The sequence below is a fragment of the uncultured Moraxella sp. genome, from assembly GCF_945873075.1.
In the GTDB taxonomy this organism is placed as follows: Bacteria; Pseudomonadota; Gammaproteobacteria; order Pseudomonadales; family Moraxellaceae; genus Moraxella.
This window is the reverse complement of record NZ_CAMCBS010000013.1, coordinates 1-57671: the sequence shown is the minus strand read 5'-3', so window position 1 is coordinate 57671 and position 57671 is coordinate 1. Positions and strand designations below refer to the sequence as shown.

Genomic DNA, 57671 nt, shown 5'->3' with positions numbered 1-57671 from the left:
CAGTCATGGCGTCGCTCATTGAGCATATCGGCACGCATGGCTTGTAGCTCACGGATGGTAGTGTCTTGGCTTGCGCCAAGTGTAGCTAGGCTTTGGATGCTTTGGCTAAGTAGCTTGGGCAAATCGGTGGTGGATAATAAAATCTCAGGCAGCTCGCCTTTGATGTCTTGTAAGTTTTTGACAGGGTCAAGCTGATCTTTGACCCAAGCGGTCAAAATCGGCTTGGCAAGCGACCAAATGTCGAGCTCAGGATACAGCTCACGCCCAAGCCCTTCGACATGAACCAAAGTCTTGAGCAGTAGCATCAGCTGTGGCGGGATACTCATGCGGTGGCGTCGTGCGATGGATAAAATCTCAAACAGCACACCGGCAAAGTCAATCTCATCAATGGGCTTGGTCACCATTGGGCTGACCGTACGGCTCATATCACGGATCAAGGCGTGCTTATCGGCAGATGGCGGTATCCAGCCAGCGGCAGCGATGATATCGACGAGTGCGGTATAATTGCCATTCATCACCGATAAGAGCAGGCGAGCGACAATCAGCTGATCTGCTTTGGACAGCTCACCCATGATGGCACAGTCAAGCCCGATATAGCGTGGCTCAGCGACTGCACTGCCATCAGGCATGGTCTCCACAAAGATATTGCCAGGGTGCATATCCGCGTGGAAAAAGTTATCTCGAAAGACTTGGGTAAAAAAGATGGTCAAGCCTTTTTCGGCAAGTGTCGCACGGTCATAATTGAGCTTGTCAAATACTTGGGTCTGCGAAATCGGCACGCCAAACACACGCTCAGCGACCATCACCTGCTTGGTGGCTGCATAGACCTGTGGCACATAGATGAGTCGTGAGCCGGTGAAATTGTTGCGCATCTTGGTGCTGTTGGCAGCTTCGAGTGTCAAATCCAGCTCATTGAGCATGATTTGGCGATAGTCTTCGACGATGTCAATCAGATGAATGGCACGAGCCGCTTCGATACGAGCCGATGCCCATGATGCCATTTGGCGTAGTAATTCAAAGTCATCAATGATGCCTGTGCGAATATCAGGGCGTACCACCTTGACCACCACTTCACGACCATCAAGCAAGGCAGCGGTGTGTACCTGTGCGATACTAGCAGCTGCCAGTGGCGTCTCATCAAAGCGAGCAAATAGCGTATCAATCGGCTGACCCAGACCGACTTTGGTATCTTCGATGATGGATTTGGCGATGGCGACATCAAAGGGCGCAACCTTATCTTGGAGCAAGGATAACTGAGCGATAATCGCAGGCGGGAGCAAGTCAGCACGGGTGGAGAGTAGCTGACCTAGCTTTAGAAATAGCGTGCCCATCTCTTCGAGTGCCAGCTTGACACCGAGTTCTTGGTGTGATTTGCCAAGCGCAGCAGGGTGCAGACGAATGAGCCGAGCAATGGGCGCAAGTTCGGGCACATCAGCAAAATGCGTATCCAAGCGATATTTGGCAGCGATACGATACAGTGTCAATAGGCGTTTGCGATGAGTGATGAGCATATTGGTCTGCTTGAGTTAGGCGTTGTGTTGGTCGTCAAGTGCGCTTTGTAGCTGTGCTAAGCGTGCCTGACTGCGTTCGATGTCGGCTTGTAGGCGTAGCAGTTCTTGCTTTTTGTCTTGGATTTGTAGGGCTAATAATTCATCATCGATGGCGTGCGCCGATGGACTGTGCGGTGTCAATAGCTGCGTGGCGGACTCTTTAAGCATCTGTGCAATCGGTGATAACACAGGGCCAAGCTCTTTGCCTAGTAGATACAGATGGCTTGTGGCATCGGTGCCGATGACTTGCTCAAGCTGATACCAAATATCAGGCTCAAAGCCTTCGAACAGGGCTTTGGCTTGTAGTAGCACCTGATGGTCGCCACGAATGGGCAGGTTACCCACAGGGTTTTGGATTAGGCTAAATAGATGTGCCGGATTATCCACGCTCAAGGTGCAGTCAGGTGTCGTGCTGATACCGCCTTGCGGCTCAAAAATCGCTTGGGGTACAGGCTCAAATCGCACACGCCCATCACCAAACAGCACATCGACGCTGATGGCAGGGGCGTGCATGACGATACGCAAGGTCTTGCCCGACAGTGCAGACAGCCCATCTTGGGTGAAGTTGTCCGTAGCGATGGCGCTATTGAGTAGTTTTTCGCACATCGCTAGGCTGAGTACACCAAGCATACTCATTAGCGTGCCTTAAATCCACGATGCACAGCGACGATACCGCCGGTTAGGTTGTGATAATCGCAGTTGACAAATCCTGCATTTTCCATCATGCCTTTGAGTGTGGCTTGGTCAGGGTGCATACGGATAGATTCGGCCAGATATTGATAGCTTTCGGCGTCATTGGCGACGATTTTACCCATGATTGGCAGGGCGGTGAATGAATATAGGTCATATGCTTTTGATAATGGTTCAAACACAGGCTTACTAAATTCAAGCACCAATAGGCGTCCGCCCGGCTTTAGCACACGGTGCATGGCGGCCAGTGCTTTGTCCTTGTCCGTGACATTACGCAGACCAAAGCTGATGGTCACTAGGTCAAACGAATTATCGGCAAATGGCTCAAGCGTCTCGGCATTGGCAAGCACAAAATCCACATTATTACAGCCAGCATTGATTAGTCGCGTACGACCCACTTCAAGCATCGCTTCGTTAATGTCAGACAGCACGACACGACCAGAGCGACCGACTTCACGGCTAAATACCTTTGCCAAATCACCCGTACCGCCTGCGATGTCAAGCACGTGCTGACCACTGCGTACACCAGTTAGGCTGATGGCATAGCGTTTCCACAGGCGATGGATACCAAAGCTCATCAAGTCGTTCATCACATCGTATTTGCGAGCCACAGAAGTGAATACTTCGGCGACTTTGGCTTGTTTTTCTGACTTGCGCACCGTCTGATAGCCAAAGTGCGTGGTTTCTTCAGAGATAGGCTCGCTACCTTGTGGGCGTTGCAGTTCGCTTTGACCTTGGGGTGTGCCCGTTGGCAAGATATTTGGGTTGGTGAATTGGGTGTCGGTGTTGTTTTCGCTTGTCATAATTAAAGCCTAATTTTGAATAAAATTTTCAACCTTTAATAATACACTATTTTGCCATCATTTTGGGAAAATTTGCCAAATTCTGTCATAAAATTGTCAATCAAAGCGTCAATCAAAGCCGCAAATAACACAGTCATCGCACGCCATCAGGTGGGTGTGTCATAAATCGGCTTGCCATCATAAATCCGCTCAATGATACCAAGCTCGGTCGCGACAAACGGTACGCTAAAGCTGTCAATCTTATCAATCGCAGCGATGGCCTGTAGCCCATCGTGGATGAAGTCATACAGCGGCTGATAGCCGTTACTATAGGCGGTGGATTTGGCAAGCTTAAAGGCTTTTTGTAATAAAAATGAATTAAACTGCTGATACGACGCATGGCAGACATCGCTGATATGGCGAATTTGGCGAATGCGTTCGGCCTTGTCATTGCCTGCTTGATATAGCCTTATCATCAGTGCATCATCAATCGGTGTGCCTTGATGATGCGCTGCATAGACTTTGGCAAGTGCCAAATCAAGCTCGATGGCATCGCAAGTGGCTTGGACGCCCATTAGCCCTGTGGCTAGGGTGTTTTTTGGGATAAGTTTTTCAAGCTTGCCTGAGCCTGCTTGGGCATTGTTGCCTGCGGTGAGTAGCTGCTCGGCTAGTACATCAAACGCTGTATCGCTATAAATGCGGTCAATGATATAGTGCGCCAGCGGTGCGGTTTTTGGATTGGCAAATAGTGCATGATTGGCACGGTGAATGCGGGTGCGTTGCCATGCTTGGATTTGGCGTAGGGCATCGGCAAGTGTTGGGTCTTGGTGGTGGGGCAGGGCAAAATACCGCTCGAGCATCTGCACCATATCAGTGATGAGTGACATGATGATTTCCATAGTGATGAATGGCTTATCATCTTAGCATAAAATTACCACACACGCCAAAAAGCTTACTGGGTTGGCTTGCGGTCTGTTTACATAACTTTACATTCAGTAATTTTGTAAAATAAATGATTACCTTTGGGTAAATGTGATAAAATTGTCATAAAACTGTCATATTTGGCACTTATAATATGACAATATTGAGTGACTGCCCAACAAGGATGCGATTGTGCCAGCCTTGGGCGGTTTTTTGTTATTATATTTTGGCTTAATTTATGGTAAATCCAGCAAAACAAACCACGCCAATGGCAGGTAACTTGCTATTTGGTTTGATGATGGCGGTGGTCAGTATCTATTTTATTTGGTGGGGTCTAGGCTACACCATGCACCAACAAGTGTTGCTATTTTTGATTGCAAGCTTTTTTGGTATCTTTATGGCGTTCAACATCGGTGGTAACGATGTCGCCAACTCATTTGGTACATCAGTCGGTGCCGGTACTTTGACCGTCACTCAAGCATTGGCGGTGGCGGCGATTTTTGAAGTGTCAGGTGCGGTGCTCGCTGGTGCTGCGGTGACAGACACCATCCGTAGTGGTATCGTTGATATCGGTAAGCTTGGCGTATCGCCTGATCAGTTCATTTATCTAATGCTATCAGCACTGATTGCGGCGGCGTTTTGGCTACTATTTGCCACCAAAAAAGGTCTACCAGTCTCAACCACGCACGCCATCATCGGTGGCATCGTCGGTAGTTCGATCGTGCTTGGTATCAGCCATGGCGGTACTGATTTGGCATTCTCAACCGTCAAATGGTCTAAGATTGGTGAAATCGCCATCTCATGGGTGGTGTCGCCAGTGCTGGGTGCTATCTTGTCATACATCATTTATAGCATCATCAAAAAGAACATCTTGGCATATAATGATCAAGCTGAAGCGCGTGTCAAAGTGATCAAAGTCAACAAAAAGACACTAAAACGTGAACAAAAAGAGCACTTTGATAGCCTAAGCGAAGAAGACAAGCTACCATACACCAACGCAATGTTGCGTGACCAAGAAGTCTATAAAGATGCAGACTGCGCGCGTGAAGATCTAGAAACGGATTATTATCGTTCGCTGTATGATCTTGAGCGTGAGCGTGACAGTATCGACACGCTAAAAGCACTGAAAACTTGGGTGCCATTGATTGCTGCTTTTGGTGCGGTCATCATGACAGCGATGGTTGTGTTCAAGGGTCTATCAAACACTGGTCTGAAGCTAAGCTCATTACAAGCGGTACTGATCATGGGTATGCTGGGTGCGATTGTATGGCTTGCGGCGTTCATCTACACCAAGACCATTCGTGGTAAGCACAAAGAAGACTTGGGCAAAGCGACATTTATCCTATTTAGCTGGATGCAGGTATTTACTGCGTGTGCGTTCGCCTTTAGTCATGGCTCAAACGACATCGCTAACGCTGTTGGCCCATTCGTCGCTATCATGGAAGTCATCAGAACTAATGCTATCGAAGCCAAAAGTATGGTACCGGGTCCTGTGATGGTGACCTTTGGTGTGGCATTGATCGTCGGTCTGTGGTTTATCGGCAAAGAAGTTATCCAAACTGTCGGTACTAACCTAACCGAAATGCATCCTGCATCAGGTTTCTCGGCGGAGCTTGCTGCCGCTGCGGTTGTGATGGGTGCATCAAGTCTAGGTATCCCTGTCTCAAGTACGCATATCCTAGTCGGTGCGGTATTGGGTATCGGTATCGTCAATAAGAGCACCAACTGGAAGCTAATGCGTCCGATTGGCTTGGCTTGGGTGGTGACACTACCTGCCGCCGCTGCTATCAGTGCGATTGCTTTTGTTACACTAAATGCAGTGCTATAATCATCTGCTATAGTAAGCAAAACCCCTTGGTGATATCATCAAGGGGTTTTGTATTGGGTGTTATCTTATTTGTATCAATAGTAGTGCTGGGCGGTATCACCATTGATGCTTGAATTTATTCAGCTCTCGGCGCTGTTTTTTGTCAGGTTTGGTGTCGGGACGGGCAAGGTTCATAAGCTTTCGCTGTTCGGCAAAAAACTCTCGCTGTACCACGCTCTCTTCGGTCTCATCATACAGTGTCGCTGCGATGGTGGCATTGCCACGATTTTCGGATAGGGCTTTGATGACCACAGTTTTTTCTTCTAGGCGGGTGGCGTGTCCTTGGCGGATGGTGAGCGTATCGCCGACTTGCAGTTCTTTACTTACCTTGATTTTAGCACCGTTCATATGGACTTTGCCAGACTCGATGGCTTCTTTGGCTAGACTACGAGTGCGGAAAAATCGTGCTGCCCATAGCCATTTATCGGCTCGTACTTTGGTGAGTTCGTTTGGGTTCATAAAACTTCAATCACTGTAAATTCTTCAAAAATTAGCCACATTTTATCATCAAATACGCCAAACTTTTCAAAAAATTCTTGATAAACTGTCCGCCAATATGCTAAGGATAAATCGCCTTCGCCTTCTTTTTTGGCAAGTGTTTCATCTACTTCATCAAAGCGGATGATGAATTGGGCGGTGTTTTTGGATAACGCAGGCAGGAACATTTTGTCCATCGGTGATAACCTGTAGGCTGCCCACAGGCGGGAGTGGCTCAGCCAAATGCCATGCCAAAGCCGTGCAAGTGGCTGTCTTTTTGCCACTTAGCACGAGCTGTACGAGTTCATCCGCCATTTGTGGATTATCGCCAAATGACCAATGGGGTAGGGTATGGATGTTCATTCCTTGCTTATGGATTGATTGTCGTTTGCTTGCTTGATTTTCTCTTGCAAGCGACTGATATAATCAAGAGTGGTTTGGTTTTTTATCCGAAAGATTTGTGATTCTTGATTGTAATTGCACGCATCTTCCTAGGTCACAAAAAAGATTCTATCGCCAAATTTATTAGGCTGTTTAAAATAAAATTCAACGATATAATTTTTGTTATCTATCAAATATCGGAATTTGTATTCAACTTTTTTAATATCACAAAAGCGAATTTCTTCATAATCATTGTTGATGATAATGATAAAGCTGTCAGGCGTTTCCCATACTTCATCGGCATGATGATTTCTAATTTGAAAATGCCAATATAAATTACCAATCATGACTATGATAAGAAAAACAATAAAGCCAATATCACCTTTATACCAACCAATCGCCAAGAAAATACAAAAAATAATTGGCATCAGATAGATGGATAAGGATTTTGACAAAGCAGTAGAATCCACGGCGATATTTTTGGCACCGCGTTGTCTTAACAGTTGGCGGTCTAACATCAGGGTTTGACCGCCAATTTAGCTTTGGTGATGATTATCATCTTACTTCAAAAACAGCTGATAGCCCACATTGTCCGTCAAATTATCACATTCATAACCAATCTCGGTGAGTGCGTCTAGGATTTGGCGGCTGCTGCCTTTGGATGCTTGTAAGCCAACCATGATACGACCTTCGGCGGCACCGTGATTGCGATAGTGAAATAGGGTGATGTTAAAATCTTGACCCAGTTTTTCAAGGAAATTAAGCAATGCCCCTGGGCGTTCTGGGAAAATCACACGGAACAACTGCTCATCGTCGAGATTGGCATGACCGCCAATCAGATAGCGGATATGGGTTTTTGATGTTTCATCATCGGTCAAGTCATGAGCGGTGTAGCCACCTTTGGCCAGGATATCGCTGATGATGGCACGCTCTTTTTGACCTTCTTTAAGCCCGATACCGACGAACACATGAGCGGGGGCGGTGGGGTTCAAAGCATCGACACGATAGTTAAACTCGGTGATGTTGCGACCTTGTAGCACACGACAAAAATCCAAAAACGCCCCTGTTTTTTCGGGTAATGCCACCGCAAAAATCGCTTCTTTTTGTTCGCCAATCTCGGTACGCTCGGCGATGTAGCGTAGGCGGTCAAAGTTCATGTTCGCCCCTGAGACGATGGCGACGCAGTTTTTGCCCGTGATGCCGTGCGTGCTTAGGTATTTTTTCATCCCTGCCACAGACAATGCCCCTGCGGTCTCGACGATGGCACGATTTTCTTCAAAGACATCTTTGATGGCGGCACAGATTTCGTCATTGGTACAGGTGATGATATCGGGCTCAACGACCGTGCCTGAGCCGTCTGATTTCATCATTTTGGCGACTTCAAAGGGCTTTTCGCCGATTTGAGCGACTGCCACGCCATCGGCAAAGAGTGAGACCTGTGGTAAGCGAACTCGTTCGCCTGCTTCTAGAGCGGCTTTTAGGCAGGCTGCGCCTTCAGGCTCGACGGCGACGACCTTGATGTGTGGGGCGACTTCACCCAAAAATGCCGCCACGCCTGCGACCAAACCACCACCACCGACAGCGACAAAGACATAATCAATCTCACGCCATTGTGAAGTCAGCTCAAGCCCAATCGTGCCTTGACCTGCGATAACCAGCTCATCATCATAAGGGGCGATGTAGGTTAGTCCGTCGGTTTGGGATTTGTTGATGGCAAAGCGGTTGGCTTCATCAAAGCTATCGCCATGCAGATGTACCGCACCACCAAGTGCCTTGACCGCTTGGACTTTGATATCAGGCGTGGTAGTTGGCATGACGATGAGATTATTAATCCCAAGTCGGGCGGCAGAATAGGCGACGCCTTGTGCGTGGTTACCTGCGGATGCACAGATGACGCCTTTGGCTTTTTCGTCGTCGGATAATTGGCTGATTTTGTTATACGCACCACGCAATTTAAAGCTAAATACAGGCTGTAAGTCTTCACGCTTGATACGAATATCGTTATGAAAGCGTTTGGAGAGCTTAACGGCAGGCTCTAGCGGTGTGCGGACAGCGACATCATAGACGGTGGCTTGTAGGATGGCACGAACATAAGGGGTGAGCATGGGGTTTTCCTAATCAATAATATTTCTTCAATTGTTCAATGGCGGGGTGTTTTTTTGCCGATTTCACCATAAAAATAGCGTTTGGCAATGTCTTCATCAGAATTTGACGAGCCCATGATTTAGCTTCTTTTTGATCTGATATGATTAAGCGCCAATTCTTTGAATGCTTGTTTGTCAATTTTTGGATCAATATTATCCATAAAAGACTTATCTTTTTCTGACAAAACAACACCTTCAATAGCGTTATTTGCTCGTGCAAATGCTCTTAAAAACTTAATATCAGTCAATTGATTGTGGGTTTTTGTCGCCATGATAATTCCTTTTTGAAACAATAATCGGCTATGACAAATCTATTCATCATAGCCGATTATTAATCATCTTAATACTATGACAAATCAAGCATCCAACTGTGCCATCACATCATCGCTAAAATTGACATTGGTATAAACTTCTTGGACATCGTCCAAATCTTCGAGCATATCAATCATCTTCAGCACTTTTTGGGCGTCATCGATGTTGTCAATATCCGCTGTGGTACTTGGTGACATGGTGACTTCCATGTTATCTGGCTTTAACTCTGCTGCTAGTAGTGCATCGACCACCGCACCAAAGGCAGTAGGGCTTGTGATGACAAGTAGGCTCTCGCCATCGTTTTCGATGTCGTCAGCACCTGCTTCTAGGGCGACTTCCATCACGCTGTCTTCTAGTGAGATATCATTGAACACAATCTCGCCACGCTTGCTAAATAGATAAGCGACCGAGCCTGATGTACCAAGGTTGCCACCGTGTTTGCTAAAGGCATGACGCACTTCACCGACCGTGCGATTGACATTATCCGTCATGGTCTCAACGATGACTGCCACACCGCCGACGCCATAGCCTTCGTAGGTGATTTCTTGGACATTGTCGCCTTCGCCGCCGCCTTGACCACGTTCAATGGCACGCTTGATGACATCTTTGGTCATGTTGGCGGCGTTGGCTTTTTCAAGTACCGCGCGCAGGCGTGGGTTGTTGGCAGGATCAGGGTCACCGCCTTTTGACGCTGAGACGATTTCACGGATGATTTTGGTGAAAATCTTGCCTTTTGCGGCGTCTTGTTTGGCTTTACGATGTTTGATGTTCGCCCATTTACTATGACCTGCCATAATGCACCTTTTAACAATAACCCAAGCATTTGGGATAAAAATTGAACAAAATTAAGAAAAATAACTGTGTATTATACGCAATCTTGGGCGTATTTTCTACTGCTTTGCTATTTTGAAGTTGGTTTTTCTGAATTTTGGGGCGTGGTATCGACTTTTGCGATGACCGACATTCCAGGCCGCAGCTGATCAAGCTTGGGCTGATTGGGCCTAATGTCGATGCGTACTGAGATGCGCTGGACGACTTTGGTAAAGTTGCCTGTGGCGTTGTCCGTCTTGATGACGCTAAACTCTGAGCCTGTAGCAGGTGAGATGCTATTCACCACGCCTGTAAAGGTTTCGCCGCCCAAAGCGTCCACGCTAAAGGTCGCAGGCTGACCGATGTGTATACGATTAAGTTGTGTTTCTTTAAAATTGGCGATCACCCAAGTGTCTTTTGGGATGATGTACATAAGCTGTGTGCCAGTGCTGACAAATTGCCCGCTGCGTACGCTAACTTGACCAAGCTGTCCTGAGATCGGCGCCACCACTTCACTATACTGACGATAGGTCTTGGCCTGTTGAGCGGATGCGGTAGCGCTTTTGACCTGTGCTTCAAGCCCAGTGCGAGCAACTTCGGCGGTTTTAAGCGCTTGCGTGGCGGCATCAGCAGATGCTTTGGCTTGATTGATGGCGGCTTCGCTGGACTTAAGATTGGCACGAGCGTTATCGATTTCAGCTTGTGAGACGGCGCCGATATCGACCAGTTTTAGCAAGCGATTTAGCTGCGATTTGGCAAGCTCGTACTGCGTTTGCGCTTGTTTTATCTGTGCATTGGCGACTTTGATGTCGGCTTTACGCTGCTCGATAACTTGTTGCTGATTGTTCAGATTGGTCTGTGCTTGGGTGATACCAGACTCGGCCTGTACAACCTGCTGGTCATAATTGGCGGTGTTGATACGCATCAGCACTTGACCGGCTTTGACAGTGTCAAAATCCTTGACAAGCACTTCATTGACATAGCCATTGATCTGAGATGATAAAATGGTGGAATTACCCCGCACATAGGCGTTATCCGTTTGCTCGCTGTTTGAGACGAAAGGTGGGATTTCCCATACCCATAAAATGACTGCCACACCCACCAAAAATACCAATGACATGATAAAAATCGTCGATTTTTTGGCGGCGATGAGCTTGGGTGTCTCGGCAGTAGGTTTTTGGATGGATGCTTCCTTACCTGTGGCATCGGTGGTAGTATCGGTATTTTGCTGATCTTGACTCATGTATTTCTCCGAAAATTATTGTTATTTTTGACCGATGGGTAGTGGATTTTTCTTTAAATATCGCTTGACAATGATCATCTGAGCAAAGCCCCAAATGATGCCTGCCAACGCCAAATAAAAATTAAAGCGAATTACATCACTAAAGGCGAGTACTGTCGCTTCACGGTTGATGACTTGATTGAGCGTCGTGGTGGCTTGCTGACTGGTCAAGTTGCTGTCGGTGAGTGTAGGGCGATAGCTGGCTTGATACTGAGCAAGTCTGAGCGTGGACTGTGGATCATTTGATGGCATATCATTTAGTATTGCTTGACGATGCACCTGAAATTGCTGCTGCTGATAAGTTGAATAAAACGATGAACCAAGCAAACCGCCGAAATTTTGGCTGGCGGTAAATAAGATAATTAGCATGGCAATATGATTGGGGCTTTTAAGCATCGCTTTGACGAAGCCGACCAATAGCATCGGACCGATAAACATACCGCCAGCACAGCCGATGAGAAATTGACTAAGATAAAAATTCTGCGGACGGACATCACTGGTCAAATTGGCATCAACATAACTGGCAATGGCAATGAGTGCACCTGCGCTCAGCAGCTGTATGAACACCGTCTTTGGCGAAAAAGTCATCGCACTGACCATGCCACCGACAAAAGTCCCAGCGACGATGATGGCGTATAAGCCGACAAACTGATCGCTACCCATGCCCATATTTCTAAGGAAGTTCACCGTCGCCCAAGACTGCTCCGCCATCAAAAATCGTAGCAGAATCGATGCCATCAAAAATCGCAATAAGCCAATCGTGGTCAGCCAGCGTGTATCCACCAGTGGTAGGCGGCGATGATGCTCAATAAAAAATGCCAACATCAACGCACCAAAGCCAAAGATGAGCCAATAAGCAAGCATTGGGTCATTTTGCCACCAGACGATAGGGCCTTGTACTAGCACACCTGCCAAAGCACCAAAACCTGCCGTCAGCAGGACAAAAGCCACGATGTCGCCTTGATTAAACACTTGTATGCGCACGCCGCGAGGCAGCTTTAGCATCATCACCATCGCAAAACAACACAGCGTCAATCCAAACTCAAAGCTATACAGCCGACCCCAGTTATCCGCTGACAGCAGATACGGTGAGATGACCCAAGCGAGCGGTACGCCAAGCTGACCTGCCGCCATCGCAAAGTACAATGAGTGTAGCTTATACTGCTTTTTGACGCCTTGCATGATATAAAACAGTCCAAGCGTCGAGAGCGTCCCACCGGCAAAGCCGCTCAAGCCACGCACCAGTAGTGCTAGCTCATAGCTGTGAGTGAGTAGATGCAGACCTGTCACCACCAAAAATGCAAACAACGACACTTCAGTAAACCAGCGAATACCTTGCTGCTGCCGTGCCTTGTACGCAAGAATGCTTGAGCTCATACTGCCGATGACATAGGCGGCAGGAAACCAAGCGGCTTGCGTCGTCGTCAGCCCGTATTCCCCTTGTATATAAGGCAAATTGGCGGTAGTAAAGCCATTGCCCATACCGCCTGCGATGGTCACGAACATCCCGATGATAAAATACAATATGGCGATCGGACGAGCGTGGGCGATGCTAGCAGGTGAGCCTGGCAGCGCAGGCCGCTCATCGGCGGTCCAGTTAGGCGGCTTTTCAAGATAATTTGGTGTTTGCATTGGTTGTTATTATTATTTGAGTATCGCCAAACTATACGACCGCCATCTTGGCTGGTCAAGTTGAATTGATGACTTGGGCGTGCAGCTATGATGTCTACCAGCAAGTTGAAGGATTTAATCAAACAACCCAGAATACCAATCAATAAAGCTGCGCACCGCAGGAATGGCGCCACGATTTTTGTAATAGAGCATCGAGACAGTTTTGCTTTCCATTTCCCAATCTTCAAGCACGTGCACCAGCTCTGGGTGGCGCTGTGCGCTTTCGATGGTCATCTTGCCGATGCCAAGTCCTTGAAAAATCAGTGGATCGACAGCGGTAAAGTCATTACAGCCGATGAACGGATGGGGGTTGATTTTAATTTCTTGATCGCCTTGATAAAATTGCCAAGGCAGGCTGAGCGTCTGAGCGATGACTCGATGATCGTATAGGTCATTTGGGGTTTTGGGCGCGCCAAATTTTTCGATATAACTGCGTGTAGCGAAGATGCCAAATCGCATCTTAAGCCAGCGTTTGGCGACGACATTGTCATTATCGATTGAGCCAACACGAATGGCGATGTCGATGCCATCTTGGATCATATTGACTTTTTGTTGGCTAAGATTGATGTCAATCATCACATCAGGGTACTCGGTCAGATAGTCATTGAGATACGGAATGACATAGCGATGGGCGATATCGACAGGGGCGGAGATGCGCAGCAGCCCGCTGGGTTTTTCAAGTCCATTTTGGATGCTTTGGATGGCGGCATCGGCTTCTTCGAGCATATTTTGGGCGTGGATAAAAAACTGATCACCAAGCTCATTGAGACTCACGCCTTTTTTGCCACGGTTGATCAGCTGTGTGCCAAGTGCGCTCTCAAGCTGCGTCAAGCGGCGACTGAGCCGAGAAACAGGCACACCCGTCAAATCAGAAGCGGCACTTAGGCTACCTGCTTGGACAACAGAAACAAACAGGCGGATATCATCAAGGCTAATATGGCTCATGGCGATGACTTCTTTTGATAAAAATTTGATAAAACTGTCATAAACTATTATATAAGATAGTAATAGTATGTACAATGCAAATAGTCATCTTTCTAAAATTGAAAAGATGACTTCTAAAAGTGTACCTTGTTCAATGATCAAAATCAATTAAAATAAAGCCAAAAGCAATTATCAAACCGCATTTGGTAATCTGCATTATCCATCAAAAGTTAAATTATTGTAGAGGTGATCATGAACAAGTCAGTACAACACAGCGCACATCCGATGCAGGATTTGGTCTTGTTATTCACTCGGGTGATTGTCGGTTATATGTTTTTGGTTCATGGTACCGTCAAATTATTCGCTTTTCCGCTGTCGATGACCAATGGCAAGCCTGCTGTTGAGTGGCTGTCTTTGATGGGGCTTGGTGGTGCGCTTGAGTTGATCGGTGGTGTGTTGCTAATTTTGGGGTTATTTACCCGTATCAATGCTTTTATTATGGCGGGCATGATGGCGGTGGCGTATTTTTATTTCCATTCAGGATTTGATTTGATCCTAAACCCCATTGTCAATAAAGGCGAAGCGGCGGCACTGTACTGCATGGTGTTTTTGATTTATTGGGTGATTGGTGCTGGTAAATATTCATTGGATGCCAAATTGTTTAAATAACGCTGAATCGCCGGTATTGACTGGCGATTTTTTTGACTCACCATTCTATATTTAATGTATGATTTGATGGCAGCATCACTTGCACTGATCCAAAAAGTTCATCATAATGAGTTCATGATAAAAATTATCCAACCATAATACAAACAGGGAGAAAGCTATGACAATCAAAAAAGTCACCATACTCGGCGCAGGCGTACTTGGTGCACAGATCGCTTTTCAGGCGGCGTATGCAGGCTTTGAAGTGGTCAGCTATGACATCAATGATGATGCGCTTGCCGCTGCTGCCAAGCGATTTGAGACCTTGCAAGGCGTGTACCAAGAGCAAGTCGGCGCAACCACCGATCAGCTGTCACAGACGATGGCACGCCTAAGCCAAAGTAGTGATCTGATTGACGCAGTCGGTGCTGCCGATCTGATCATCGAAGCGGTGCCTGAGAATCTCGATCTCAAAAAGCAAATCTGGGCGCAGGTGGGTGCGGCAGCGCCTGATCATACTATCTTTTTGACCAACACATCAACGCTGCTGCCAAGTAGCTTTGCGGACAGTACGGGTGCGCCTGAGCGATTTTTGGCACTGCATTTTGCCAATAATATCTGGGTGCAGAACATCGTGGAAGTCATGGGTACTACCCAAACTGATGCCAAGTATGTCAGCTTAACTGAGCAGTTTGCCAAAGATATGGGCATGGATCCTGTGGTGCTCAATAAAGAGCAGCCACGCTATATCATGAATAGCCTGCTGGTGCCATTGCTTGATGCAGCCAGCCGTCTGTATGCCAATGAAGTAGCGTCACCGCATCAAATTGACAAGGTTTGGAAAAAAGCGACTCGCTCGCCTAAGGGCCCGTTTGAGATCATGGACATCGTGGGTCTGCGTACCGTCTATGCCATCCACTCTGCCAATGCCGAACGCACCGGCGATGCACTTGAGCGACAATTCACCCAAAAACTCAAAGCCGAATACATCGATCAAGGCAAAACAGGCAAGGAGTCCGGTCAAGGCTTTTATGATTATGATGCCAATGGCAATGCCATCTTGGATGACTAAACCGAATGTTTATGCCGCTTTATAATTGGCATTTGGCGTCATCTAAGTAGGCGTGGCAAAAGCTGTGGCATTTGGCTATCATCGCAGTTGTTATTATTATCCTTGGCATAACCCTCACACAGTCATCGTAAAAACGGGATTGTGGTGATTTTTATGAAGCATCTGCCATGAGATGCTAAGCTAAATGGCATCGGCAAGCCGGGGACTGTCTTAGGCTATATTTGCAAATTTGCAAAATATCATTGTTAAATCCCATCTTGTTGCAAAAATGGTAATCATGGATAATATGCTCATCAACTTAATACAGTGAGTAAAATTATGAAAACCATTTATCATGCCTCCGATAGCCGTGGCATTGCCAATCATGGCTGGCTAAACAGTCGCCATACTTTTAGCTTTGCTGAGTATTATAATCCTGAGCGGATGCACTTTGGTGTACTTCGTGTGATTAATGATGACACGGTTGCAGGTGGTCAGGGCTTTGGCACGCATCCGCATAATGATATGGAGATTATCTCTATTCCGCTTGAAGGTGATTTGGCGCACCGTGATAGCATGGGCAATGGCGGTGTGATTCGTCAAGGCGACATTCAGGTGATGAGCGCAGGGACAGGCATTCGCCACAGTGAGATGAATGCCAATGCTGACCGTGCGGTGAAGTTTTTACAAATTTGGGTCTTAACTCGTAAAAATGGCGTAGAACCCCGTTATCAACAAATCCGCATCGCCGACAGTGCCATGCCAAATGACTTTCAACAAATCCTATCGCCAAATCCTGATGATGCAGGCGTGTGGATTCATCAAGATGCGTGGTTTAGCCTAGCAGAGTTTACCGATGGTACGGCTAAGCGTTATGATGTTAAGCGTGATGGTAATGGCGTGTATGTATTTGTCATCAAAGGCAGTGCCAAAATCGGTGAAATTGTACTCAATGAGCGAGACGGCTTGGGCGTGTGGGATACCGATGGCTTTGATGTGACTGCGATTGGCGATAGTCAGATTCTGCTGATGGATGTGCCGATGGATTTACACAGTGCCACCAATCAATAATTGAGCTGTGTAGCAAGCCATCTTTGCAAATTTGCAAAATTAAATTGTTTAAACTCGGCTTGTTGTGGCAGACAAATTCATGGATAATAAACCCATGACAAGGCAAGTATCGACAGATCAACGCCGATGAATCCAACCATGACAAATTCAAGTCAAAAAAGAAGGAAAATTCTTATGACCAAACAAGTTGCCGTATTGATTGGTAGTGCTAGCACAACATCATTCAACCACCTAGCGGTGAAACATCTACAACAAATCGCCCCTGCGTCAATTCAGCTAAATATCGTAGAAATTGGCGATTTGCCCCTATATGACCGTGACCTAGACAGCCAAGATGTGCCACAGTACACTCGTGTGCGTGAAGCGGTAAAAGCGGCTGATGCGGTGATTTGGGTGACACCTGAGCATAATGGTAGCTATTCTGCGATGCTAAAAAACGCCATCGATGTGGTATCACGCCCAGCAGGTCAAAGCCTATGGATTGGTAAGCCGCTAGGTCTGGTGAGTGTCAATGCAGGTGGTAGCAACCGTGCCGTAGATGCGCTGCGTACAGTGGCGGCGAGTGCTTATATCAGTATGCCTGTTGCGCCATTTGCAGCGGCGGTCGGTGGTATCTTTGCCGGTGCGTTCAATGAACAAGGCGAACTGGTTTCTGAACAAGCCAAAGGCACGCTACAAGGCTTTATCAATAGCTTTGCTGAATTTGTTGCAAAATTCTAATTGGCTCGATACAACGCAACACCAAAGTGTCTGACAGACCTAAACCATCCATGAATTATGGATGGTTTTTTTGCGCAACTGTTGCTATTCATTCGTGATGATTTAGGCTAAAATATAGCATCTTTTGTTACTTTGCTCGATTTATGCAACCAACTCACCACAAAACCCATTCGCTCAAAGAACGGATTCATGTCATCATCGAGGGCACAGACACGCCTGCGGGCAAGCTGTTTGATGTCTGTATTTTGGTGGCGATTATTACCAGTGTCTTTGTGGTGATGCTCGATAGCGTGCTTGAGCTACGCATTGCTTATGGTCGCTATTTTGCGGTGACAGAATGGCTATTTACCATTTTATTCACCATCGAATACGCCTTACGTCTGTATTCATCGCCCAATCGCCGCGCCTATGCGTTTAGCTTTTTTGGGGTGGTGGATTTGCTTGCGCTATTGCCGACTTATTTGAGCCTGTTTTTTGTGGGTACGCATTATCTGCTGGTGGTGCGTATTTTGCGGATTTTGCGGATTTTTCGGGTATTTCGCCTAAAATCGTATATGCAGCAGGCGGGGTTTTTGGCGGCGGCGTTCAAGACCAGTCAGCACAAGATTACCGTATTTTTCTTATCTTTATTGCTACTTGTCACCATCTTTGGGGCGGTGCTGTATGTGGTCGAAGGCCCAAAGCATGGCTTTACAAGTATCCCTAAGTCCATCTATTGGGCGGTCGTGACGCTCACCACTGTCGGCTATGGCGATATTTCGCCCAAGACACCGCTTGGTCAGGCGATTGCAAGTATGGTGATGATTACCGGTTATGCCATCATTGCCGTGCCGACGGGGATTTTTACCGCTGAGCTGACCCGCACCATGCGCCCACAGCTACAGCCAGTCTCTTGTCCCAACTGTGGTAAATTTGGCCATGCGACCAATGCCAAATACTGCGACCGCTGCGGTCATGATTTGCACGTATAAACACGTATAAATTAGTGATAGATAAAATTGCCCCAAGCGCACACTTGGGGCAATTTGTTTGGGTAAGCAGCAGACTTAGAACTGATAAGTCGCTGAGATACCAAAGTTGCGACCAGGGGCGGTATAGCGAGCAAAGCCATAACCATCAGCACCCACCATCTGATTGGTGTTGGTGGTATTGAACATTCTTAGGGTTTCCCATGGGATATATTTGGTGTTGGTTAGGTTATAGACACCAGCATTGACGATGAATTGTTTGTTTTGACCAAATTTTTTGGTGCCATAAATATCCACAACCATCGCACCTTTGCTCTTATCGGCGTATTTGTAGGTATCTACATACTCATCATAGCCTGTGATGGCGGTGGCGGTTTTGGTATAACTGCCTGTGGCGCTGTCATAACGATAACCATAATAGTCACAATAGCCATAAGCGGCAATATCACTTGGGCAAGTGGTTGTGGTGACGGTTTCGATAGGTGTAACTTCAATGGATTTGGTGTCTTTGGCTTTTTTGGCGGCGATACCACGCACACGAGCGTGCAGTGACCAGTCTTCATTGGGTGAAATATAATCAGCACCGACAATCAGCGTCGCAGGCACGGATGCCAATGTATTAATGGTCGCCACCGAGCCATCATCGAGCGTGACTTTGGCACTGTCACGAGCGGTATGATAATCTGCTGAGACGCTCAAGCGACCTTTGGTGTTGAGCCAATTAGACAGGTCGGCTTTTGCGCCTAAGCGTACGCCATAGATTTTGGCGGTGTCAAGATTGGTGGACTGTAGGCAAGTGCTGCGACTATCACAGCCGTTGGTATCACCTTGCCAAAAACGAGTATGGATAAAATCATCATACTGCGTCAAATAACCGGATGCGCTTAGGCTGACATCATCATTCACCGTCCATTTGAGTTCAAGCTCTTGGTTGAGTGATTTTTCGGGTTTGAGTGCATAGTTTGGCACTTGGCGAATGCCCATGCCTTCAAAGTTACTATAAATCTGCGATACCGTCGGCGCTAAAAATCCCGTGCCAATCTTATAACGAGCATCAAGCTTATCAGCGATGACTTCATAATCAAAGCCAGCATTCCAAGTCAGATGATGAAATTTGCTTTGTGCCAAGCCATTGCCTGAGCGATACAGTTGGCAGTAGATGGTGGTGTTTGAGCTGTTATTGCAGACGTCATTATTACGAGTGATTTCGCTAAGCCCATTGACATCATCTTGGAAATACGGTGAATAATTAAAATTATCATATCGAAGCCCCGCCAAAGCACGCAGGCGGTCATTTAGGCGTACACTGTCGGTCAGCGTGATGCTGTAGTTGGTCTTGTCGGCATCAGGGAAGGCATACGATAGATGGTCCTTGATGTATGAGCTATTAGATAGATAAGTCGCTGAGCTTGTGTAGTCGTGCTTGGCGTATTTGGCATCTAGGCTAAGCTTATGTTCACCAAATTTACCAAGGTCAAACGGCACGGATTTTAGGCTTAGGCTGACTTGGTCAGTCACTGTCTGAGTGGGGCGATATTCACGGTTGGATAGGGTGACATTGTCTTTGTTTAGGACAAGTTCTTTGCCATAATAATCACACAGATACTGCGAGACGCTCGGGTCAGAGCAAGTAAATTCACGACGATACACCCAAGTATCTGCAAGACCTAGCACATCACTGTGTGTATAATCCACGCTTAGCGTATCCAGTGCAGAGCTGTTATCAGGTTGGTAGCGATAGTTTGCGCCATAGCTTTTGAGCTCTTCGACATCGTGAGCGCGGCGAGTGGTGTTACCTGTGCGTGAGCCTGTGCTGTTGATGCTTTCGACATTGATGTCATTTTCGGTGCGTTGGTACATACCATGTACGCCAAAGCGGTGTTCGTCGGTTGGTGAGAAATACAGCTTGGCAAGCACACTTTCACGGTCGAACGCCATCGGATTGGGATAAATCAGTGATGCGGTATCATAAGCTGATGGCATCTCTTCTTCGCTAAATAGATATTCAGGGTTGATGCGAGCATAGTCAGCACGGCGCATGGCGTGGTTCTTGGTTTCGCTACCTTGACGATAGCTGTAGTTGAGCAGACCCTGTGCACGGCCGTGGTCAAATGCCAAGCCTGTGGCAATCAGCTTTTCGCTATTTTTGCTGTTGTAGCCGATTTTGGCATAGCCACCAGCGGTATCATCGCCTTGGAGTATGTCGCTTGGCTCTTTGGTCAGATAAGCCACCGAGCCACCGACTGCGCCTGAGCCTGATGCCAAGCTGTCAGCACCTGCGGTGATACGCACGCTATTCATCATCTCAAGGTCAGGGCTAAAGCGACCTTCGTACATATAGCCATATGGCGAAAAAATCTCATTGCTCTCCACATCAGGCAAAGGCACGCCATCAATATTCATCGCAACACGGTTGCCATCGACACCACGAATGGCAAAGCCCTTATTGCCATAGCGACCTACTTCGGCGACATCTACTTCGGTATTGTAGCGTACCAAATCTTTGGCGTCTTGGATGTTTTGGCCATCAAGCATATCTCGATTGACCACCGCTTGCCCAACTTGGGCAGGGGCGGTGCGGTTGATGATAATTTCGTCGCTCTCAAGCACGACGGTTGGTGTGGCGCTTTGGGTTTCGGCTTGTTCGCCATCATTGGCAACTGCCTGTGTGGACATGGCAAGCAGTACGGATAAGCTAAGTACCGATAATGCTGATGGATGGGTATGGATTGTCATGGTCATCATCCTTATTGGTTCATAAACAAACAAATCATGCAAATGTTGCGCTATTATAAATCAGTCCAGTTATTTTGTAAATAAGAATCACTATCATTACTATTTGTATTATTGAATGATTATCGATTAAACAATAGCATTTGCCATGAACATGGCGTTTGGGTCAATTTATGATACAATTTGTCAAGAAATCTTGAGATGGATTTGGATAATTATGACACTACAACAGCTTTGGCGATATGCGCCGATGACCATTGTACTGATTGCAAGCTTTGTGCTGATGACGCTATATCAGATGATGGCAGGCGTGAGTATCGATGCGCAGACGAATGCTGATTTGATACGCTTTGGGGCGGATTTTGTGCTACTTAGCATGAATGATGAGCCGTGGCGACTGCTGACGAGTGCGTTTTTGCACATTGGGCTGATGCATTTGTTGTTCAATAGCTTTGCGATGTACTTTTTTGGGCAAGTGGTCGAAGTCATCACAGGCTCGGTGCGATTTTTGGTGCTGTTTGGCTTGTCGGTGGTGGGTGGCAATCTGTTGTCCAATTATCAATCATGGCAAGCCATCCTAGCAGGCGAGCTACCCACCATCTCGGCAGGGGCGTCGGGTGGTATTATGGGTATGGGGGCGTTTTTGCTTGTGCTTGCACTAACGAAAGCGCCCATCGGCATTCAGCTAAATACCAAAAGCCTAGCCATCGTCATGGGGCTTAATATCATCATGGGCTTTGCCATCGCAGGGATTGATAATGCAGGGCATATCGGTGGAATGCTGACAGGGGCGGTGCTTGGCGTGGCGTTGAGTGCGGAGCGTCGGCTGACGCATCGACTGGGGCATTTTCCGTATTTTTGGGCGACGGCGATGCTGCTTGCGCTTGGCTTTATGGGCTTTTGGTGGGTGCTACAAGGTGAAGTGGTAGCAAGGTTGTAGCATGGTTTTATCAAGCAATGGCGCTAATTGACTTATTGAATTGATTAAGATATATTTTAGGATTGAAACTGATTTATTAACAGTAATGGAGTTTTGTATGTTGAAAAAAGTCGCAACTGGATTTTTGGTTTGACTTTGTGTGCAAGTGCATCAGCAGGTGATTGGACAAATCACTTTAGCGCTATCAAAGAAAATTGTTCACCGAGTGAGATTTGGGAATTAATTGATTCTGCACCAAAATCATTAAAAAAAGATATCATTTCATCAAAGGAATCAGAAGCTGAGCGTGGCACAGTAACCAATTATCGATTTAAAAATGCTACCTTGTTTGGTTCGCCATTTACACGTATTGAGTTTCGTGATGAATCGGCAGCGGATAGTATTACGACCATTTATTTTTCAGATACACGTTTTATGCAAGCATTACCACAGTTTTATGTCAAAGACCAGAATGGTTTGATTATGCATGCTGGAACGGAGAGATTTTGGGCATCATTGAATCCTGAAAAGAGTCATAGTGGCGGTTTAAATGCATATTCGCTAGCTAAACATATTGAGTTTCCAACAGAATCAATACCAGATTTGGGAGGATATTATCAGATGCTATTTTACCCCGTGCTAAGTTATCATTATAGTTTTCATTTCACGAAAAAGAATGGTTATTTATCCAATACTGGTGCGGCTGCATATGGGTATTTTATGAATTTTGATGAAAATCAAAAAATAATTCGATGTCAAACCCGATATTTTGGTGCGTATGATGAAGAGGTCAATGGAACTTCTGATTAATCGGTGCTGAAATCCACACAAAACCCAACGAGTTAGCCATTTAAGGTGTGATAAGTTGGGTTTTATTATTTAGCATCATCCCATATACCAGATAATTTGCTAGTTTTCACCCAATTCATAAGAAAAACCCGTATCTTAATCATTAAATCTTATATAAAAAGTTAATTTGGTTTATCATAAATTGCCATATTAATAAAACGATATTATCCAAAGTTTATCATCAAAATAATGAATGAATCGGTCAATAAATATCTGTTGGTTTTTGGTAAATACTTTGCTATGATGGCGAAGTTCATATCGACTGTTCTCAAGGATAGGCAAGTCTTTGGGACATCTCGCCCCATTCATTGATTGATACATTTTTGCCTGTTGATCGGTCGCATCGAATATTCATTCAATTTTATCAAAAAGGGGTTTGGTATGATTACCGAGCATCTGGTCGATATATCTCGGCTTCAATTTGCCGTAACTGCATTATTTCACTTCTTATTTGTGCCTTTGACGCTTGGGATGACTTGGATGCTTGTCATCATGGAAGCAGTCTATCTCACAACAGGCAAAGAGATTTGGAAAGACATGACCCGTTTTTGGGGTAAGCTGTTCGGCATCAACTTCGTTCTGGGTGTTACCACTGGTATCACGATGGAATTTCAATTCGGCACCAACTGGGCATATTATTCGCACTATGTCGGCGATGTGTTTGGTGCGCCGCTTGCCATCGAAGGCTTGATGGCGTTTTTCTTAGAATCGACAATGGTTGGTCTGTTCTTCTTTGGCTGGGAGCGTATGTCTCGCTTACAGCACTTCACCACCACACTACTGATGGCGCTGGGCACAAGCTTATCTGCGCTATGGATTTTGGTGGCGAACGGCTGGATGCAAAACCCTGTCGGCGCTGAGTTCAATTATGAAACCATGCGTATGGAGATGACAAGCTTTGCAGAAATTTTCCTAAATCCAGATGCCCAAAACAAATTCTTGCACACCGTATCAGCAGGCTATGTGACAGGGGCGATGTTCGTGCTTGGTGTGTCGGCATGGTATCTGCTTAAGGGTCGTGATATTGAATTTGCCAAGCGTAGCTTTCATGTGGCATCTGCCTTTGGCTTTGCGGCGATTTGTTCTGTCATTGTCTTGGGTGATGAGTCGGGTTATTCGATTGGTCATGCACAGCAAACCAAACTGGCTGCCATCGAAGCGATGTGGGAAACTGAGCCTGCACCAGCAAGCTTTAATATCATCGCTGGCATCAATGAAGCCGAACAAAAGAACGACTGGTCAGTGCATATCCCGTATGTGATGGGTATCATTGGTACTCGTTCATTGGACAAACAGATTCTTGGCATTCATGACATCAAAAAAATCAATGAAGAAAAAATCCGCAATGGCATCACAGCTGTCAGTCTGCTTGATACCATGCGTGCCCAAAAAGAACAAGGCATCACCATTGACCCTGCGATGATTGCACAGTTTGATGCACACAAAGAAGATTTGGGCTTTGGTTTATTGATTAAAAAATACACCAATGATGTCACTAAGGCGACGCCTGAAATGATTGCACAAGCGGTCGATGACAGTGTGCCTGCAGTGACACCGATGTTTTGGACATTCCGTGTGATGGTGGGTATGGGTATGCTGATGCTATTGCTGTTTTCTTTATGCCTATTTTTCACCATCAAAGGCAACTTTATGCAGAAAAAATGGCTGCTTAAATTTGCCGTGCTGATGATTCCTGCGCCGTGGATTGCGATTGAATCAGGTTGGTTCGTCGCCGAATATGGTCGTCAGCCGTGGACGGTATATGGCGTCTTGCCGACGCATTTATCGGTATCGAATATTAATGTTAATAGTGTGCTGATGTCATTGGCAGGGTTTGTGGCGTTTTATACCATCCTTGCTATTGTTGAGATGTATTTGATGGTGAAATATGTCAAAATTGGGCCAGCATCATTGGGTACAGGTAAATATTATGGCGAAAAAACTTCACCGCACCTAATCAACCCAACAGATGCTCATACTTCACAAAATAAAGGAGTATCGCCATGATGATACCTTTAGATTATGAAACGCTCAAACTGATTTGGTGGCTACTGGTCGGCGTACTACTGATTGGCTTTGCCATCATGGATGGTCATGATATTGGCGTGTGCTCATTGCTACCGTTTGTCGGTCAAGATGACACCGAACGCCGTGTGATTGTCAATACCATTGGCCCGCATTGGGAAGGTAACCAAGTGTGGTTCATCACCGCAGGCGGGGCGATTTTTGCGGCATTGCCTTTGGTGTATGCTACGGCGTTTAGCGGATTTTATTGGGCATTGATTGCGGCACTGTGGGCGATGTTTTTCCGTCCTGTGGGCTTTAAATACCGCAGTATGATTCATAATGACACATGGCGTAAGATTTGGGATTGGCTATTGTTTGTCGGCTCGTTTGTGCCTGCGCTGATTTTTGGTGTGGCATTTGGTAATCTACTACTTGGCGTGCCGTTCCATCTTGATAGCCATTTGGTATCGACTTATACCGGCTCATTCTTTGGACTGCTTAGCCCATTTGCACTGCTGTGTGGTCTGATTAGTGTGCTGATGCTCATCATGCATGGCGGTGTGTATTTGGCACATCGTACGGTCGATGGTATCCAAGCGCGTGCATCGACTTATGCCAAGATGGCGGCGATTGTGACTGCGGTGCTGTTTGTGGCAGCGGGCTTTTGGGTGGTGAATTTGGATGGCTATGTCATCACAAGCACCATCAATCCCAATGGCATGATTGACCCAATCAGTAAGACTGTCAGCACCGAACAAGGCGCATGGCTAAACAACTTCTACGCACATTCTGCACTGTGGGCAGTGCCTGCATTGGGCGTTGTGATGCCACTGATTACCGTTGCTTTACTAAAGCTTGGTCGCACCTTATTGGCATTTATCACATCGAGCCTAAGCCTGCTTGGGATTATCGGTACGGCAGGCGTGGCGTTGTTCCCATTTTATATGCCGTCATCGAGCGACCCACGCTCAAGCTTGACGGTGTGGGATTCAAGCTCTAGCCATTTGACTTTGTTTATCATGCTACTTGTGGTGATTTTCCTATTGCCTGTGGTGGTGACTTATACCAGCTGGGGCTATGCCATCATGCGTGGCAAGGTGACCAAAGCCTACATCAAACAAAACGAAAAATCCCTATACTAAGGAGTAACTCATGTGGTATTTTGCATGGATTTTGGGCTTGGGATTTGCGGTGTTGCTTGCAATTCTGAGCGCAGTTTGGGTGGAATTTGAAGCGTCACGCAATGAGTCGTTTGGCGAATCAGATTCGGATAAACCCTAAGCGATTTTGATAGTCGTAATTTGAAAGTCATAAAAGCACTTTGGGGCAACTCAAGGTGCTTTTTTTGTGTTTGGCAAAATGTTTAAAAAACCAATTTTGCCAAATTCTTACCAGTGATTTGCCGAAGTTTTGCAATTTTTATCATCTGATTAGCACTGTATTTGTATTGGCTAAATCAGCGTGCAAAGTCTGGTCAAAGCCTTGCAAATATTGGTATTTGTGCCAATTTTTATGCGTGGCTGACTGCCTATTTGGGCAAAATAATGCTAAAATATTAGCAATTTTTTTAGCCGTAGAATAATAATGAACAAAGCCATCCGCCCACGACGCCTGATTTTGACCGCCTTGATGATTGCGAGCATCTCGGCAGGTGTGCCTAGCGTGACCCATGCCAATTCTAGCAGTGGGGCGTTTGGCGGTTTGAGCAGTATTTTTGGCTCAAAGTCCCAAGACATCCTACCTGTGCATGAAGCATTTGGCGTGACTACGACCCAAGATGGCGAGCGTCTGACGGTGCAGTTTCGGGTGACTGATGGTTATTATATTTATCAAGATAAAATTGCGCTCAAGCTACCTGATGGCGTGGTAGCGGGGCAGTGGCAGTTTGACCAGTCGCCGAACTGGGTGGATGATCCGCAGTTTGGGCGTGTGGCGGTGTTTGAAAGTGATGTCATCGCAACAACGACCCTTGCTAGCACCCAAGCGATAACTGATACCGCCATCGGACTAAAGTGGCAGGGCTGTGCCAAAGCAGGGCTGTGCTATCCACCTGAGACCACCAATGTAGCTATATCGCTTACTGCCAATCCTGATGCCGTCAAGGCGATGCAGGCGGATACAGCCAATACCAACAACCAAGCCGACACCAAAGCAGATACACCAAATACAGCCAATTCTGCCACACAAGCCACAAGCCAAGACAATGCCAATCTATCAGCTGATATCATTGGTACAGATGGTACGGCGCTGTCATCGGCTGAGCGTTATACGCTAGATCATAGCTACACGCCAAGCCAAGCAAGTAGCAGCAATCCTGTGATGATGATTGGCTTGTTGTTTTTGGCAGGATTACTACTTGCCTTTACGCCGTGTATCTATCCGATGCTACCTATCGTCGCCAATATCGTCGCCAAGCAGCGATCAACTAGCGCCAAGCGTGGCTTTGTGCTATCCACCGCCTATGGCGTGGGCGTGGCGAGTGCTTATGGTGTCTTGGGCGCACTGATTGCATGGTTTGGGCAGGCGCTTGGGATTGCTGCATGGTTTCAAAAAACTTGGGTGCTCGCCATCGTCGCAGGGCTGTTTGTGCTGTATGCGATGATGATGTTTGGTTGGGTGCAGATTCGCTTGCCATCAGCCATCGCCAATGTCTTGCAGAACAACTCTCAGCGTGCCGATGACAAGCTTGGTAGTATCACCGGTAGCTATCTGGCAGGGATGCTCTCAGCGCTCGTAGTGTCGCCTTGTGTCTCAGCACCGATGGCAGGGGCATTGACGGCAGTGGCAGGCAGTGGCAGTGCGGTGTTTGGCTTTGTGGCATTGTTTGCACTGGGTTTGGGCTTGTCTGTGCCATTGATATTGGTGGGTGTAGCACAGGGCAAATGGATGCCAAAAGCAGGCGCATGGATGGGTAAAGTGCGTCAGTTCGGCGGTCTGATGCTGATTGGTGTGGCGCTCTTGCTTGTTGAGCGGATTTTGTTAAATTCGATGATGCTTGTGCTGTGGGCGGTGTGGTTTATGGTATTGAGCCTATGGTTTTGGCGCTTATCAAAAGTGGGCTTTCGTGTGCTATCGGTGCTATCGGCGATTTGGGCGGGCTGTCTCGTGGCGGGTGCATCGATGGGCGCAACCGATGCTTGGCGACCGCTGAACACCACTCAGAGCACTACAGGCTACACCGAGCAATACCCAGATATTAAAATCACCACGCTGTATGAGCTGGATCAAATTCTCGCCACTCGCCAAAAAGTGCTCGTCGATCTCACCGCCGACTGGTGTATCGAATGTCGCATCATGGAGCGAGAGCTATTTACCCATCGTCCTGCTGTGCTGTCTGATTATCAAGTGGTCAAGCTTGACATCACCGAGACGACCGATGAGAGCCGTGCTGTCTTAGCTCGCTATCAGCTGTTTGGGCCGCCGGCTTTGCTGATTTATCAAGAAGGCAAGCTTGAACAAGTGCTATTAGGACAAGTCAAGCGTGCGGATTTTGAGATGGCTTTGGGTAAATAAATTATCCAAATGCCGTCAAAATTCCACAAAAAAACTACCCCTTGAAAATCCCCATCGCCACCCCGATGGGGATGATTTTTATCTTTACAATATTTCCTAGAAAATTTAAATAAAAACAATAAAATCAATATCTTATAAAATTATTATACGATCACAAATCCAAATTCTTGAAAATTATCCACAGGCTATCCATATAATAATCAACCAAACATTGATAAGGATAATAACATGAATTTTGACAAATATACCCGAAGTTTACAAGACATCATCCGCAAGGCAAACGAGCTTGCCATCGCCAGTCAGCATACGGCGATTGCACCTGCGCATCTTTTGTCTGCACTCGTTGCCAATGATGCTGCCATCTCGATTTTGCAGGCGAGCGGTGCACGACTTGATGTGCTTGATGAGCAGATTAACACATTGCTATCGCACCAAGCTATCATCAGCTCGCCAACCGGTCAAATTGGACTTAGTCCCGATGCCGCCCGAGTGCTACAGGCCACCGAACAATTTGCCAATAAAGCAGGTGATGAGTATGTCGCCGTCGAATGGCTATTGCTTGCGTTATTTGAAGAAAAAAGCACGCACAAAGCATTGGTGGCATCAGGCATCACTGCTGAGACCCTGCAAAACATCATTACAAAAATCCGAGGAGATGAAACCGTGAATAATCAAAACAGCGAACAAAACCGACAAGCTCTAGATAAATATACCATCAATCTGACCGACCGTGCACTACAAGGCAAGCTTGATCCTGTCATTGGCCGTGATGATGAGATCCGCCGTACCGTGCAGGTGCTGTCTCGCCGTACCAAAAATAACCCTGTGCTCATCGGTGAAGCGGGCGTGGGTAAGACTGCCATCGTCGAAGGGCTGGCTCAGCGCATCGTCAATGGCGAAGTGCCCGAGAGCCTGCGCAATAAGACCGTGCTATCGCTGGATATGGGCTCGCTGATTGCAGGGGCGAAATATCATGGCGAATTTGAAGAGCGTCTAAAAGCTGTGCTGAACGAGCTTGCCAAGCAAGACGGCAATGTGATTTTGTTCATCGATGAGCTGCATACGATGGTTGGCGCAGGCAAGACAAGCGGAGCGATGGATGCAGGCAATATGCTAAAACCTGCCCTAGCTCGTGGTGAGCTGCGCTGTGTGGGGGCGACGACTTTGGATGAATATCGCCAATATATCGAAAAAGACCCTGCACTTGAGCGTCGTTTCCAAAAAGTGCTCGTCGATGAGCCAAGCGTCGAAGATACCATCGCTATTTTGCGTGGACTCAAAGAACGCTATGAGCTACATCACGGCGTAAAAATCATGGACTCAGCCATCATCGCTGCTGCCAAGATGAGCCATCGCTACATCACTGATCGTCAGCTGCCTGACAAGGCGATTGATTTGATTGATGAAGCGGCAAGCCGTATCAAGATGGAATTAGACTCTAAGCCTGAAAGCCTTGATAAGCTGGATCGTCGTATCATTGCGCTCAAGATGCAATTAGAAGCGGTCAAAAATGAAGATGATGCCGGTGCAAAAGCGCAAGTTAAATCATTGACCGCCCAAATCGATGAAGCCCAAAAAGAGTACAGCGAGCTTGAGCAAATTTGGAAAACCGAAAAAGCACGCGTCGAGAACAGCAAACAGCTACAAGCCAAGCTTGACAATGCTCGTATCGCACTCGACAAGGCACTGCGTGAAGGTGATTATGCACGAGCATCACAGCTACAATATGGCGAGATTATCGAGCTTGAAAAAGCACTGGAGCAAGAACAGCTTGACGAGAGCGACAACGCATCAGGTGCGCCGAAGCTGCTGCGTAATAAGGTGACCGATAACGAAATCGCCGAAGTGGTCTCAGCTGCCACAGGTATTCCTGTCGCCAAGATGCTACAAGGCGAACGCAATAAATTGCTTGCGATGGAAGACATCCTGCATGAGCGAGTCATCAGCCAAAACGAAGCCGTCACCGCTGTGGCAAATGCCGTGCGTCGTAGCCGTTCGGGGCTGTCTGATCCAAATAAACCAAGTGGCTCATTCTTGTTCCTTGGCCCAACAGGTGTGGGCAAGACCGAGCTGACCAAGGCTTTGGCGAATTTCTTATTCGACTCAGAAGATGCGCTCGTGCGTATCGACATGAGTGAATTTATGGAAAAACACAGCGTCAGCCGCCTTGTTGGTGCGCCCCCGGGCTATGTCGGCTACGAAGAAGGTGGTGTCTTGACCGAAGCGGTACGCCGTAAGCCATACAGTGTGGTGCTGTTCGATGAAGTTGAAAAGGCGCATCCTGATGTGTTTAACATCCTGCTGCAAGTACTCGATGATGGCCGCTTGACCGACAGCCAAGGCCGTGTGGTGAATTTCAAAAACACTGTCATCATCATGACCAGTAACCTTGGTAGTCATGCGATCCAAGAGATGGCAGGCGATGATTATGACACCATCAAATCAGCGGTGATGAGCTCGGTCAATAGCCACTTTAGACCTGAATTTATCAACCGTATTGATGAGATCGTGGTGTTCCACAGTCTAGGTCAAGCACAGATGGCAGGCATTGCCGAGATTCAGCTGGATCGCTTGCGTGCTCGCCTAAAAGAGCGTGAGCTAGGACTGGTGATAAGTGATGAGGCGATGACGCATTTGGTTGAGATTGGCTATGATCCTGTGTTTGGCGCACGACCGCTTAAGCGAGCCATTCAGCAAGAGATCGAAAACCCATTGGCACAGCTACTGCTATCAGGCGAATTTGTCGCAGGCGATGTCATCAGCGTTGAGTGGGTGGATGATAAATTTGCGTTTAATAAGTTGCGTTATAGCTAACTTTTCTACAAGTGTATTCACTACCATGCATCAAGCATGACAAAGTGCACACCAAACCAAACCGCTTATCCTATAATGATGGGGTAGGCGGTTTTTTCATGGATAAATTCATCGCTTTTTTGGCAATTTTTGTGAATTTTTGGTATGATGGCACTTTTATTATTTTTCCAAAAATTCCAATCAAAAGGCAAGCCATGACCACGACCAATCCTTTGACCGCCACCCAAAACAACTTGGTACTTTATGATACTCTAAGCGCTACCAAACGCCCATTTACACCCATTCAAGCGGGCAAAATCGGCATCTATGTCTGCGGTATGACGGTCTATGATTATTGCCATATGGGTCATGCACGAGTCATGGTGGGCTTTGATGTGATTGTGCGATGGCTTAGAGCGCTTGGCTATGATGTCAATTATGTGCGTAATATCACCGATATTGATGATAAGATTATCAATCGTGCCAACGAAAACGGCGAAACCATCAACGAGCTGACCGCACGCTTTATCACAGCCATGCATCAAGATGAGCAGGCGCTGGGCTGTGCATCGCCCAATAGCGAGCCCAAAGCCACCGACCATATCGACGATATGCAGGCGATTATTAATACTTTGATGACCAAAAATCTTGCCTATCAAGGTAGTGGCGGTGATGTGTATTATGCGGTGGATAAATTTAGCGGTTATGGCAAGCTATCCAAGCGTAAGCTTGATGAGATGCAAGCAGGGGCATCCGAGCGTGTGGGTGCGGTGGATGATAAGCACAATCCGTTTGACTTTGTGCTGTGGAAATCCGCCAAGCCATCTGAACCACATTGGCAGTCGCCGTGGGGTCTGGGTCGCCCGGGTTGGCATATTGAGTGCAGTGCGATGAGTACCTGCTGTCTTGGCGAGACCTTTGATATTCATGGGGGCGGGCATGATTTGCAGTTCCCACATCACGAAAACGAAATCGCCCAATCCGAAGGCGCAAGTGGCAAAACCTATGCCAACAACTGGATGCACATGGGCTTTATTAATATCGATGGCGAAAAAATGAGCAAATCGCTCAATAACTTTTTTACCATCCGTGATGTGATTGCCAAATTCCACGCCGAGACGGTGCGTTTTTTCTTGTTATCGAGCCATTATCGTAGCCCTGTCAATTTCTCAGATGCGGCGCTCAAAGAAAGCCATACAGCGCTCACTCGCCTATACCAAGCGCTCAAATCCGCCGAAAACTATGGCGATGTCCATATCAGCGATACGGCATGGGCAAGCGAGTCAGGACAGGCATTTGCAGCAGCGATGAATGATGATTTTAATACAGCAAAAGCGGTGAGCGTGCTGTTTGATGTTGCAGGCAAACTAAACCGTGCCATCAAAGCTGATGATGCCGATGATGCGATGAATCAAGCAGTTGTTCTAAAGACATTGGCAAGCGTGCTTAATATCATTCAGACCAATCCAACGCAGTTTTTACAAAGTAAAATCGGCGCAGAAGATGGGCTTAGTGATGATGCCATCAATGCTAAAATCACCGAGCGTGCCGATGCCAAAGCCAATAAAGACTTCGCCAAAGCCGATGCCATCCGTGAAGAGCTTAAAGCATTGGGCATTGAGCTAGAAGATAGTCGAGCAGGAACGACTTGGCGTCGGGTTTAAAGTATCTGTATTAAATTCATGCTCGCTTTTTTTGGCGAGCATTTTTTGAATGTTGAGTCATGATAATGAAAAAATATCTTTTATGTCTGGCTTTGGGCATCCCAATGATGTCGATGGCGAGCGAGCCTACTGATAAGTCTTGTGAGTTTTTGGGTGAAGGTGCTATTCAGGTTGCATCGGATTTATATAGATTTGACGATGGTGATGTACAAACCGACAGTTGTGAGCAAGGTCTGTTTTTGTATATTGATGATAATAATCAAAGAAGTTTTATTGATAAATTTGGTAAAACGATAATTAAAGCCAATCCTGATATGAATTTTACATCGTCGTTTCATCAAGGTGTTGCAATTGCTGCATCTGCTGATGGCAAAAAAGGTCTGGTAAACACAAAAGCTGAATGGGTACTCAAGCCAAAATATAGCACTATTTTTGATTTTGAAAATGGCTTAGCAATCGTCAATGGCGGAACGATTGATGAATTTTATTTTGGTGTTATTGATGTGACAGGCAGAGAAGTTATTCCTGTGTCCAAAGGAAGTGTTTCAAAAGCACAAATTGGTGATGGGGATACAAAATATCTGCGTAGTATTTTTGATAATCGGGGCGATGTCTTAAAGATGGCAATTTATGACAAATATGGCAAGATTATCATTCCAATGGCGGAGCAAAACATTTCCGTTGATGCTAGTAATAGCATGGGAATGCTTTGCCGTAAGGATTTTGGCTGTGTGTTTTTGGACAAAAATTACAATCAGCTAAGCCAAATTATTTATGATGAAGATACGCCTAGTTTGGCCTTTGTTTTTATCAGTGGCGGCGATACAATTATTGTCAAAAGAAACGGACGATACGGATATGTTGACAGTAACGGTAAAGAAATCATCAAAGCTGAATATGATTTTGTAGATAAATTTGATTTGGGTGTGGCGGTTGTTCAGTCAAATGAGCGGTTTTATCTAATTAATCGGAGTAACCAAAGAATTACACCAACTTACCAAGAATTGTCACGGGGTGCTGATGGTGTTGATTTCTTTATTGCCAAACAAAATGGCAAATACGGTGCAATCACTCGTGCCAATAACATCATTATCCCTTTTGCTTATGATGATTTAAAGTTTGTATGGTCAGGTGGGTTTGATGCAGAGAAAATGGATTTTTATTTTGTGGATGGGGTGGTTGCCTATCGAATGAATGACCTATGGGGATTGATGGATGTTGATGGCAAAATTATATCCGAGCCACAGTATCAAGTGGTGCATAATTATCAAGATGGGGTTATTGCTGTTAAGAAGAATGGTAAGTGGGGATTTGTTGATAAATCAAATAATGTCATCTTAGATTTTATTTATGATGACCTAAAAAGAGAGTTGAAAAGCAATGAGTACACAGCTCAAGATGATCGAATTATAGTAATGAGAGATGGCAAATGGGGCGTGATTGATATTTTGGGGCGGACTATTGTGGATTTTAACTTTGATGAAATTTTAGAGCCGATATCACTATATCATTATCCCGCTATTAAAAATGGGAAAAATGTGTCAATTTACATTGATGAGCAGCACGGCGTATATTTGGTTGATAATGATATGAGTGATATGCCATAAATGAATGGTTATTTGTAATGGAATAAGACAAGAACAAGAAATTGGCAAACAAAAAGACGACCATCAGGCCGTCTTTTTGTTTATGCTGCAGTTAAGCGGTTAAGTACTTATTCCAAGCTCTCTAGGCGGATACGCACCACAGGCTCGACCACTGCGCCTAAGGCTTCGATTTGCTCGATGGCAGTGTTCATTTGTTTCTCAACCACAGGCAGGGTGAGAATGATGATAGGCACTAGACCTGATTTGTGTGCATCACGCTGTAGGATAGCATCGATATTGATACCATTATCGCTGAGAATACGAGTGGTGTCAGCGAGCACGCCCACTTCATCTTTGACCGTCAGGCGTAGATAGTAGCCAGAAGTCATCTCATCGCTTGGCAGAATGCGTGTATCAGATAGCTGGTCAGATTTGAATGCCAAATGCGGTACGGCAAAGTGATTGTGCGAACTCATCGCACGCACCAAGTCCATCACATCCGCCATCACTGCCGATGCGGTTGCGCCTGCGCCTGCACCATCGCCATAGTACAGCGACTGACCCAAAGGATGCGCATCAATCATCACGGCATTTTTGACGCCATTGACATTGGCAAGTAGGGCTTGATTTGGAATGAGTGTCGGATGTACACGCAGCTCGACGCCATTATCACGACGGATAGCAAAGCCTAAGTGCTTGATGGTATAGCCAAGCTCTTTGGCATAGACGACATCTTGTAGGCTGATTTTGGTGATGCCTTCGCAGTACACCTTATCAAACTGCACAGGAATACCGAACGCAATCGACGCCAGTAGCGACAGCTTATGCGCTGCATCAATCCCTTCGACATCAAAAGTCGGGTCGGCTTCGGCATAGCCTAAGGCTTGTGCTTCGGCAAGGACATCGCCAAATTTGCGGTTCTTTTGTTGCATCTCTGACATGATAAAGTTGCCAGTGCCGTTGATGATACCTGCTAGCCAGTCGATTTTGTTGGCAGCGAGTGCTTCACGCACGATTTTGATGATTGGGATACCGCCTGCGACTGCTGCTTCATAGCGTACCTGTACGCCATTTTCTTCGGCAAGCTTAAAAATCTCGTTACCGTGCTTAGCAAGCAGTGCTTTGTTGGCGGTGACGACGTGTTTTTTGTGGCGGATGGCGTGGGTGATGACTTCATAAGCCACATCCGTACCGCCAATCACTTCGATGACGATATCCACATCATCAGCGGCAGCAATCGCCATCAAATCAGCAGTTTGGTTGATGGTAGGGTCAATGTCATCACGCTGACGGCGAGTACCTGCATGGGTGATTTTGAGCTGATGACCTGTACGGCGTGACAGCTCGTCGGCGTTGTCCTTGAGTAGATTTAGCACACCTGTGCCAACAGTGCCTAGACCAAGTACGGCAAGATTAATCGTGTTATTCACAAAAAGCCCCGTGGGATATATCTTTGAAATAAAGTAAAATCGCTACAAATGTAGCCAAAAATCGAAAAAATAGCGGCTTAACTTAACAAGCCTAATAAACTGCCTAAATTACCACATCTTATGGTTTCGTGCTACTAATTTTTTATGAAATTTGGTGTGAATCGCTTAAGCCTTTTGGAATAAGCGTTTTGACTGCCGAATTTGTAATAGTACAAATAAAGGCTTTGTTTGACATCTCACCAAACAAAGCCCTAAATCAAGCCCAGTGTTAGTGATGAGCTTTGGCTGATTTATGCGATTAATCAGGCATTGGCTTATTGATTATCAATCGCCAATTTAATGAGTTCATCAGCAGGTACGTAGCCGCCGATTTGCATACCTGATGCGGTAAAGATCGCTGGCGTGCCACTGAAGCCAAGTGTATGCCCCAATGCCATGTGCTGCTCGACAGGGTTGTCGCAGTCAGGTGCGTTGATGGCTTTGCCTTGTTTGGCTTGAGTAAGTGCATCTTTACGGTCGCTGCTACACCAGATGGCCTTGGCAAGCGGCACATCTTTTTGGGCACGTGGCCAAGCCAAGTAGCGAACTTCAACACCGCCTGCAGTGATGGCATCGATCTCGCTGTGCAGCTTTTGGCAGTAATGACAGGTCGGATCGGTGAAGACATAGATGTGGGCTTTTTTATTGCCTTGAGCGGTGAAGATGATTTGCTCAGATTCTGGGACTTTGGCAAGTGCGTCTTTGGCAATGGCGGATAATAGGTCAGCACCAATATCCACAGGCTCGCCATCACCCAGTTTGGCAATCTGCCCTTGAATCAGATAGGTGCCTGATTTGTCAGTGAACATCGATGGGGCGTTATCAAAGCTCACCCAATAAATATCAGGCATCTGTGTGGCGATGGCATTGGTGACTTTGATGGTGACGCCTGATTTATCCAGATTGTCTTGCAGAGCCTTAACGACAGCGGTATCACCACCGCTTGTCGTTTGGGCGGTGGCTTTGGTGTCGGTTTTTGCTTGGTTTTGGGCTTGAGCCTTATCACCACAGGCGGTCAGTAGTAGGGTGCTAGCAATAGCACCAGCTAGTAGGGATTTGGTAGAAAATTTCATATGATAACTCATTGATTGGTTTTTTTGTATTATGGCAAAGTTTTTGCTTGTATGCTAGTTTTTTGACAATAATCTATACAAATAAAAAGCATGGCTGGTGTCGATAATTTGAAAAAACCTTGCCAACACCCCCAAATTTTTGGTACAATACGGCGTTATTTCATCATCCTAATTATCTGATTTTTGGATAATTTGGCACACCACAAGGAAATAACCTATGCTACGCATTGCCTACGATGCCTTGACATTTGACGATGTCTTGCTCTTACCTGCCTACTCAGAAGTCCTACCAAAAGAAACCAACCTAACCACTCGCCTAACCACCGACATCAACCTAAATCTGCCAATCATCTCAGCAGCGATGGATACCGTCACCGAATCCAAGATGGCGATTGCGATGGCTCAGCTTGGCGGTCTAGGCATTATTCACAAAAACATGGACATCGCACACCAAGCCCGCCGTGTCCGCCATGTCAAAAAGTTCGAAGCAGGTACAGTTGCTGACCCTATTACTGTCAATCCTGATGCCACTGTGGGTGATTTGCTACGCATCACTCGTGAGCACAAAATCAGTGGTGTGCCTGTCGTAGAAGCAGGTAGCAATAAGGTTGTGGGTATCGTGACGCACCGTGATTTACGCTTTGAAACCAACCTAAATCAGCCTGTATCCAATGTCATGACCCCAAAAGATAAGCTGGTCACGGTCAAAGAAGGCGAATCACAAGAGCGTATCAAAGAGCTACTACACAAGCACCGCATCGAAAAAGTCGTGGTGATTGATGATGATTTTCGCCTAAAAGGTTTGATTACTGTCAATGACTTCACCAAAGCCGAAAACAACCCAAATGCCGCCAAAGACAGTCGTGGTCGTCTGCGTGTCGGAGCCGCTGTGGGTACAGGTGCAGATACCGAAGCTCGTGTGGAAGCGCTGATTGATGCCAATGTCGATGTCATCATCGTCGATACAGCACATGGCCACTCAAAAGGCGTGATTGACCGTGTGGCATGGATTAAGAAAAACTATCCAAACATCCAAGTCATCGGCGGTAACATCGCCACCGGTGATGCGGCGCTTGCCTTGATGGATGCTGGTGCTAATGCTGTCAAAGTCGGTATCGGCCCGGGTTCTATCTGTACTACTCGTATCATCGCAGGTATCGGCGTGCCACAAATCAGCGCCATTGATAATGTCGCTACCGCACTCAAAGACCGTATTCCGCTCATCGCTGACGGCGGTATCCGCTTCTCAGGCGATATGGCAAAAGCCATCGCAGCAGGTGCATCGTGCATCATGGTGGGTAGCCTGCTGGCAGGTACTGAAGAAGCCCCAGGCGAAGTTGAGCTGTTCCAAGGTCGCTACTATAAGGCGTATCGTGGCATGGGCTCGCTGGGTGCGATGAGTGGTCAAAACGGCTCATCAGACCGCTATTTCCAAGATGCCAAAGACGGTGTCGAAAAGCTTGTCCCAGAAGGCATCGAAGGTCGTGTACCATACAAAGGCCCAGTGGCAGGTATCATCAATCAGCTTGCCGGTGGTCTAAAATCATCAATGGGCTACACAGGTTGCCGTACCATCGAAGAGATGCGCCACAATACCACCTTTGTTAAAGTGACATCAGCAGGCATGAAAGAATCGCACGTCCACGATGTCCAAATCACCAAAGAAGCACCGAACTATCGTCAGAATTAATCCCAAATACTTACGATAGCTTGAAAAACAGCGGTAATTGTCATGATTACCGCTGTTTTTTTTATCAGTATGATAAGCAAAAAGCGAGAACGCTCATTCTCGCTTTTTTGCTTTAGCTTATCAAATTAGCCATTGGCGGTTTGCATCACTGCTTCTAGACCTTTTGGCTTGACTTCGCTTAGGTGTTTTTTGATGGTGTCAATTGGCAAGCCTTGTTTATCAAGGCGTTTTGGGATGATTTGTGAGCCTTTTTGACCTTTCATTTCAAACATCATAAACAAAAATTCATCCGTCTCATCCCAGCTGGTCACTGTATCCCAGCCAATCACCGCTGATTGGGTTGGCGCAGCTTTCATCTGCATACCACGCATTTGTGGTGAGTTCATGATGGCTTGTGGTGCAGGGATTGCCATAATCAGACCATGCGATTGCACACCAAGCTGTACACCGCTCATTTGCTCAGGCATCTCGGTGCTAGCGACTTGTTTTTGGTATTCTCTTTGCATATACCATTTTAGACCCAAAGTGCGTGCCAACAGGTACAAGCCAACAAGCACAAGCATCAACCAAAAAATAATGGTCGAATAGCCACTGACAAACACAAGACCAGCAATCGCAGCAGCCACCGCAATCGCCATCACAATCCACTCTTTTGGCTTGATGGATTTGATGGAATAATGGCTTGAGCTTTTGTCAAACAAGGCAAGCTGTGCCGCACGAAATTCCGCTTCGGTCATGTTTAGGGCGACAGGCTTTAGGGTATAAGGGTACAACGCTTTTGACATAATTTTCATTTCCATAAAAAGACTGTGCTTATATTACCCATTTTATGCAAAAAAATAAACCAAAACTTAGAATTTGCAAAAATTTTTTGGGCAAAATGGCGTGAAATGATGAAATTGGCTGAAATTTTGGGGAAAATTTGCTATTATTGGCAAGTATTTATCGCTATAAATACACTCATTAAATTATGTAACAACAGTATAAACTTCACAAAAACATTTTGCACCGTTCATTATGTGATGATACAGGCGGTATAAAATGCTTTGATAGGATTTTTGATATGCTAGACCCAAAATTTTTGCGTGGTAATTTAGATGAACTCAAGGCAAAATTGGCAACTCGTGGCTATGAGCTCGATGTCGCCTTTTGGCAGTCACTCGAAGAGCAGCGAAAATCCATCCAAGTCAAAACCGAAGAACTACAAGCCCAAAAGAACGCAGGCGCAAAAAAAGTCGGTGAACTAAAGCGTAACGGCGAAGATGCCACTGAGCTTTTGAACCAAATGCAAGCAGTGTCTGAAGCGATGAAAGCTGCTGAGAACGAACTGCGTGATTTGCAAGCGACCATCACCACCGCAAGCCTACAAATCCCAAATATCCCTGCCGATGGCGTACCTGTCGGTAATGACGAAAATGACAATGTCGAAGTGCGCCGCTGGGGCGCGCCAAGAGCCTTTGAGTTTGAGATTAAAGACCACACCGATGTCGCCGAACAGCTAGGTATGCTTGATTTTGAGATGGCTGCCAAATTGACTGGTTCTCGCTTTAGCGTGCTAAAAGGTGCAGTCGCTCGCCTAAATCGTGCATTGATTCAGTTTATGTTAGATACACATACCACGAAGTATGGCTACACCGAAATGTATGTGCCGTACATGGTCAATGCCGACAGCTTGCAGGGCACAGGCCAGTTGCCGAAGTTTGAAGAAGACCTATTCAAACTGCGTGGCGACAAAGAATACTATCTGATTCCGACATCAGAAGTGCCATTGACCAACAGCGTGCGTGATACCATCTTAGCCCCGAGTGATTTACCGATTAAGCTGACTGCACATACGCCATGTTTCCGCTCTGAAGCAGGTTCAGCAGGTCGTGATACTCGTGGTCTGATTCGTCAGCATCAATTCGAAAAAGTCGAGATGGTACAAATCGTCAAAGCTGATACATCTATGCAGGCTTTGGAAGACATGACCGCACAAGCTGAATACATCCTACAAGCGCTTGAGCTGCCATACCGTGTGGTACAGCTATGCACGGGCGATATGGGCTTTAGTGCGGTCAAGACTTATGACATCGAAGTGTGGCTACCATCTCAAGATACCTATCGTGAAATCTCAAGCTGCTCAAACTGTGGCGATTTTCAGGCACGCCGTATGGCAGCACGCCTAAAAGACGGCAAGCAAACCGAGCTCGTGCATACGCTAAACGGCTCAGGTCTGGCGGTGGGTCGTACATTGCTTGCTATTCTTGAAAACCATCAAAATGCCGATGGCTCAGTGAGCATCCCTGCCGTACTTCAGCCATATATGGGCGGTGCGACTGTTATCAGTGCGTAATTAATGTATAATTATTTGTACGATTTTAATTTTTTAATTAGAAAAATTTCTTAAAAACTAGGTGGATTACTTATGCCAACCCAACTGAATCAACGACCAAATGCCAACGCTATCCGTGTTCTTGCGATGGATGCGGTTCAACAAGCCAACTCAGGCCATCCGGGAGCGCCGATGGGCATGGCTGACATCGCCGAAGTGCTTTGGCGTGAGTTTCTAAGCCACAACCCAAACAATGCCAACTGGGCAAACCGTGACCGCTTTGTACTGTCAAATGGCCATGGCTCGATGCTGATTTATGCTTTGCTACATCTATCAGGGTACAACCTAAGCTTGGATGACATCAAAAATTTCCGCAAGCTACACTCAAAAACCGCAGGCCACCCTGAGCATGGCTATGCCGATGGTATTGAGACCACCACAGGTCCATTGGGTCAAGGTATCGCCAATGCGGTGGGTTTTGCACTTGCCGAGAAGACTTTGGCGGCGCAGTTTAACAAAGCGGATAACGCCATTATCGACCATTACACCTATGCATTCTTGGGCGATGGCTGTCTGATGGAGGGTGTGAGCCACGAAGCGTGCTCATTGGCGGGGACTTTGGGTCTAGGCAAGCTGATTGCTTATTATGATGACAATGGTATCTCGATTGATGGTGAGGTCGAAGGCTGGTTCAGTGATGACACCGCCAAGCGTTTTGAAGCTTATGGCTGGCAGGTGCTTCATGTCGATGGTCATGACCAAGACGCCATCCGTCAAGCCACCATCGACGCCAAAGCCGAGACCACCAAGCCAAGCCTAATCATCTGTAAGACCATCATCGGTCTAGGCTCACCAAATAAGCAAGGCAAAGAAGACTGTCACGGCGCACCGCTTGGCGCTGATGAGATTGCATTGGCTCGTGAAGCGATGGGCTGGGCGGATAGCACGCCATTTGCCATCCCTGATGAGATTTATCAGGCGTGGGATGCTCGTGAAGCGGGTAATGCTCGTGAAGCTGCTTGGAATGAGCAATTTGCCAAGTATCAATCGGCGTATCCAGCAGAAGCAGCCGAATTGCTACGCCGTCTTAATGGTGAATTGCCTGCTGATTTTGAACAAGTGGCGAATGACTTTATCAAAGCGTGTAACGACAAAGGCGAAAGCATCGCTACTCGTAAAGCCAGCCAAAACGCCATAGCAGCACTTGCACCAAACCTACCAGAAATCCTAGGCGGCTCAGCTGACCTAGCAGGCTCGAACCTAACTCTATGGGCAGGCGCAAAAGGCGTCCAAGACCACGCCGATGGTAACTATGTCCACTATGGCGTGCGTGAGTTTGGTATGACAGCGATTGCTAATGGCGTGGCATTGCACGGCGGATTTATCCCTTATACAGCGACTTTCTTGATGTTTATGGAATATGCACGCAATGCGGTGCGTATGTCAGCACTGATGAAACAGCGTGTGATTAATGTCTATACCCACGACTCTATCGGTCTCGGCGAAGACGGCCCAACGCATCAGCCAGTTGAGCAAGTGGCAAGCCTACGCAACACGCCAAATCACTTCACATGGCGTCCATGCGATACGGTTGAGACCGCTGTCGCCTGGAAAAAAGCCCTACAAACCGCCAATGCACCATCATCACTGATTCTATCTCGTCAAAACTTGGCGTTCCAAGCACGCAGTGATGAGCAAATCAATAATATCGAAAAAGGTGGCTATATTTTGGCAAGCGAGCAAGGCACGCTACAAGCCATCATCATTGCCACAGGCTCAGAAGTGGAGCTTGCGATGAATGCACACAAACAGCTGACCGACGCAGGCGTGGGCGTGCGTGTGGTATCAATGCCATGTGCTGAAATCTTTGTTAAGCAATCAAGCGACTACATCGAATCAGTACTGCCATCAGCGGTGCGTGCTCGTGTCGCTGTTGAAGCGGGTATCGTTGATTATTGGTATAAGTTTGTTGGTCTAGATGGCAAAATCATCGGTATGACGACCTTTGGTGAGTCAGCACCTGCCAAGGACTTGTTCGAGCATTTTGGTATCACGACCGAAGCTGTGGTAGATGCGGTAAAATCTTTGGTCTAATCCGCTAAACCAATAAAAATCGGGCGTATCGTGTGATATGCCCGATTTTATTTTCAAAGCTTGCCAAAAATATGCTATCCTAAGCAATTTATTTGATTGCCAAATCGACACACAATGAAACAATCCACCGCATTATCCATTCTAAAAACAGGGCAAAATGTCTTTTTGACAGGGCAGGCAGGCGCAGGTAAGACCTATGTGCTCAACCAATACATTGACTATCTGCGTGTCCGTGGCGTACCTGTGGCAATCACCGCCAGCACAGGTATTGCCGCCACGCACATGAATGGCATGACCATTCATTCGTGGTCGGGGATTGGTATCCAAAATGAATTTGATAACGTAAATCTACAAAAACTTGCCAGTCGTGAAGAGTTCGTCGATCGCCTGCGTAATGCCAAAGTGCTGATTATTGATGAGATTTCGATGCTGCATCTTAAGCAGGTGGATACCATTGATGCGGTGATGAAATATTTTCGCAAAAATGATATGCCCTTTGGTGGCGTGCAGGTGATTTTTTCGGGTGATTTTTTTCAGTTACCACCTGTGGGCGAAAAAGGCGAAACTTCCAAAGAAAAATATGCTTTTATGTCAAAGGCTTGGCTTGAGTGTAATTTTCAAATCTGCTATCTGACCGAACAGCACCGTCAAGCAGGGCATGGCGAAAGAGAGCAATACGGACTGTCGCTCAATGATATTTTGAACCAAATCCGCTCGCAGACAGTCACCCAGCAGGCGGTTGATGTACTGACACAGACCCTGCATCATACCATTGAGCTCAACCGCACTCGTCTATATACGCATAATGCCGATGTTGATAAGATTAACTTACAAGAAATTGCCAATCTAGACACCAAGCCGCAGCTGTTTACTGCGACCATTTCGGGCGAAAAACCGCTACAAGAAGCCCTAGCAAAATCGGTACGAGCACCAAGCGAGCTGACACTCAAGCTTGGCGCAAAAGTGATGTTTGTCAAAAACTTACCCCTGCTTGGCGTGTATAATGGCACGATGGGCAAGGTGGTCGGATGGCAGGGGCAATCGGGCAAGACTTATCAAACTGATGATGTCGATGAGCGGGTATATCCGATTGTACGGCTCAATAATGGCGGTGAAGTGCTTGCCGAGCCCGAAGAATGGACGGTCGAAGGTAGCGACGGCGAAGTGCTAGCAAGCTTTTGCCAAGTACCGCTTTGCCTAGCATGGGCAATTACTGTGCACAAATCACAGGGCATGACGCTTGATGCTGCCGAGATTGATCTATCCAAGACCTTTGAGATGGGGCAGGGCTATGTGGCGCTATCAAGATTACGGTCATTGGATGGTTTGAAACTACTCGGATTTAACCTAAAAAGTCTATTGCTCGATGAATGGGTACAACGAGTGGATCAGCGATTGATTGAGCTGTCTGCCGAGCACGCCGAGAAATTTGCTATCCTTGATGATGAGATGCTTGCCACTGTCTATACTGCCTTTATTGATGCTTGTGGTGGTATTACCAATCCTGCGCAGATTGCCCAAAATGAGAAACATTTGACATTAAAAAAACAAGCGCTACAAACCAAAAAAGCGCAAGCCAAAGCCCGAGCCGATGCAGATAATGCAGGCGTGCTACTTAGCCCAACCCTGTCAGCGACATTGGATTTAATGAAAACGGGTATGTCGCTTGAGAATATCGCCGCCGAGCGAAATTTGGCAGTATCGACCATCATCGGGCATTTAGAAGATTTGCTTAAGCGTATTGAAACTACACAAGCTGATGAAAAATTATCAAAAAGTGCCGATGGTAAATCGCTACTTGAAGCACTGCCAACCATCATGAGCTATCGACCAGATGATGAGATGATTCAAGAAGTTGAACAAGCTTTTGAGCTACTTGAATCGCAAGGCGAATTTGCCGATGGCATCCGCCTAAAACCCATCGTCGAAGAGCTTAGAGAATCTTATAGCTACAACCAAGTGCGTCTTGCGCTACTATTCATCGATACCAACACAACACAGGCAACCACTGATGACAGCGAATCATAACCAAAAACTACGCTTGGCGATCAATGGCTTTGGGCGTATTGGGCGTAATTTATTGCGAGCCTATCTCAAGCATTTTGATGCGTTTGCCACGCTTGAGATTGTGGCGATTAATGATGTGGCGGATGCGTCGATGCTGTTGCATTTGCTTGAGTATGACAGCGTGCATGGGCGACTTGCCAATCTGTGCTATGGCGTGACGACGACTGCCAAGATTGCCGTGCAAGATGACAAGCGCTATCTGTGTATCACGCATGGCACAAAGACGCAGCAGATTTTGCTTGTCAATGAAGCTAAGCCTGAAAACTTGCCTTGGTCAGCGCTCGGTGTTGATGTGGTGCTTGAGTGCACGGGGCATTTTCGCTCATATCAGGATGCCAGTCACCATCGCACAGCAGGGGCAAAGCAGGTTATCGTCGGGGCAGCGCCGTTTGATGAAGTGGATGCTAGCGTGGTGATTGGGGTGAATGATAGCGTCCTAAATCGACAATTGCCGATTATCTCTGGTGTGTCCTGCACCACACAGGCGCTTGTGCCGTTATTGTCGGTGCTTGATGATGCGTTTGGTATTCATTCGGTGATGATGACCGAGATTCATGCGGTGACCGCAGACCAAAGCGTGCTTGACCAAGCACATCGGGATTTTCGCCGTGCGCGCGCCAGTGGGTATAATATCATTCCGACGACATCAAGCAGTATCAATGCCACCGAGCGAGTATTGCCTGCGATGCGTGGCAAGATTAACGGTCATTCTATCCGAGTGCCGACCATCAATGTCGCTGCCATCGATGTGACGGTCAAGCTTAGCCAAACTGTGTCCATTGATGAGATTCGCCGCACACTGAAAGCCAAGAGCACAGGTGATATGGTAGGCATCATGGGCTATACCGATGCGCCACTGGTGTCGAGCGATTTTATTGGCGATAGTCATTCGCTGGTGATTGATGGTGGTCAGCTGATGGCAGCAGGCGAGCTGATTAAGGTCTTTGCTTGGTATGATAATGAGTGGGGTTATGCCAACCGCTTGCTTGAGATGTGCCACAAGATTGCGATGAGTGCTTAGACTTGAGCATTTAGCGAGATAGTGATTAGTATAGTGACAAAAAAATTAGCACCCAATCGGATGCTAATTTTTTTGTTTTGGCGGATTTATAGTGGCACGCCACCAAAGGTAAACATACCAAGCAGGAACAGTACAAAGACACCGATGCCCCATTTGGCAGATTGGATTTGCCATTTGCCCATATCCACGCCAGTGATTTGTAGCAGTAGATAAATAAAGCCAACCAAAGGACTTAGCAAGTGGAATGCTTGACCTGCTGTCGATGCAATCGCCATATCCATTGCGGTAAAGCCATATTCGATGCCTACTTGGTTCAAGACAGGCAACACTCCCAAATAAAACGCATCATTACTCAGAACAAATGTCCCCGGTACAGATACCAATGCTACAATCAATGGCCAATGCGAGCCAAAGCGTTCTGGAATCCAAGTCGCCAAAGCTTCGCCCATAGCATTGCTCATGCCTGTACCGCCTAGGATACCCATAAATACGCCCGCAGCCAGCACCATAAAGATAACTTGTACCGCTGATGAGCCGTATTTTTCGATAATTAGGCGTTGGTCGGCAGGTTTTGGATAGTTAATCACAAAGGCAATGGCAATACCCACCAAGAAAATCAGTGCCGAGCTGACCTTTGGAATCACCCAAGTACCACCAAAAATCAACAGCGTCATCAAAATCGCAGTCAGACCAAAGTTCACCCAAAGCAGATGCGGGCGAGACAGTGCCTTTTCTTCTTCGTCTTGCTTGGTCAGCATCTGTGCGATATCGGCATCAGACAGATTGACGATGCCAAGGCGATTGCGCTCAGCGACACCACGAATGATAGCGACGACAACTACCCAAACCGATGCCATCACCATACCGGGTAAGATAGCACGCAGTAGCTCACCTTCATCGACATTGAGCGCGGTGATGATACGAGCTGTCGGACCGCCCCATGGCAGTAGATTCATGATAGAGTTAGCCAGAATGATTAGCACCGCCAAATCCATCATCTTCATATTCAGACGCTTATAAATTGGAATCATCGCCGAGCATACCACCAGTGTGGTGGTTGAGCCGTCACCATCGACCGAGACGAACAATGCCAAAATCGCCGTACCAACCAACACCTTTAGCGGGTCGCCTTTGACACGCTTAATAATCCAGTTGCTCAGTGGTGAAAATAGACCTGCCGAGAGCATCAAGCCAAAATACAAGATGGCAAATAGTAGCATGACAGCTGTGCCCGCCACGCCTTTGATGCCCAAATCTTCGTTACTGACGATACCTGCGATGGCAAATTTTGGAATATCGGCGATGGCAATATCGCCCAAATGCATCGCACCTGCGACGAGTGCGACGATGAGCGGAACGAGCACCAGTGCGATGAATGGCGAAGCTTTTTTGGTCATAATCAAGACCATAAAGCCAAATACGATGAGTAAACCTAAGCTTGCAAGCATAACTGCTCCTTGTATGCAGACAAATAAAAAAACAACAAACGCTCAATTGGACAAAAGTGCAAGTTGGTAGATATTTAAGCACCACCAAACGACACACGCCCATCAATGACCACAAAACTAACAAATTAAGCCTGCAGGCAAATCATCACTTGTATCTATCATGCTAGCTTGTCAAACTGCTTGGCTTGCTGATAGGGTGGGTAATGATAAAAAAAGATACGCTGTGTTATTTGTATAGATATATAGAAGCACCATCATAGCATACTATTTATTATCGGATAATCATTTTTACTAATAATTAGTTATGAATTGATGGCAAATACTGATAATCAGTGAACGCTTGTTTATTTTTATTATAATATAACAAGTCAAATGGTGGGTCTATTCAAGCCAAGCTGTTCGGTGTAGATTGTTTTAAACGCCTACGCACTATAGGCAAACTTGGCGATACCGCTTATAATATCGATAAAAGTGCATTGAGCGGATGTTATGCACCACTGATTGAATGGTTTTGCTGGTGCGCCGTGCGCACCCTACGCACTATCCAACAAGGTAAATTATCATGACAAACCAAGAAATCCACCTGCCATTTTTTGATCTAAATTTGAATGAAATCAAGCCGCTGTTTAATCCAACAGAACAATCGATCAAGCTGCTGTATGATTTTTTAAAAACTTATAATCGAGATATTCGTGATGAATTATTTGTTAGGGCTGGTTATAGCAAGCTAGAATTTCCTTATGCTATTGATTTTACCGATGATGATTTGGAGTTTGAAACCAATTATTGTGAAGTGGTAATTCCAATGTTGCTACAAAGCTATTGTGCAATAGACGATACGCTTATCTTCTTTTCCGATTCTGAAAAAAAAGGCACAGCCATCATTGAAACACTTGAATGGTATACTCCACCGATGATTGCCGAAACTCCTTGTAATGCTGAATATTATTACATGTTGCTTGGTGATTTTATGGGTGCTCTTGCTACTGATAATCATACCGAGTTTTGCATGATGACGAGTTCACAAAACTTATTTTTATTCGCTGCTAATCCAGAGTATATCGTTGCTTATGTAAGGCGGGCTTTGTAGGTTTTTAAGCATAGTCCAGCAGGGCGCATACCACGCACCATTGATTGAATGGTTTTGATGGTGTGCACACCGTGTAGCTTACCGTATAAATCCCTATAAAGAAAAACACGCTTAAGCAAATCGCTCAAGCGTGTTTTAGAATATTGGCATCCCATAGGGGATTCGAACCCCTGTTACCGCCGTGAAAGGGCGGTGTCCTAGGCCTCTAGACGAATGGGACACTAGGTTGTAAAGTCAATCTGTATCAGGCTGCTTTACCAACTTTCGGCGCTTTCACCGTTGTTCCGAAAGTGGGCACATTATAGCATAGTTTTGATGATGGTCAAGCGATTTTTATAAAAATTTTGCCAAAATGCACAATATTTTTATAACTCATTGATTTATATGAGTTTTAAATTGCAAATTACCCACTACAATCAGCAATCAGCCCAAGCCATCGATTTGTTTTAACAAAAAAACCGTTCGTTCTGTGATTTATAAAAGGTAAAGAACGAACGGTTTGACAACTTGGCGTCAATCAATCTTTGAAATTATTGAATTGTAGCGGTACGCCAAAGGATTTTTCTTTTAGAAATGCCATGGCTGCTTGCAGATTGTCCTTTTTCTTGTCGGTGACACGCACCTTGTCGCCTTGGATGCTGGCGGCGACTTTTAGGTCGGATTCTTTGAGTGCTTTGGCGATTTTTTTGGCGCTGTCGGCGTCCAGACCGTCTTTTAGGTTGATGACTTGTTTGGTGTGCTTGCCTGATTGTGCCTTGTCCTGTGGGTCAAGTGATTGCAAATCCACGCCACGCTTGATGAGCTGTTTTTCAAAGATGGCATAGACATTGTCCGCCTGTAGCTCATTGTCTGTGGTGATGGTGACGGTTTTGGCTTTTTCGTTCAGCTCGATGCTGATGTCACTGCCTTTGAAGTCAAAACGAGTGGCGATTTCTTTGTCGGCATTGCCGATGGCGTTGCGGACTTCTTGGACATTCAATTCAGATACGATATCAAAAGACGGCATAATTTACTCCAAATTTTTTCATAAAAACTTTTAAAATCAACATTCTACGCCATTATCATCAGCATTGTCATCCCCATCGGTTGTATCGGCATCATCAGCAGGGCAAACAGGGCTAAGTAGCGGTGTGTGATTGACGATGTGGCAAAACAGTTCGGCGGTTTTTTGGGTGTCGTACAAGGCAGAATGGGCGTGCGAATTATCAAACTCAATCCCCGCCATGATACAAGTGCGAGCAAGCACCGTATGACCATAGGCAAGGGCGGCAAAGCTTGCGGTATCTAACACGCTAAAGGCATGAAATGGCGAATGATTTTTGCTATTGGTGCGGGCAATCGCCGCATTCAAAAATCCCAAATCAAAATGCGCATTATGACCCACTAGGATGCACTGACGACAGCCGTGTTCTTTTTTAAGTGCTTTAAGCTGCTTAAAAATACGGCGTAAAGCGACTTTTTCGTCTTCGCTGATGGCTTTGCGAAATGGGCTGTCAGGATTGATGCCGGTGAATTTGAGCGCAGCAGGCTCAAGATTCGCCCCCGCAAAAGGCTCAATATGTGCATTGAGCGCTTCACCTTGATACAGCTTGCCATGCTCATCCATCAAAATCGGCACGCAAGCAATCTCAAGTAGCGCATCGGTCGCAGCATTGAACCCTGCGGTCTCGACATCGACAACCACCGGCAAAAATCCACGAAATCGATTGGCGATGGTCGGTGTTACAGCATCACTCATTGGCTCACCACTTGCCAGTCGATATCTGTGCCTGCCAGTAGTGGCGTCAGTGTCTTATCACCAAGATAGGTGTAGCTAGTTGGGATGGTTTGGGCTTGTTTGATAAGCGTGATGGTGCTGGTATTGACAGGCAAGCCATAGAAGTTCGCACCAAAGACTGATGCGAAGTTTTCAAGCTTATCAAGTGCATTCATCTGTTCAAAGGCGGCGGCATACAGCGGTAGGGCGTGCACGGCGCTATAACAGCCAGCACAGCCACAGGCGGATTCTTTGGTGTGGGTGGCGTGCGGTGCAGAATCTGTACCCAAGAAAAACTTTGGATTGCCACTGGTGGCGACTTGTAATAGACGCTGTTGATGGCTTTGGCGTTTTAGGATTGGTAGGCAGTAATAATGCGGTTTGACACCACCGACCAAGAGATGATTGCGATTGAACAATAAATGCTGCGGTGTGATGGTGGCAGCGACATTGTCAGCTTGCGCTAGGACAAAATCGGCTGCATCGCTCGTGGTGATATGCTCACAGACGACTTTGAGCGATGGGAAGTGGCTGATGATATCGCTTAATACATCATCCAAGAATCGCTTTTCACGGTCAAAGATATCAATATCACTGTGCGTCACTTCACCATGCACCAGTAGTGGCAGGCCAATCTCTTGCATGGTTTCAAAGACACTGTAGCGACCTTTGATATCGGTGACGCCATCGGCTGAATTGGTGGTTGCGCCCGCTGGGTATAGCTTGACCGCTGACACGACCCCTGATGCGACTGCGGCTCGGATGTCATCGCTCGTGGTGTGGTCAGTCAGATACAGTACCATGCGTGGGTCAAAGACATCTTTGCGTGCTTGCGCCAAATCGCTTGCCATCAATGCATCCAAGATGCGCTCACGATAAGCGATGGCTTGTTCTGTAGTTTTGACAGGTGGTACTAAATTTGGCATACAAATCACACGGTTAAAGCTACCTGCGGCGTGTGGCACAGTCGTCGCTAGGGCATCGCCATCACGCAGATGGATGTGCCAGTCATCAGGCTGAATGAGAGTAAGAGTAGTGGTCATAATCGGCTCACTTGGCTGAGTGTCTATTGAGTAGTGATTGATAAATTATACAATATTTCTCAATGAAATGGCTAAAATCAATATCTTGCCATTATTCTAGCATGGGGCGGTTTTGTCAAGCTGTTTGCAGGATAAATTTCTCAAGCAGGGCAGAAAAAACCAAATTGATACTGTATGCCTAAAAAAGTGCCTAATAATAGGTAAAAAAATTCCCAACCGTAGAACGATTGGGAATTTGATGGTTTTAGAAAAACTGGCTTATTTGCCTTTATTCTCAAGCTGTGGCACAGCATTGCCACCGCCTAGACCTAGCAGACCTGATTGGACATACAGACCCAGTTTTTGGCGGGTGTCGGCGATGTCAAGATTACGCATGGTCAGCTGTCCGATACGATCAAGCGGGGTAAATGCTGCATCTTCGACTTTTTCCATCGATAGGCGATCAGCTTCGTAGGTTAGGTTTGGCGACTCGGTATTTAGGATGCTGTAGTCATTACCACGGCGTAGCTCAAGGGTAACTGTGCCTGTGATTGCCTTAGCGACCCAGCGCTGTGCTGTTTCACGCAGCATTAGGGCTTGTGAGTCGAACCAGCGACCTTGATACAGCAGGCGACCTAGACGCAGACCGTTGATACGGTACTGCTCGATGGTGTCTTCGTTGTGGATACCGGTCACCAGACGCTCATAGGTGATGTGTAGTAGTGCCATGCCCGGTGCTTCATAGATGCCACGAGATTTGGCTTCGATGATGCGGTTTTCGATTTGGTCAGTCATGCCTAGACCGTGGCGACCGCCGATTTCGTTGGCTTTTAGAATCAAATCAACTGGGCTGTCAAATTTCTCACCATTGATGGCAACAGGCACGCCTTCTTCGAATGTGACGCTGACGGTTTCAGGTTTGATTTCGACAGTCTCATCCCAGTAGCGTACGCCCATGATTGGCTCGACAATCTTGTGGCTGGCATCTAGATACTCAAGGTCTTTGGCTTCGTGTGTTGCGCCAAGCATATTTGAGTCAGTTGAGTAGGCTTTTTCTTTACTCATCTTGTAGTCATAGCCATTGTCAATCAAGAATTGGCTCATCTCAGCACGACCGCCCAACTCATCGATGAAAGTTTGGTCAAGCCACGGCTTGTAGATTTTTAGTTCAGGATTGGCAAGCAAACCATAGCGATAAAAACGCTCAATGTCATTGCCCTTATAAGTTGAGCCATCACCCCAGATATTGACATCATCTTCACGCATCGCTGACACGAGCATCGTACCTGTCACCGCACGGCCAAGTGGCGTGGTATTAAAGTATGGCATACCGCCTGTGGTAACATGAAATGCACCACACTGAATGGCAGCGATACCTTCTTGGGCGAGCTGTAGGCGACAATCGACTAGGCGTGCCTTGACTGCGCCATATTGCTCAGCTTTGGCAGGGATGGCGTTATAATCATCTTCATCAGGCTGACCCAGATTGGCGGTATAAGCATAAGGCTCAGCGCCTTTTTGTTTCATCCAAAGTAGGGCAGCAGAAGTGTCCAGACCGCCCGAAAAAGCGATACCGACTTTTTTGCCGACAGGCAGGTGCTGTAAAATGGTTGCATTACTCATTGCATAATCCTTGATTTATCACAAAAAGAAATAAGGTCATGGCTGATTATAACATTTTGGCGGTTGTTGTGGGGGCTTTTGCAGAAAATTTCTTAAAAAAATGATAAATTTTGTCAGTGAACTTTGATATTTATACCCAAAAGGCTCAAAGCTTTGTTATACTATCAATTTTAGAAATGATGATTATTTCTTGGTATGGCGTTCATGTATCGGCTGAATACTGTACCAAGCATGGAACAAGCATGGAAAATGCCATGACGACACAGCTACATATCGACACCCAGACACAGACCCTAAGCCTAATCCAAGACGGTCAAGTGCTACGAAGTTTCTTGGTTTCAACCGCCAAAAATGGCACAGGACAAGCCGAAGGCACGGGCTGTACACCGCTTGGCAGGCATAAGATTAGCGAGAAATTTGGTGATGACTTGCCAAATAACGCTGTCTTTGTCGCGCGTCAATTCACTGGTGAGCTATATGATGATAAGCTTGCCTGTGAGTATCCCGAGCGAGATTGGATTTTGGGTCGGATATTGTGGCTAGATGGCTGTGAAGATGGCATCAATAAAGGCTGTGATGCCGATGGTGTCTGTGTCGATACCAAATCTCGCTACATCTATATCCACGGTACGCCTGATAGCGAGCCGATGGGCGTGCCACACTCGCACGGCTGTGTGCGAATGCGTAATGATGAGCTGGTGTGGCTGTATGACCAAGTCGCTATCGGCTGTGATGTTGTGATTGTATAAATCAAGGAAACTCAGATGAAAAAATTAGCAATTGTTTTGGCGACAGCTTTGGCGCTCAGTGCCTGCCAAAGTTATGATGGACTAAAAATCACCAAAAAAGACGGCATGACAACCGCCGTGCCAAAGACCGCACCCAAGCATAGCTTGCCTGCGGATGATGCGCTCAAATATGCTCCACAAGTCGCCCAAAATGCCGCTGAAACTGGTAATCTAATTATCTTTTTTGAGCTGTCCGCCAAAGCAGGCGTGCTTGAGATGGTCAAACGCCGTGGCGATGAGCTGATTTATAGCTATGAGAATTTTAATGGCATTGCCATTCGCCCAACTTATCATCGCATTGATGATACCATCAATGCTTACCAAAAGCTAACCGGCGTACTCAGCGTACAGCGTGATACCGTGCATGAGATTGGCTTGCCAACGCCAAATACGACGCCATAGTCTTTGCAGTGATGGCATCAAAATTACAAGGTTGTTTTTATGAATTTACAAAAAGTTGATCTGAATTTGCTGTTTTATCTGGATGTGCTTTTGCGTGAAAAAAATGTCACCCGAGCCGCCGAACAGCTTGGCATCACACAGCCTGCGATGAGTAATATTCTGCGTCGATTACGCTCGTTGTTCAATGACCCGCTACTTGTGCGTTCGTCCGAAGGGATGACGCCGACCGAGCGTGCCTTTGAGCTGCAGCCACGAGTGCGTGAAGTGCTGTCAGACATCACAACCTTGCTTGAGCCACGCACTGAGTTTCGCCCTTATAGCACATCTCGAGTGTTTCGCATTATGACGAGCGACTATGCCGAAGCAACGCTTGTGCCACGCCTTGTTAAGGCACTACGCTCAGAAGCACCGAATGTCATTTTGGACTTTTTGACGCCGTCGGATGTATCGTACCGTGATATGGAGCAGGGGCGAGTGGATTTGGCGATTAACCGCTTTAATGAAATCCCCCAAAGTTTTCATCAGGTCTTGGTATGGCGAGATACATTTAGCTGTCTGCTATCCGCCGAAAGTCCGTATGTCAATCGCTTTAATCTCAAAAATTACCTAAAAGCGCAGCATGTCTGGGTCTCAAAGACAGGTATGGGCGTGGGCTTTGGGGTAAATCCTGAAAAATCAGGCGGTCTAGGCTCAATCGACCAAGCACTACAACGACTTGGACAAAAACGCCAAATCAGCGTCTTTACCCGTCATTATCAGATGCCTGCGATGCTTGCGGCAAATAAGGATTTGATTGCGACATTGCCGACCCGTGTGGCAAAACTGCAAGCGGATAATAATTCGCAAATCGTCGTCAAAGAACCGCCGTTTTTTATCCCAGAGTTTGAGCTCACTATGGCATGGTCGCCACTACTTCAGCATCATCCTGCACATCGCTGGTTGCGTCAGTTGATTTTGCATGTCGCTCGCCAAGTCATCGCCGAAGAAGAGCAAGCCCAAAAAGCCCAAAAAACCAAAACTGCTTAATTGATGTATAAAAACAAAATCCCATCATGGTGATTGCCGTGATGGGATTTTTTTAAAATTTTGGATCAATCGTGCCGTAAGTTAGAAAATTGTGAATAAGCATTGCTTCAGCTTCTTCATGGGTTAGTTCACCAATGTAGATACGGTGAAAAATATCAATCAGTAAAGGGTCGGTACTTTTGACAACTTCATCACTGAATGACAAAGCGGTGCTAGCCATTGCTTCCACAGCACTTGGTGGAATGTATTTGGTTGTTTGTGACAAGTAACATCCTTTAAAAGTAATTAATTGAAAAATAACTATTGCGTCTTATTTATCCGCTTATCCCGTTGGTCAGGCAGGGTGGTTTGGCTTTCTTTAAAGCTAGATAGGGGATAGAAAACCACATTTTGGGTAGGTAATTTCTCGGTTTGTACCAAACGCCAATTGTGCGTACCATCATTGCTGACCTGTAGATAATATTTACCGGCATCTGGGTCGAGCTTGACTGTGCCTTGATACAGATTGGCTTGGGTATGGGTCAATGTAAAATCACGGTCTTTGCTATCATCGGTGGCGTGAGAGATACGCACCGCCAAAGTATCAGGATAGGTGAGCGGTGAGCCATCACGAAGTTTGCCACTAGATAGGCTGTCATCAGGATAACGAAGCTCAAAGCTGACTTGTGTCTCATCGCCTTGAGTATTGAGACGCATCACACCAGCTAATCCCAAATCATAACTCATCTTATCCCGAGAAGCGTCTTGGTATAGGGTTTTGCCGTCCATATACCAGTCATCACGCACGGTAGAGTCTTGGATTTTTATCGAAAAATAAATAAAATACAAACAAACAATCACGACAAACACGGGCAGACCGATGACAAAAATCAGCACCATGTAGTTTTTGTACCAAATATTGGCTTGTGGCTTGTTGTTTGATTGGGTGGTCATGTGGTTATTTTTCCCAAGTAAGTATCCAAAAATCAAGCCCCATTGTATCACAACAGGGCTTGGTTTTTAAGGCTAGGCAGGTTATTTTTTACCTTTTGGTGGCTCATAGATGAACACATCTTGTGCTGATGCACTGTATTTACCATCTTTACTATACACAGTGATGGTGATTGGCGTGCTACCTGCTTGCAAGGTCGCAGGGTCAGCTGTGATATTCACCGGCAAATCATAAGGCTCGTTGGCATCTAGCGGCAGTTCATCAAAGCGGGCTTTGAGATGCATACCGTTGGCATTTTCAAGCTTGACCTTATAGACATTGCGTTCGTCAGTTTTATTGACTAGCTTAAGCACATAGCTGTTTTTGACCATGCCATCACGACCGATGGTAGATAGCTGTTGGCGGTTATGACGAATTTCCATCTCTAGTGGTTCACGACCCATTAGCACCAATGTCGCAGCGACGATACATGCACCAAGCACAGCGATATAAGCAAAGATACGCCAGCCGATGATTTTGGTCTTTTGTTTTTCAACCAATTGACGCTCGGTGGTATAGCGAATCAGTCCACGCGGATAGCCGACCTTGTCCATGATTTCGTTACAGGCATCGATACAGGCAGCGCATTGAATACATTCAACTTGCAAGCCATCACGAATATCGATACCGGTTGGACAGACTTGCACACACATGGTACAGTCCACGCAGTCGCCATAGCCTTCAGGATGACTGTCTTTTTTGCGTGCACCACGGGGTTCGCCACGCTCATAGTCATAAGAGACGATCAAGGTATCTTTATCGAACATCACCGATTGGAAACGACCATACGGGCAGATGTACACGCACATATGCTCACGCATATAGCCTGCATTGATATGGGTCACAAAGGTAATGATCAAAAAGAAAATCCAACTCATCTTTCCCCATTCCATAAAGAATAGGGGATTGCCGTTTAGGATCAAGGTATCGACACCGACGACAAGCGACATAAAGGTCAATGCTGTGATGACAGAGAACACACCCCAAATCAAATGAATCAGAGCAAGTTTGGCAAATTTACTTCCGCTCATCGGCTCACGGTCGAACTTCATGCGCTTGTTACGCTCGCCAAGCACCAATTTTTCTACTTGCTGATACAGATGCACATAGATAGTCTGCGGACAAGCGTAGCCACACCATACACGACCTGCATAAACGGTAACCATAAATAGCATCAAGGCGGCGATGATGAACACAAAGGCAAAGAAATAAAAATCCTGCGGCATGAATGTCGCCCCAAAGATATAAAACTTCGGCTCGGTGACATTAAATAAAATTGCTTGGCGGCCATTCCAACGAATCCACGGCAAAATCAAAAAGCCGATCAAAATGGCATACATGCTCACTAGGCGGATGTTTTGATATTTACCCGTGACGAATCGTGGATGCACGCGTTTTTTTGTGGCATCCATGTCTTTGGAAGTTGGGATGATTTTTTCGGGCGCAGGGCGGGGTTTTTTCTTGGGTTTTTCTTGCTCTGACATAATA

General features: G+C 46.5%; 50 protein-coding genes and 1 tRNA gene (1 of these 51 running past the window's edge). 24 read left to right on the top strand and 27 right to left on the bottom strand.

Translation table 11 applies throughout. The annotated features are described in order from the left end of the window. The 4 genes from Q0N89_RS05975 to Q0N89_RS05960 all read right to left on the bottom strand — a co-directional run. Nucleotides 1-1511, bottom strand: partial view of an AarF/UbiB family protein gene (locus Q0N89_RS05975; RefSeq protein ID WP_294034405.1) — the 5' portion only. 130 nt of this gene lie to the left of the window's left edge; only the first 1511 of its 1641 coding nucleotides appear in the window; its start codon is at nt 1509-1511; its stop codon lies beyond the left edge, outside the window. Between the two features lie 15 nt (nt 1512-1526). Continuing rightward, nucleotides 1527-2186, bottom strand: a complete 660-nt coding sequence (locus Q0N89_RS05970; protein ID WP_294034403.1) for a hypothetical protein — start codon at nt 2184-2186, stop codon at nt 1527-1529. Next, nucleotides 2186-3043 (bottom strand): bifunctional demethylmenaquinone methyltransferase/2-methoxy-6-polyprenyl-1,4-benzoquinol methylase UbiE, encoded by an 858-nt coding sequence (gene ubiE / locus Q0N89_RS05965; protein ID WP_294034401.1) that lies wholly within the window; start codon nt 3041-3043, stop codon nt 2186-2188. The genes Q0N89_RS05970 and ubiE overlap by 1 nt, the downstream gene beginning before the upstream one ends. 146 nt (nt 3044-3189) lie before the next feature. After that, nucleotides 3190-3909 carry a hypothetical protein gene (locus tag Q0N89_RS05960; RefSeq protein ID WP_294034399.1) on the bottom strand — a complete coding sequence of 240 codons (720 nt, stop codon included), beginning with the start codon at nt 3907-3909 and terminating at the stop codon, nt 3190-3192. Between the two features lie 272 nt (nt 3910-4181). Here Q0N89_RS05960 and Q0N89_RS05955 point away from each other — a divergent pair, with 272 nt between their 5' ends. Continuing rightward, nucleotides 4182-5771, top strand: coding sequence for an inorganic phosphate transporter (locus Q0N89_RS05955; protein ID WP_294034397.1), 1590 nt, complete (start codon nt 4182-4184; stop codon nt 5769-5771). Between the two features lie 96 nt (nt 5772-5867). Here the strand turns inward: Q0N89_RS05955 and Q0N89_RS05950 are convergent, their stop codons facing one another. The 10 genes from Q0N89_RS05950 to Q0N89_RS05905 form a co-directional block, all read right to left on the bottom strand. Continuing rightward, on the bottom strand, nt 5868-6269 hold the full coding sequence (locus Q0N89_RS05950; protein ID WP_294034395.1) for a S4 domain-containing protein: 402 nt from the start codon (nt 6267-6269) through the stop codon (nt 5868-5870). Continuing rightward, a complete protein-coding gene (locus tag Q0N89_RS05945; RefSeq protein ID WP_294034417.1) occupies nt 6266-6475 on the bottom strand; it encodes an ASCH domain-containing protein in 210 nt (69 codons plus the stop codon). The genes Q0N89_RS05950 and Q0N89_RS05945 overlap by 4 nt, the downstream gene beginning before the upstream one ends. Then, nucleotides 6423-6650, bottom strand: coding sequence for an ASCH domain-containing protein (locus Q0N89_RS05940; protein ID WP_294034393.1), 228 nt, complete (start codon nt 6648-6650; stop codon nt 6423-6425). The genes Q0N89_RS05945 and Q0N89_RS05940 overlap by 53 nt, the downstream gene beginning before the upstream one ends. Nucleotides 6651-6778: 128 nt before the next feature. Further along, nucleotides 6779-7186 carry a hypothetical protein gene (locus Q0N89_RS05935; protein WP_294034391.1) on the bottom strand — a complete coding sequence of 136 codons (408 nt, stop codon included), beginning with the start codon at nt 7184-7186 and terminating at the stop codon, nt 6779-6781. A gap of 42 nt (nt 7187-7228) precedes the next feature. After that, nucleotides 7229-8773, bottom strand: coding sequence for a threonine ammonia-lyase, biosynthetic (gene ilvA, locus Q0N89_RS05930; RefSeq protein WP_294034389.1), 1545 nt, complete (start codon nt 8771-8773; stop codon nt 7229-7231). 119 nt (nt 8774-8892) lie between these two features. Next, the gene (locus Q0N89_RS05925; protein ID WP_294034387.1) at nt 8893-9084 is read right to left on the bottom strand and encodes a hypothetical protein; all 192 of its coding nucleotides are present in this window, start codon (nt 9082-9084) and stop codon (nt 8893-8895) included. 84 nt (nt 9085-9168) lie between these two features. Continuing rightward, on the bottom strand, nt 9169-9918 hold the full coding sequence (locus tag Q0N89_RS05920; RefSeq protein ID WP_294034385.1) for a YebC/PmpR family DNA-binding transcriptional regulator: 750 nt from the start codon (nt 9916-9918) through the stop codon (nt 9169-9171). A gap of 107 nt (nt 9919-10025) precedes the next feature. Continuing rightward, on the bottom strand, nt 10026-11177 hold the full coding sequence (locus Q0N89_RS05915) for an HlyD family secretion protein (protein ID WP_294034383.1): 1152 nt from the start codon (nt 11175-11177) through the stop codon (nt 10026-10028). Nucleotides 11178-11198: 21 nt separating this feature from the next. Then, a complete protein-coding gene (locus Q0N89_RS05910; RefSeq protein WP_294034381.1) occupies nt 11199-12848 on the bottom strand; it encodes an MFS transporter in 1650 nt (549 codons plus the stop codon). Between the two features lie 114 nt (nt 12849-12962). Beyond that, entirely contained in the window at nt 12963-13832 is an 870-nt protein-coding gene (locus Q0N89_RS05905) for a LysR family transcriptional regulator (RefSeq protein WP_294034379.1), read from the bottom strand. Nucleotides 13833-14063: 231 nt separating this feature from the next. Between Q0N89_RS05905 and Q0N89_RS05900 the strand changes: the two genes are divergently transcribed. The 5 genes from Q0N89_RS05900 (at nt 14064) to Q0N89_RS05880 (ending at nt 18269) form a co-directional block, all read left to right on the top strand. Further along, nucleotides 14064-14480, top strand: coding sequence for a DoxX family protein (locus Q0N89_RS05900; RefSeq protein WP_294034377.1), 417 nt, complete (start codon nt 14064-14066; stop codon nt 14478-14480). Between the two features lie 157 nt (nt 14481-14637). Further along, nucleotides 14638-15528 carry a 3-hydroxyacyl-CoA dehydrogenase gene (locus Q0N89_RS05895; protein WP_294034375.1) on the top strand — a complete coding sequence of 297 codons (891 nt, stop codon included), beginning with the start codon at nt 14638-14640 and terminating at the stop codon, nt 15526-15528. Between the two features lie 318 nt (nt 15529-15846). Continuing rightward, nucleotides 15847-16578 carry a pirin family protein gene (locus Q0N89_RS05890; protein WP_294034373.1) on the top strand — a complete coding sequence of 244 codons (732 nt, stop codon included), beginning with the start codon at nt 15847-15849 and terminating at the stop codon, nt 16576-16578. Between the two features lie 174 nt (nt 16579-16752). Then, the gene (locus tag Q0N89_RS05885; protein WP_294034371.1) at nt 16753-17298 is read left to right on the top strand and encodes an NADPH-dependent FMN reductase; all 546 of its coding nucleotides are present in this window, start codon (nt 16753-16755) and stop codon (nt 17296-17298) included. Between the two features lie 143 nt (nt 17299-17441). Next, nucleotides 17442-18269: an ion transporter gene (locus Q0N89_RS05880; protein ID WP_294034369.1), complete on the top strand. Its 828-nt coding sequence runs from the start codon at nt 17442-17444 to the stop codon at nt 18267-18269. Between the two features lie 75 nt (nt 18270-18344). Here the strand turns inward: Q0N89_RS05880 and Q0N89_RS05875 are convergent, their stop codons facing one another. After that, nucleotides 18345-21002, bottom strand: coding sequence for a TonB-dependent hemoglobin/transferrin/lactoferrin family receptor (locus tag Q0N89_RS05875; protein ID WP_294034368.1), 2658 nt, complete (start codon nt 21000-21002; stop codon nt 18345-18347). Between the two features lie 214 nt (nt 21003-21216). Here Q0N89_RS05875 and Q0N89_RS05870 point away from each other — a divergent pair, with 214 nt between their 5' ends. From Q0N89_RS05870 to Q0N89_RS05830, 9 genes are all read left to right on the top strand, one after another. Further along, on the top strand, nt 21217-21939 hold the full coding sequence (locus Q0N89_RS05870; RefSeq protein ID WP_294034366.1) for a rhomboid family intramembrane serine protease: 723 nt from the start codon (nt 21217-21219) through the stop codon (nt 21937-21939). Nucleotides 21940-22032: 93 nt separating this feature from the next. After that, on the top strand, nt 22033-22728 hold the full coding sequence (locus Q0N89_RS05865) for a hypothetical protein (RefSeq protein ID WP_294034363.1): 696 nt from the start codon (nt 22033-22035) through the stop codon (nt 22726-22728). 420 nt (nt 22729-23148) lie between these two features. Further along, nucleotides 23149-24774 carry a cytochrome ubiquinol oxidase subunit I gene (locus Q0N89_RS05860; RefSeq protein ID WP_294034360.1) on the top strand — a complete coding sequence of 542 codons (1626 nt, stop codon included), beginning with the start codon at nt 23149-23151 and terminating at the stop codon, nt 24772-24774. Next, complete coding sequence (gene cydB / locus Q0N89_RS05855; RefSeq protein ID WP_294034358.1) at nt 24771-25916, top strand: cytochrome d ubiquinol oxidase subunit II; 1146 nt, start codon at nt 24771-24773, stop codon at nt 25914-25916. Before Q0N89_RS05860 ends, cydB begins: the two co-directional genes overlap by 4 nt. 10 nt (nt 25917-25926) lie before the next feature. After that, the gene (cydX, locus tag Q0N89_RS05850) at nt 25927-26055 is read left to right on the top strand and encodes a cytochrome bd-I oxidase subunit CydX (protein WP_294034356.1); all 129 of its coding nucleotides are present in this window, start codon (nt 25927-25929) and stop codon (nt 26053-26055) included. 303 nt (nt 26056-26358) lie between these two features. Next, nucleotides 26359-28287: a protein-disulfide reductase DsbD gene (gene dsbD / locus Q0N89_RS05845; RefSeq protein ID WP_294034354.1), complete on the top strand. Its 1929-nt coding sequence runs from the start codon at nt 26359-26361 to the stop codon at nt 28285-28287. 228 nt (nt 28288-28515) lie between these two features. Beyond that, nucleotides 28516-31101, top strand: a complete 2586-nt coding sequence (gene clpB, locus Q0N89_RS05840; RefSeq protein WP_294034352.1) for an ATP-dependent chaperone ClpB — start codon at nt 28516-28518, stop codon at nt 31099-31101. A gap of 194 nt (nt 31102-31295) precedes the next feature. Then, on the top strand, nt 31296-32744 hold the full coding sequence (gene cysS / locus Q0N89_RS05835) for a cysteine--tRNA ligase (RefSeq protein WP_294034350.1): 1449 nt from the start codon (nt 31296-31298) through the stop codon (nt 32742-32744). A gap of 113 nt (nt 32745-32857) precedes the next feature. Then, nucleotides 32858-34351 (top strand): WG repeat-containing protein, encoded by a 1494-nt coding sequence (locus Q0N89_RS05830; RefSeq protein ID WP_294034348.1) that lies wholly within the window; start codon nt 32858-32860, stop codon nt 34349-34351. Nucleotides 34352-34458: 107 nt separating this feature from the next. Here Q0N89_RS05830 and Q0N89_RS05825 read toward each other — a convergent pair whose 3' ends face one another. Together Q0N89_RS05825 and Q0N89_RS05820 are read right to left on the bottom strand one after the other, a co-directional pair. Further along, nucleotides 34459-35760 carry a homoserine dehydrogenase gene (locus Q0N89_RS05825; protein WP_294034346.1) on the bottom strand — a complete coding sequence of 434 codons (1302 nt, stop codon included), beginning with the start codon at nt 35758-35760 and terminating at the stop codon, nt 34459-34461. A gap of 314 nt (nt 35761-36074) precedes the next feature. Then, entirely contained in the window at nt 36075-36872 is a 798-nt protein-coding gene (locus Q0N89_RS05820; protein WP_294034344.1) for a DsbC family protein, read from the bottom strand. 217 nt (nt 36873-37089) lie between these two features. Between Q0N89_RS05820 and guaB the strand changes: the two genes are divergently transcribed. Beyond that, the gene (guaB, locus tag Q0N89_RS05815; protein WP_294034342.1) at nt 37090-38562 is read left to right on the top strand and encodes an IMP dehydrogenase; all 1473 of its coding nucleotides are present in this window, start codon (nt 37090-37092) and stop codon (nt 38560-38562) included. Nucleotides 38563-38687: 125 nt separating this feature from the next. Here the strand turns inward: guaB and Q0N89_RS05810 are convergent, their stop codons facing one another. Next, complete coding sequence (locus Q0N89_RS05810; RefSeq protein ID WP_294034340.1) at nt 38688-39347, bottom strand: YcxB family protein; 660 nt, start codon at nt 39345-39347, stop codon at nt 38688-38690. A 278-nt stretch (nt 39348-39625) separates the two neighbouring features. On the opposite strand from Q0N89_RS05810, the gene serS reads away from it, so the two are divergent. The 4 genes from serS (at nt 39626) to Q0N89_RS05790 (ending at nt 46058) form a co-directional block, all read left to right on the top strand. Then, the gene (gene serS / locus Q0N89_RS05805) at nt 39626-40897 is read left to right on the top strand and encodes a serine--tRNA ligase (protein ID WP_294034338.1); all 1272 of its coding nucleotides are present in this window, start codon (nt 39626-39628) and stop codon (nt 40895-40897) included. A 72-nt stretch (nt 40898-40969) separates the two neighbouring features. Further along, nucleotides 40970-42970, top strand: a complete 2001-nt coding sequence (gene tkt, locus Q0N89_RS05800; RefSeq protein WP_294034336.1) for a transketolase — start codon at nt 40970-40972, stop codon at nt 42968-42970. 114 nt (nt 42971-43084) lie between these two features. Further along, nucleotides 43085-44998, top strand: coding sequence for a helix-turn-helix domain-containing protein (locus Q0N89_RS05795; RefSeq protein WP_294034334.1), 1914 nt, complete (start codon nt 43085-43087; stop codon nt 44996-44998). Beyond that, a complete protein-coding gene (locus tag Q0N89_RS05790) occupies nt 44982-46058 on the top strand; it encodes a type I glyceraldehyde-3-phosphate dehydrogenase (protein ID WP_294034332.1) in 1077 nt (358 codons plus the stop codon). The genes Q0N89_RS05795 and Q0N89_RS05790 overlap by 17 nt, the downstream gene beginning before the upstream one ends. Nucleotides 46059-46144: 86 nt before the next feature. Here Q0N89_RS05790 and Q0N89_RS05785 read toward each other — a convergent pair whose 3' ends face one another. Beyond that, complete coding sequence (locus Q0N89_RS05785) at nt 46145-47506, bottom strand: citrate:proton symporter (RefSeq protein ID WP_294034330.1); 1362 nt, start codon at nt 47504-47506, stop codon at nt 46145-46147. A gap of 562 nt (nt 47507-48068) precedes the next feature. Here Q0N89_RS05785 and Q0N89_RS05780 point away from each other — a divergent pair. After that, nucleotides 48069-48596: a hypothetical protein gene (locus tag Q0N89_RS05780; protein WP_294034328.1), complete on the top strand. Its 528-nt coding sequence runs from the start codon at nt 48069-48071 to the stop codon at nt 48594-48596. A 144-nt stretch (nt 48597-48740) separates the two neighbouring features. Here the strand turns inward: Q0N89_RS05780 and Q0N89_RS05775 are convergent. From Q0N89_RS05775 to argG, 5 genes are all read right to left on the bottom strand, one after another. Beyond that, nucleotides 48741-48816, bottom strand: a tRNA-Glu gene (locus Q0N89_RS05775). A 297-nt stretch (nt 48817-49113) separates the two neighbouring features. Continuing rightward, nucleotides 49114-49602 carry a YajQ family cyclic di-GMP-binding protein gene (locus tag Q0N89_RS05770; protein WP_078253423.1) on the bottom strand — a complete coding sequence of 163 codons (489 nt, stop codon included), beginning with the start codon at nt 49600-49602 and terminating at the stop codon, nt 49114-49116. Nucleotides 49603-49638: 36 nt separating this feature from the next. Continuing rightward, nucleotides 49639-50334 carry a ribonuclease T gene (gene rnt, locus Q0N89_RS05765; protein WP_294034325.1) on the bottom strand — a complete coding sequence of 232 codons (696 nt, stop codon included), beginning with the start codon at nt 50332-50334 and terminating at the stop codon, nt 49639-49641. After that, entirely contained in the window at nt 50331-51395 is a 1065-nt protein-coding gene (gene pyrC / locus Q0N89_RS05760; protein ID WP_294034323.1) for a dihydroorotase, read from the bottom strand. Before pyrC ends, rnt begins: the two co-directional genes overlap by 4 nt. A 258-nt stretch (nt 51396-51653) precedes the next feature. Beyond that, complete coding sequence (gene argG / locus Q0N89_RS05755; protein WP_294034321.1) at nt 51654-52997, bottom strand: argininosuccinate synthase; 1344 nt, start codon at nt 52995-52997, stop codon at nt 51654-51656. A gap of 254 nt (nt 52998-53251) precedes the next feature. On the opposite strand from argG, the gene Q0N89_RS05750 reads away from it, so the two are divergent. The 3 genes from Q0N89_RS05750 to Q0N89_RS05740 are packed head-to-tail and all read left to right on the top strand — an operon-like array spanning nt 53252 to nt 55213. Then, nucleotides 53252-53746, top strand: coding sequence for a L,D-transpeptidase (locus Q0N89_RS05750; protein ID WP_294034319.1), 495 nt, complete (start codon nt 53252-53254; stop codon nt 53744-53746). Nucleotides 53747-53761: 15 nt separating this feature from the next. Continuing rightward, entirely contained in the window at nt 53762-54187 is a 426-nt protein-coding gene (locus tag Q0N89_RS05745) for a hypothetical protein (protein ID WP_294034317.1), read from the top strand. A gap of 39 nt (nt 54188-54226) precedes the next feature. Further along, nucleotides 54227-55213: a LysR family transcriptional regulator gene (locus tag Q0N89_RS05740; RefSeq protein WP_294034315.1), complete on the top strand. Its 987-nt coding sequence runs from the start codon at nt 54227-54229 to the stop codon at nt 55211-55213. A 52-nt stretch (nt 55214-55265) separates the two neighbouring features. Here Q0N89_RS05740 and Q0N89_RS05735 read toward each other — a convergent pair whose 3' ends face one another. The 3 genes from Q0N89_RS05735 to ccoG form a co-directional block, all read right to left on the bottom strand. Then, the gene (locus tag Q0N89_RS05735) at nt 55266-55478 is read right to left on the bottom strand and encodes a hypothetical protein (RefSeq protein WP_294034313.1); all 213 of its coding nucleotides are present in this window, start codon (nt 55476-55478) and stop codon (nt 55266-55268) included. A gap of 35 nt (nt 55479-55513) precedes the next feature. Then, nucleotides 55514-56146, bottom strand: a complete 633-nt coding sequence (locus tag Q0N89_RS05730) for a FixH family protein (RefSeq protein ID WP_294034310.1) — start codon at nt 56144-56146, stop codon at nt 55514-55516. A gap of 81 nt (nt 56147-56227) precedes the next feature. Then, nucleotides 56228-57667, bottom strand: coding sequence for a cytochrome c oxidase accessory protein CcoG (gene ccoG / locus Q0N89_RS05725; protein ID WP_294034415.1), 1440 nt, complete (start codon nt 57665-57667; stop codon nt 56228-56230). Between the last annotated feature and the right edge of the window lie 4 nt (nt 57668-57671).

What these genes read in the sequence shown, in the direction of transcription:
- Q0N89_RS05970 (WP_294034403.1), bottom strand. Translation starts at nt 2,186, where the DNA reads ATGAGTATGCTTGGTGTACTCAGCCTAGCGATGTGCGAAAAACTACTC.
- ubiE (WP_294034401.1), bottom strand. Translation starts at nt 3,043, where the DNA reads ATGACAAGCGAAAACAACACCGACACCCAATTCACCAACCCAAATATC.
- Q0N89_RS05960 (WP_294034399.1), bottom strand. Translation starts at nt 3,909, where the DNA reads ATGTCACTCATCACTGATATGGTGCAGATGCTCGAGCGGTATTTTGCC.
- Q0N89_RS05955 (WP_294034397.1), top strand. Translation starts at nt 4,182, where the DNA reads ATGGTAAATCCAGCAAAACAAACCACGCCAATGGCAGGTAACTTGCTA.
- Q0N89_RS05950 (WP_294034395.1), bottom strand. Translation starts at nt 6,269, where the DNA reads ATGAACCCAAACGAACTCACCAAAGTACGAGCCGATAAATGGCTATGG.
- Q0N89_RS05945 (WP_294034417.1), bottom strand. Translation starts at nt 6,475, where the DNA reads ATGTTCCTGCCTGCGTTATCCAAAAACACCGCCCAATTCATCATCCGC.
- Q0N89_RS05940 (WP_294034393.1), bottom strand. Translation starts at nt 6,650, where the DNA reads ATGAACATCCATACCCTACCCCATTGGTCATTTGGCGATAATCCACAA.
- Q0N89_RS05935 (WP_294034391.1), bottom strand. Translation starts at nt 7,186, where the DNA reads ATGTTAGACCGCCAACTGTTAAGACAACGCGGTGCCAAAAATATCGCC.
- ilvA (WP_294034389.1), bottom strand. Translation starts at nt 8,773, where the DNA reads ATGCTCACCCCTTATGTTCGTGCCATCCTACAAGCCACCGTCTATGAT.
- Q0N89_RS05925 (WP_294034387.1), bottom strand. Translation starts at nt 9,084, where the DNA reads ATGGCGACAAAAACCCACAATCAATTGACTGATATTAAGTTTTTAAGA.
- Q0N89_RS05920 (WP_294034385.1), bottom strand. Translation starts at nt 9,918, where the DNA reads ATGGCAGGTCATAGTAAATGGGCGAACATCAAACATCGTAAAGCCAAA.
- Q0N89_RS05915 (WP_294034383.1), bottom strand. Translation starts at nt 11,177, where the DNA reads ATGAGTCAAGATCAGCAAAATACCGATACTACCACCGATGCCACAGGT.
- Q0N89_RS05910 (WP_294034381.1), bottom strand. Translation starts at nt 12,848, where the DNA reads ATGCAAACACCAAATTATCTTGAAAAGCCGCCTAACTGGACCGCCGAT.
- Q0N89_RS05905 (WP_294034379.1), bottom strand. Translation starts at nt 13,832, where the DNA reads ATGAGCCATATTAGCCTTGATGATATCCGCCTGTTTGTTTCTGTTGTC.
- Q0N89_RS05900 (WP_294034377.1), top strand. Translation starts at nt 14,064, where the DNA reads ATGAACAAGTCAGTACAACACAGCGCACATCCGATGCAGGATTTGGTC.
- Q0N89_RS05895 (WP_294034375.1), top strand. Translation starts at nt 14,638, where the DNA reads ATGACAATCAAAAAAGTCACCATACTCGGCGCAGGCGTACTTGGTGCA.
- Q0N89_RS05890 (WP_294034373.1), top strand. Translation starts at nt 15,847, where the DNA reads ATGAAAACCATTTATCATGCCTCCGATAGCCGTGGCATTGCCAATCAT.
- Q0N89_RS05885 (WP_294034371.1), top strand. Translation starts at nt 16,753, where the DNA reads ATGACCAAACAAGTTGCCGTATTGATTGGTAGTGCTAGCACAACATCA.
- Q0N89_RS05880 (WP_294034369.1), top strand. Translation starts at nt 17,442, where the DNA reads ATGCAACCAACTCACCACAAAACCCATTCGCTCAAAGAACGGATTCAT.
- Q0N89_RS05875 (WP_294034368.1), bottom strand. Translation starts at nt 21,002, where the DNA reads ATGACAATCCATACCCATCCATCAGCATTATCGGTACTTAGCTTATCC.
- Q0N89_RS05870 (WP_294034366.1), top strand. Translation starts at nt 21,217, where the DNA reads ATGACACTACAACAGCTTTGGCGATATGCGCCGATGACCATTGTACTG.
- Q0N89_RS05860 (WP_294034360.1), top strand. Translation starts at nt 23,149, where the DNA reads ATGATTACCGAGCATCTGGTCGATATATCTCGGCTTCAATTTGCCGTA.
- cydB (WP_294034358.1), top strand. Translation starts at nt 24,771, where the DNA reads ATGATGATACCTTTAGATTATGAAACGCTCAAACTGATTTGGTGGCTA.
- cydX (WP_294034356.1), top strand. Translation starts at nt 25,927, where the DNA reads ATGTGGTATTTTGCATGGATTTTGGGCTTGGGATTTGCGGTGTTGCTT.
- dsbD (WP_294034354.1), top strand. Translation starts at nt 26,359, where the DNA reads ATGAACAAAGCCATCCGCCCACGACGCCTGATTTTGACCGCCTTGATG.
- clpB (WP_294034352.1), top strand. Translation starts at nt 28,516, where the DNA reads ATGAATTTTGACAAATATACCCGAAGTTTACAAGACATCATCCGCAAG.
- cysS (WP_294034350.1), top strand. Translation starts at nt 31,296, where the DNA reads ATGACCACGACCAATCCTTTGACCGCCACCCAAAACAACTTGGTACTT.
- Q0N89_RS05830 (WP_294034348.1), top strand. Translation starts at nt 32,858, where the DNA reads ATGGCGAGCGAGCCTACTGATAAGTCTTGTGAGTTTTTGGGTGAAGGT.
- Q0N89_RS05820 (WP_294034344.1), bottom strand. Translation starts at nt 36,872, where the DNA reads ATGAAATTTTCTACCAAATCCCTACTAGCTGGTGCTATTGCTAGCACC.
- guaB (WP_294034342.1), top strand. Translation starts at nt 37,090, where the DNA reads ATGCTACGCATTGCCTACGATGCCTTGACATTTGACGATGTCTTGCTC.
- Q0N89_RS05810 (WP_294034340.1), bottom strand. Translation starts at nt 39,347, where the DNA reads ATGTCAAAAGCGTTGTACCCTTATACCCTAAAGCCTGTCGCCCTAAAC.
- serS (WP_294034338.1), top strand. Translation starts at nt 39,626, where the DNA reads ATGCTAGACCCAAAATTTTTGCGTGGTAATTTAGATGAACTCAAGGCA.
- tkt (WP_294034336.1), top strand. Translation starts at nt 40,970, where the DNA reads ATGCCAACCCAACTGAATCAACGACCAAATGCCAACGCTATCCGTGTT.
- Q0N89_RS05795 (WP_294034334.1), top strand. Translation starts at nt 43,085, where the DNA reads ATGAAACAATCCACCGCATTATCCATTCTAAAAACAGGGCAAAATGTC.
- Q0N89_RS05790 (WP_294034332.1), top strand. Translation starts at nt 44,982, where the DNA reads ATGACAGCGAATCATAACCAAAAACTACGCTTGGCGATCAATGGCTTT.
- Q0N89_RS05785 (WP_294034330.1), bottom strand. Translation starts at nt 47,506, where the DNA reads ATGCTTGCAAGCTTAGGTTTACTCATCGTATTTGGCTTTATGGTCTTG.
- Q0N89_RS05780 (WP_294034328.1), top strand. Translation starts at nt 48,069, where the DNA reads ATGACAAACCAAGAAATCCACCTGCCATTTTTTGATCTAAATTTGAAT.
- Q0N89_RS05770 (WP_078253423.1), bottom strand. Translation starts at nt 49,602, where the DNA reads ATGCCGTCTTTTGATATCGTATCTGAATTGAATGTCCAAGAAGTCCGC.
- rnt (WP_294034325.1), bottom strand. Translation starts at nt 50,334, where the DNA reads ATGAGTGATGCTGTAACACCGACCATCGCCAATCGATTTCGTGGATTT.
- pyrC (WP_294034323.1), bottom strand. Translation starts at nt 51,395, where the DNA reads ATGACCACTACTCTTACTCTCATTCAGCCTGATGACTGGCACATCCAT.
- argG (WP_294034321.1), bottom strand. Translation starts at nt 52,997, where the DNA reads ATGAGTAATGCAACCATTTTACAGCACCTGCCTGTCGGCAAAAAAGTC.
- Q0N89_RS05750 (WP_294034319.1), top strand. Translation starts at nt 53,252, where the DNA reads ATGACGACACAGCTACATATCGACACCCAGACACAGACCCTAAGCCTA.
- Q0N89_RS05745 (WP_294034317.1), top strand. Translation starts at nt 53,762, where the DNA reads ATGAAAAAATTAGCAATTGTTTTGGCGACAGCTTTGGCGCTCAGTGCC.
- Q0N89_RS05740 (WP_294034315.1), top strand. Translation starts at nt 54,227, where the DNA reads ATGAATTTACAAAAAGTTGATCTGAATTTGCTGTTTTATCTGGATGTG.
- Q0N89_RS05730 (WP_294034310.1), bottom strand. Translation starts at nt 56,146, where the DNA reads ATGACCACCCAATCAAACAACAAGCCACAAGCCAATATTTGGTACAAA.
- ccoG (WP_294034415.1), bottom strand. Translation starts at nt 57,667, where the DNA reads ATGTCAGAGCAAGAAAAACCCAAGAAAAAACCCCGCCCTGCGCCCGAA.